Below are 54,122 nucleotides of genomic sequence, written 5' to 3' on the forward strand. Positions count from 1 at the left end.
CGGCCTGCCTGCTGTTCGTCTGGCTCGGCTTCTTCGGGATCGGCTGGTACGGCCCCTGGGTCGCCTACGCCGCCGAATCGGCGCCGCCGGACCACACCGGATTCACTCTTGGCCTGGCCATGGCCGTCAACCAGGTGGCGGTCGTCCTGGCGCCGCCCGTGCTCGGCCTGCTCACGGACCTGACCGGCAGTTTCACACCCGCCTGGGCCCTGCTCGCCGCGCTGACCGCGGTCACCATGGCGACGACCGCCCGGTTGTGACGAGTTCGGCCGGCCGCCGGCGGCGTCCCCTCGCCGGATCGTCACCAACGGCCGCCGGCCGCGTCCCCTCGCCGGATCGTCACCAGGGGAGTGGGCCGTCCTCGCTGAAGAAACCGCCGGTCGGGCCGTCCGCGCCGAGGGTGGCCAGGCGCACCACCACGGCCGCGCCCTGCGCCGGGGTGAGGAAGCCGCTGTGGCCGTTGATGTCGGTGTCGACGTAACCAGGGGCGGCGGCGTTGACCAGGATGTTCTCCCTGCGCAGCTCGTTCGCGTACTGCAGGGTCAGCGCGTTCAGCGCGGCCTTGGACGGCGAGTAGGCCGCTGACGGCAGCCCCGACAAGGGCCCGTCGACCTCGGCGGTCAGCGCCAGCGAGGCGGCGTGGCTGGAGAGGTTGACGATCCGGGCGGCGGGGGAGCGCCGCAGCAGCGGCAGCACCGCGTTGGTCACGTGGATCACTCCGAAGACGTTGGTCTCGAACACCTCGCGGACCAGCTCCACGTCCACGGCGCTGGGGACGCGGTCGAGGGCGTCCTGGGGCGCGGCCTGGCCCGATCCGGTGATGCCGGCGTTGTTGACCAGCACGTCGAGGCGGCCGAAGCGGTCGTCGATCCAGGAGGCGGCCGCCTGGGCGGTGGAGGGGGCGGTGACGTCCAGTTCGAGCGCGTGCGCGTCCCCTCCCGTGGCGCGGATCGCCGCCGCGGTCTCCTCGCCGCGGCGCGCGTCACGGGCGCCGACCAGGACGGTCACCTGCCGTGCGGCCAGCAGTTCGGCGTGTGCGTCACCTCTGTGCGGGTGCGGTGCGGGGCCCGCTGAGAAGGGGGGCTTCCGAGGGACCCGAATGCCGTCTTCAATGTCTGAGAGCGATCAGACCTGTCCGGGGAGAGTCGTATGGCGTCTTTTGTTGCTGCTCGTGACGGGGAGCGCATGCCCGTGCGGTCGAACGGCCAGGACTGGCTGGTGTCCTGGCACCCGGCCGACGACCCGCCGGAAGGCAGATCTCACGGAGCCGCCGGCATTTGCGTGACGGCCGCCGATGAGCTGGTCCTCATCAGCCATGACGGTGAGCACTGGGGTTTCCCCGCCGGGCGGCCCGAAGGAACGGAGACGATCGAGGAGACCCTGCGCCGGGAGATGCTCGAAGAGGCGTGCGTCACGGTCACCGGCAGCCGCCTGCTCGGGTATGTCCGCAGCGAATGCGTGCGCGGGCGCGAGCTCGGCCTGGTCCTCGTCCGCTCCTACTGGCGTGCGGAGGTCCGGCTTGGGGAGTGGGCGCCGGAGTTCGAGATACAGCACCGGCGGGTGGTTCCGGAGTCCGAGGCGAAGAAGCACGTCCGCGATCCCGACCTGGCCGCGACCCGGGTCTCCTTCCGTGCTCTGGAAGAGGCAGGGGTAGGTGACGGCCCGCGTCCCTCGTGAGAGCCGTACCCGCCCGTCCGGAGGCTCGGCGGCGTGCCACGCCCGGTCTCAGACGACCCGCACGACGATCTTGCCGCGTACGCCGCCCGCCTCCAACGACCGGTGCGCCGCGGCGATGTCGTCGAGCGGGAAGACCTTGTCCACGACCGGGCGGATGACGCCGCTGTCCACGTACCGGGTGAGGTCGGTGAGGAGCCGGGTGGTGGGGTTGCCGCTGAAGAAGCGCACGCGCCGCCGGCCGTGGACGGCCGAGGCGGCGATGTACGCCAGGGACGCCGTGATCCTGCGAGAGTCGAAGGCGATCGCCACCATGCGGCCGGACGGTGTCAGCAGGCGGCGGAAAGCGGCGTGCTCGGTGCCGGCGGTGTCCAGGATCACGTCGAACCGACCCAGATCCGCCGGGGCGACGGTGGCGTAGTCGTACGCCTCGTGCGCGCCGAGGTCGCGGACGAGGTCGAGGTTGCGTGCCCCGGCGAGGGCGGTGACGTGGGCGCCCAGCACCCTGCCGAGCTGCACCGCGACAGCGCCCACCCCGCCGCTGCCGCCGCGGACGAGCAGCCGGTCGCCCGGCCTGAGCCCGGCCTGGTCGCGCAGCGCCGTGATGGCCGTCGTGCCTGCCGGGAGCGCCGCGGCGGTCACCAGGTCGACGGACGCGGGGGCCCGGGACAGGCGGCGGGGGTGGACCGCCACGTACTCGGCGGCGCTGCCGAACGTGCGGCCCAGCGTGCCCCACACCCGGTCGCCGATCCGGGGGCCGATGACCCGGGACCCCAGGGCGACGATCTCGCCGGTGAGGTCGATGCCGATCCGTTTCGGGAAGCCCCGCTGCATCAGCCCGGTCACCAGGCGCACCCGGCCCGTCCGGCCGTGCACCTCGCCGCCGTTCACGCTGACGGCGTGCACGCGCACCAGCACCTGTCCGGGGGCGGGGGCCGGCTTGGGCGCCGTGCCCACGTACAGGACCTCCGGCGGTCCGTACTGGTCGAACAGGGCGGCGCGCATCTCGTTCGTCTCCATGTGGACGACGCTAGCCCGCTAAACGGTCAGGGCTCTCCACTTAGGCTAATGTGAGAAAGATGCCCAGTCCTCGCTCTCAGTTGGCGCCCGCCAGGGAAATGCGGGCCGACGCGCGGCACAATCGGGCACGCATCCTGGAGGCCGCGCGGGAGACGTTCGCCAGGCGCGGTCTGGACGTGCCGATGGTGGCGATCGCGCGGCGCGCCGGGGTCGGCGTGGCCACCCTCTACCGGCGTTTCCCGTCACGCGAGTCCCTGATCACGGAGGTGTTCGCGGACGAGCTGGCGGCGTGCGCGTCGGTCGTGGACGAGGCGCTGGCCGACCCGGATCCCTGGCACGGGTTCTGCGGGGCGATCGAGAAGGTGTGCGCGATGCAGGTCGCCGACCGCGGGTTCACCGACGCCTTCCTCACCGCGTTCCCCGACGCGGTCGACTACGAGCGCACCCGGGAGCGGGCCGAGCGAGGCTTCGAGGAGGTGGTGCGGCGGGCCAAGGCCGCCGGGCGGCTGCGGGCCGATTTCGCCTCCGCGGACCTGGTGCTGCTGTTGAGGGCCAACTGCGGCATCGTCGCCGGGGCTGGGGCTGGGGCTGGGGCTGGGGCCGGGGAGGGGGTGGCGGCGGCGTCGCGGCGGCTGGTGGCGTATCTGCTGCAGTCCTTCCGCGCCGACCACGCCGAGCCCCTGCCGCCCCCGCCGCCCCTCACGCTCGGCCACCTGGTTCCGACGTCGTCCAGTACGGCCCACCCGGCGGCGAGGCCGGGGAACGAGCGGAGCAGCCGCTGACGTCGGCGCCCGACAGGACGACCCCGGCCGCTCGTGGCGGGAGGCCGGCACGATCGGCGAGAGCGAGCGGCTGGACGGCGAACACCAAGAATGGCGCGGCGACTCCTTTCAGAAATGTTCTGGGCTGTTTCGAGAGCTTAATTCAATCAATCGCCGATCCGGTGGGCCTCCAGGCGGTGGGTTATAGCCCTTTTAGCCTGGGCTAAAAGGCATTGTGGGGCGCGTTCCGGGTGCGGCAGGCTTTCCGGCATCGGGGCGAACTGGGCCCGGTGAAATCGCTGAACATTCGTGTCGCCGTGGTTCCGCGCGGCCGGAGAGGACGAGAAATGTTCGGAACGGGAAATCGGACGAGGAAACTGCTCGCCACGGCGGCCGCCACCTGCGCGGCCCTGACGATCGTGGCCACCCCGGGCTCGGCGGCCGCGTCGGCGTCGGCTTGGTGCCAGTCGAGTTACCTGGTCTACAAGTACTGGAAGTCGGACGGCACCATCGGGCGCTGGAGCCAGAACTGCAGCGGCGACCACTCGCTCAATTCCAAGGGTTACAAGCTGGAGCCCGGCGGCTGGTCCGGCTACATCGACTACAGCGACGGCACCTGGGATTACTTCTGCGACTTCCAGGACAAGTGGCTGGGCAAGCGGGTCGTCAATATCACGATGGCCGCCGCGAAGATCGAATACTGCATCAAGAAGTGATGGTGGGGCGCAGGCCGTCCAGCAACACGGTGAGATAGGCGTCGGCGAGGGCCTGTGAAGGGGGCTGGGCGCGGGCGACGGCCAGGGCCGTCCGGCCGAGGAGGGCCGTGACGACCGCCGGGTCGAGGTCGGTGCGGATCGTGCCCTCGCGCCGCGCCCCCTCGATCATCTCCTCGACGGCGGCGGCCAGCCCGGCGCGCAGGGCGGTGGTGGCCGGCAGGTCCAGGCCGCCCAGCTGGTCGTTGACGGCGTGGTGGGCGGTCTGGAACGCGATCAGCTCGCCGAGGAAGGTCCGCAGGGCCTGGTGGGCCGTGGTCTCGGCGAGCAGGTCGCGGGCACGCTGGACGACCGGTTCCAGCAGGCGGGAGACGGCGGCGTCCAGCAGGGCGTCCTTGCCGCCGAAGGCGCGTACGACGGTCGCGGCCCCCAGGCCCGCCTGCTTGGCGATGGCCTCGACGGTGAGCGTCGCGCCGGGTTCGGCCAGCAGCGTCATGGCGGCGTCGAGGGCGAGTCGGCGGTTGCGCACGGCGTCGGCACGGCGCTTGGGCTCGGCGGGTGTTGACAACTGAAATGCTCATTCCACATAGTTAACTGGAACGCTTATTTCAGTTACTGTACCCCGAGGAGCCTCAGTGAACGAGCGCGTCCTGATCTCCGGAGCCGGCATCGCCGGGCTGGCCCTGGCGTACTGGCTGGCCCGGCTGGGCTTCCGGCCCACCGTCGTCGAGCGCGCCCCGCGCCTGCGCGCCGGCGGCAACGGTGTGGACCTGCGTGACCACGCCGTCGAGGTGGCCGCGAGGATGGGCCTCATGCCGCAGGTGCGCGCGCTGGCCGCCGACGTGCACGGCATGAAGTTCGTGGACGCCGGCGGCCGGCCCGTCGCCCGCGTCGACACCCGCGACCCCGGCTCGGTGGAGATAATGCGCGGCGACCTGGTGACGCTGCTGCGCGAGGCGACCGACGTGCAGATCATGTTCGGTGACGCGATCAGCAGCCTGGACCAGGACGAGCAGGGTGTGCGAGTCGCCTTCGAGCACGCGCCCGCCCGCGCCTTCGACCTGGTCGTCGGCGCCGACGGCATGCACTCCCACGTGCGGCGGCTGGCCTTCGGGCCGGAGGAGGAGTTCGTCCGGCACAAGGACCACTACTTCGCCTTCGCCGACGCCGACGCCGCGCTCGGGGAGGACCGCTGGGTCACGATGTTCAACACGCCGGGACGCATGGCCGGCATCTACCGGTCGGGCAACCACGCGCAGGCCAAGGCGTACTTCATCTTCCGTTCCGCGCCGCTGGACTACGACCGCCGGGACGTCGCCGAGCACAAGCGGCTGGTGAGCCGGACGTTCGGGGGCGAGACGTCCTGGCGTACCCGGGAGCTGCTCGACTCGGCCCTGGCCGACCCCGACTTCTACTTCGACGCGCTGGGCCAGGTGCACATGGACTCCTGGTCGAAGGGCCGCGTCGTGCTCGTCGGCGACGCCGCCTGGTGCGCCTCGCCGGCTTCCGGGGCGGGCGCGGAGCTGGCCCTGGTGGGGGCGTACCGGCTGGCGGGGGAGCTCGCCGCCGCCGGCGGTGAGCACCGTGTCGCCTTCGCGCGGTACGAGGCCGTCCATCGTCCGCTGGTGGCCAGGAAGCAGCAGATCGGCCCGAACGTCCGGCTCATGGTGCCGAGAACCGAGGGCGGCCGATGCGTCCGGGACGCCCTGATCCGCCTCCCGCTGCTGAAGGCCATGGGAGCGGTGGAACGCCGCGTCCAGACCAGGAACCCCCGCCCCTTGCCGGAGTACACCCGGGTCCGGTGAAGCGACCCGGGGGCCGGGACTACTTCGGGCCGGTCAGGCGGCGTTCGCCTGCTGTGGTGAGGACGAAGACCTGCCAGTTGTAGTACGCGTAGTACGCGCGCGGGTCGCGGCGCATCTGGCGGGCGTGCAGGAGGACGGCGTCCACGTACGCCTGGGACGGGTTGTAGGCGTGCAGGGCCCGCCGGTAGTCGCGGGGGGCGCCGCTGGCGTGGAGGTAGTTGGCCGCGCCCATGACGGCGTCCCGGGGGTTTCGGACGTCGCCGCCCATCCCGTACGCGCGCCAGGTCGCCGGCATGAACTGCATGGGCCCCTGGGCGCCGGCGTGGCTGTCGGCGCGTACCCGTCCGAACTTCGTCTCGACGAACATCACCGACGCCAGCACCTCCCATTCCACCCCGAAGCGGCGCTCGGCCCGCTTGAAGTGGCCGAGCAGTTCGGCGGCCGGGCGGGCCGGCTGCACCTTGAACACGGCGGACGGCTTGATGGGCCGGGTCAGGGCCAGCAGTTCGCGCAGGGCGCTGACGTTGTCCTTGGCCTGGGCGGCGAGGGCGGCGGGCAGGCGGGCGAAGGCGCGGTCGGCCAGGGCGCGGTTGCGGGCGGCGTGGCGGTAGAGGCGCTGCTGGTAGAGGGCCAGGAGTTCGACGTCCCGCGGCGGGGCGCCCGTCGAGGGGCGCCAGCGGTCGATGGCCGCGTTCAGGGCGGTGGTCGTGTCGCGCAGGGCCGTCGCCAGGCGGGCGGGGTCGGTGGGGAGCGGCGCGCCGGGGGCGGGGAGCGCCTGGCCGGAGGAGGCGCCGGCGCTCGCCGTCGCGGACGGGGAGGCGTCCGCCGCCGTGGCGGAGGCCGAGGAGGGGACCTCCGCCGTTTTGGAGGCCGAGGAGGGGGTGGACGTGGGGGAGGGGGCGGTGGTCGTGGCCGTGGCGCCGCATCCGGCCGTCCCGGCGACTGCCGCGCTCACCAGCAGCAGACAGGCGAGCGTACGGCCCCGGCCGGTGCGGGGCTTCGGCGGGCGGGCGCGGAACGGGCGTCGGAGGTCGTCCATGGTCGGCCAACCTACCTGCATCACGGCTTCATACCGGACATCTCGCCTTGTAGCACTCCGCCGGGCGGCACTCGACACCTGGGATGCGTACGCTTCTCACAGGACGGCGGCGTGGCCCGGAATCGGCCGGGTAGGAGAGGAACCACCGGGAGGTGATCGGCATCGACGGCGGAGCGGACGAGACGAGCTGGCGAGGGCCCCGGTTGCGGGCGGAGACGAGACAGGCGGACGGGTGCCTGGTCATGGGGTTGAGCGGGGAGCTCGACTACATGCAGAGACCCGAGTTCCGGCAATGGGCGCTCGGCGTCGTGACCGGCGGCCACAACGCCGGGAACAGCGACAGCGCCGGGAACGGCGACAGCGCCGGGAACAGTGACAACGCCGGGCACGATGACAACGGCGACAGCGCGGCGCCGATGGTCGTGCTCGACCTCAGGGGCATCGAGTTCTTCGACTCCACCGGGCTGTCCGTCGTCATCGCGCTGTGGCGGCAGGCGCGTGACGCCGGCGGCGATCTGGCGGTGGCCGCGCCGCCCCCGATCTGCGCCAACATGATGCGGCGTACGGGGCTGGCCGACCACATCGCCATGGGCGACACGGTGGCCGCCGCGATCGCCGGGGCGGCGATCCTGCGACGCACGAGAAGCGACACGGCCGACGAGGCCGCCGCCGGCTGAACCAGGCCGGCCGGATCCCGGCGGACGGACGCCGGGATAGTCAGTCACGGACGCCGGGAGTCAGTCTGGGTGAAGACCCAGGACGGGCGGTGGGGATCAGTCCTGGGTGAAGGAGTGCTGGGGGACGCCGGCCGGGGCGCCGGTGAGGTGCTCGTACGTGCCGCTGACGTCCAGCAGCCGCTCCAGCACCCGCGGGCGCTGCTCCAGGTGCAGCCGGGTGCCGGCCGTCACGGCGTGCTGGTGGATCATCAGCAGCGCCGACAGGCCGCTGGAGTCGCAGAAGTGCAGGCCGTCGAAGTCGAGGTGCAGGTCGGTCAGGCCGCCGTCGGCGAGCGCGGCGAGGGCGGTGGTCAGGAGCTCTCGCGCAGTGTTGTAGTCCAGGTCGCCGGTGACGGCGACGCGCAGCACCCCCGGGCGGGGCGTGGCCTGGACGAGGGTCAGCGGGTCGGGGGCGAAGGCGGTCATGCGATCTTTCCGTGGCCGGGGAGCGGGGTCTTGTCGGTCGGGACGGCCGCGGCGCTCACGGCGTCGCGCCCGTTGCTGATCAGGGCCGAGGCGCGCGGGAAGTCCTCCAGCCGCCTGCCCAGCAGGTCGAGTGCCGGCAGCAGCGTGCCCGCCGGGACGCCGCGAGCGGTCAGGACGCCGGCCGTCCAGGTGAGGAACCGGGTGAACAGGCCGGGGTCGTCCACGTAGAGCGCGGTGGCCAGGAAGTCGACGATGTGCAGGATGTCCTCGGCGGTGTGCCTGCGTTGCTGCGGCGTGTAGTCCGCCATCGCCGGGATGCGTTCCTCCAGGCCGCCCATGACGTCCCTGACCAGGGCCCGGGCCGACCGACTGACCATGGTGTACTCCTGGTCGTCCAGGTGCGGCAGGTCGTCGACGGCCTGGCGGGGGGCGACGGGGCGGGTCAGCGGGCCGGCGGCGAGCCGGTCGGCGGCGGCGGCGCCGTCGGCGGCCCAGGCGTCGGCGCCGAGCAGGCCGGCGTAGAGGCCGTCGGGTCCGAAGGCGGCGCCGCCGACCATCACCGGCGTGCCGGTCGCCTGGCAGGCGGTGATGGCGGCGTGGGCGCCGGGCAGCCGGGTCGGGATGGAGCTGGACAGCGCCACCACGTCGCAGGCCGTGCGGTGGAGGTGGGTGATGAGGTGGTGCGTCGGCACCTGCGCGCCCAGGTAGTCGACCTGCCAGCCGCGCAGCCGCAGCACCTCGGACAGGATGCGGGCGGGCATGGCGTGCCACTCGCCGTCGATGCAGGCGACGGCGATGCGCCCGAGCGCCGGGCCGCTCGCGGCGGCGGCGCGGGCGGCGGGGTGGTGGGCGAGCGCGGCCAGCACCCGCTCGTTGACGGCGGTGGCGGTGTGCTCCTGGGCCACGGTGATCTGGTTGCTCTCCCACTCCAGGCCGACGCGGGCCTGTACGGGGGCGACCACGTGCAGCAGCAGGGTTTCCAGCGAGATGTCCTGGTCGAGCGCGGCGAGCGCGGCGTCCGTGGCGGCGTACTCGTCTCCGGCGACGGCGGCGTCCCAGAGTTTTTCGCGCCAGGCGGAGAGTCCGTCTGCGTGCGTCATGCGGTGAACCTTCCCCGTCCGTGTCCTCCCACCGCGCTCAGATGGGCCCCGCGCGGCGCGGTGATGGCGATGACGGCCATGTCATCGTGATCGCCACCTCCTACCCACTGGGACGACAACATCTCCACACGTTCGGTGATCGCCTCGGGCGGCATGCCGCCGCACTGCCGCAACTCCTCCTGCAGCCGCTCGTCGCCGAACATCTCGTCGCCGAGCGGGCCGCCCATGGCCTCGGTGATGCCGTCCGTGTAGAGCAGGCAGGTCTCGCCGGGTTCCAGGACCACGGTGTCGGTGACGCTCGTGACGCGTTCGAGCATGCCGATGAGGGTGCCTTTGGTGCTGGCCACGTCGACGCGCCCGTCGCCGCGTACGACGAGCGGCGGCGCGTGCCCGGCGCTGGTGACCCGGAGCAGGACGCGGTTCCCGGCCCGCTGGATCGAGGCCAGGACGAGCGTGACGAAGCGGGAGCGGTCGCCGCCCTTGACGAGAACGCCGTTGAGCAGTTCGAGCACGCGCTGATGGTCGCCGGCCATCGGCAGCAGGGCCTGCAGGGTGTGCCGGATCTTGCCGGTGAGCACGGCGGCCTCCAGGCCCTTGCCGGCCACGTCGCCGAGCACCACCAGCGACTCCTGGCCGGGCTCGGTGGGCGGGTGGAGGTCGTAGAAGTCGCCGCCGACCCGGGCGGTGTGCTCCGAGGGACGGTAGCGGGCGGCGACCTCGACGCCGTGCAGGCTCCGCACGCGGGGCGGCAGGAGCTCGCGCATGAGGGTCTCGGTGATGTCGGCCTGCTCGGCGTACAGGCGGGCGGCGGACACCGCGGCCCCCGCGCGGGCCGCGAACAGCCGGGCGAAGACCTCCTCGCCGTCGGAGAAGCACGCCTGGCCGCTGCCGCGCAGCAGGACGAGCGCCCCGGCCGGGACGCCGTGGCCGGGCAGCGCGGTCACCACCATCGAGCCGATCTCGTCGAGCCCGTCGCGGGCCAGCCAGGCGGGGGCGGCGGCGGGGTCGATCCAGCGGGAGGGCAGGGGCGGGTAGCCCTGCAGCGCCTCGGCCAGGCCGGGCACGGCCTCGGGATCGACGGCCAGCTCCTCGCGGACGACGACGCCGTCCGGCCCGCAGTACGCGATGGGGTGCCGGCGCCGGTAGGGCGGCAGGATGACCAGCGCGGCGTCGGCCAGGTGGCGGGCGGCCAGCCGGGCGGTCACCTCCAGGCAGCGATCGAGGTTGAGCGAGGACAGCAGCTCGCTGGAGGCCTTGTCGAGGAACGACGTGCGCTCGCGTTCGAGGTGCAGGGCCTGGGTGGCGCGGTCGAGTTCGGTGGTGTCGGCCAGCCACCAGGCGATCACGTCGCCGTCGCGGACCGGACGCGCCTCGAACGTGGCCGCCCCGATCGAACCACGCACACCGCCGGGAAGAGCGCCGTCGGGAAGAGCGCCGTCCGGAAGGGCGGCGTCCGGAAGGGCGGCGTCGGGAAGGGCGGCGTCAGGGAGAGGGGTTGTGGCGGCGTGGGCGTGGGAGAGCCAGGCGGGAGCGCTGTCCGCCAGCGCCGCGCCGGGGACCGCGCCGGGCAGCAGCCGCAGCGCCGCGTCGTTGGCCTGGGTGATGACACCCGCGGTGTCCACCACCAGGACCGGGTAAGGGGCGCCGCGCCACACGGTCCCGGTTTCGTCCTGTCCCAGACTGCTCGTCAGACCTGTCAAAACAACGAGCCCGCCGTGACGGGCCCTGCCTCCCTGAAGAATGGTTGCGTATACACGTTCTTCTCCCCACTGTAGCCGAGGCTCGCCCACCGCCCCAGCCGCGGACGGCCCGGTCGAGCGCCTCCCACCGGCCGTCTCCAGCGGTTTCCAGTCGTTTCCAAGGAGCCGCGGCCAGGGTCTGGTCAGTCAGGACACAGTCGGCGGACGGGGAGAAGATGGGCGAGACGAGGACCCGGTCGGTTCTGGGCAGGACGGGGGCGACGCTCGTCCTGAGCGCGGTGCTCGGTTGCGCGCCGGGCTCCGCCGGCACGGCGGACGCGAGCGTCGGCGCGGCGGCGTACGTGGTGCGGGGCAAGGTGGTGAACTCGGCCGGACGCCCGGTCCAGGGCGCCAAGGTCGTGGTGAAGGACCGGCGCTACTACAACAGCGACATCGTGCTGCACAGCGACGGCAACGGCCTCTACCGGGCGCAACTGCCGCGCGAGCCGTCGTCCTGGCTGGTCAGCGCCTCGGTGACGCGGCAGTTCCACGGGCGGCAGTACACCTTCGACCTGGAGCCGTCCTCGACCGGCTCCGTCCGGGCGAGCGCGGGCGGGGTGCGGAACTTCACCTGGCGCGTGACCGGCAGGCGGCCGGGCGCCGACGGCCGGTACTACGGCGGCCTGGTCGCCACGAACCTCTGGTTCGACAACCTCCCGGAGGACGTCGACCAGGAGAACGTACGGCTGACGATGACCCCGGTCGGCCCGCTGATCGACGGCAGCGAGGGCAAGGTCGTCTCCGGCCGCGCACCGGTCTACACGGACAGCGGCTGGGCGGTGGTCGACGTGCCCCTGGGCCGGTACCGCATCACCGCGACCTACCGCTCGGCCACCAGTGGCAAGGTCTACCCGCTCCAGGTGAAGCTGACCGGCTCGGCCGCCTTCGGCCCGCAGGTCACCGCAGACTTCGAGCAGAGCGGGACCAACCAGCGGATCAGGCTGGAGGTCAGGTTCGGCTGACCCGGCCGTGCCGCGGAACACCTCGATGAACATGAACGATGATCCGAAGCCGGAGGCCGTGGCCTCGCGTGCGCACGCGCGGGTGGCCGCCGGGCTGCTGGTTCTGGCGGTGGTCGCGGTGGCGGCCGCCCTGGTCGGCGGCCTCGGGCACTACGTGCTGCTCGACCGGCCCGTCCTGCTGGGGACGCTGGCGGCGAGCCTGGTCGTCGTCTCCGGGGCGCTCGCCTTCGGCGGCGGTCCGCGCGCGCCCGCCGTCGCGCTCGTGATGATCTGGGCGATGGCCGGGCTGATCGCTCTCGTTACCGGCATGCGGGTGCATGCCAGGATCCCCGGCCCGGACGGCAGCGGGCTGGAGGTGCGGGTGCTGTCCGACGACTGGATCGCCCCCGACTGGAGGCTCGTGGTCCGCCGGGACGACGGCCTGCTGACCCGCGAATGGCCCTTGACGGAGCGCTTCACCGCCGGACCCGACGACGGCCCGCCCAGGGTGACCTGGCTCGACCCCGCACACGTCCGCCTGGACGACCGGCCCGCGCGGACGGTCACCCTCGACCCACACTCCGGACGCCCCCTTGAGCAGGGCCACCTCAACGGCGGCTGAGACGCGAAGGGGCAGACAGGACGGGCGGCCCACCGATATAATGATCATGCATCCCGGCGGGCAGGCGCTCCCGGGATCTTGCATGTCATGCCCTCCACACCTCATCGAGCGCTGCTCGCCGCGGCCGTCCCGCTCTTTCTGTCCATGAGCGCCGGGATCGTCGCCCAGCTCGTCACCACCTCACTCCTCGGCCGCCAGGCCACGGCCCAACTGGCGGCCTTCGCGCTGGTCAACGCTGTGCTCACCCCCGTGACGGCGGCGGTGTCGGGTGGTCTGCGGGGGATGGCGCCGTTCGTCGCCGCCTGCCGGGACCGTCCGGCGGAGGCGCTGCTCGTCCTGAAGGACGCGCGGTGGCTCACCGCCGGGCTCGGCACGGCCGGCGCGGGCGTCATGCTCGGCGTCCCTGTGATCGCGCGGATCGGCGGGGCGCCCGGCGAGGTGGTGGCCGAGTTCGGGGCGTTGCCGCCGCTGCTGGCGCTCCAGGTGTTGCTGTACGCGGCGGGCAGCGGCGCCGGCGGCGTGCTGGTCGCGCTCGGACACAGCAGGCTGGTGCTCCGGTCCGGGTTGTCGAGCACGGCCACGGGGGTGGTGCTGCAGCTCGTCCTGGTGCCGCGGATGGGCGTCCAGGGCAGCGGGGTGGCGCTGGTGGCGTCCACCGCCGTGGCCGTGGTCGTGTCCAATGCGCTGCTGCTGCGCCTGCCCGAGCTGGCCGGGCGGTCGTCGTGGCCGGGCCGCCCGCGGTGGCGGGAGATCGTGCGGATGGCGCGGGTGGGCGTCCCGATGTCGGCCACGCTCGTCGTGAAGTTCGCGGTCATGGGCGGGGTGACGTACGCCGCCGCGCGGACCGGGGCGCAGGGGGCGGCCGCGCACGCCGTCCTGCTGTCGCTGCACGGACTCCTGGGGCTGGCCGCCGTGGCGGTCGCGCAGGCCGCGACGCCGGAGATCGCCAGGGCGGCCCTGCCGGGCCAGGCCCGCCGGCTGAACCGGGCGGCGCTGACGATCGCCGCCGCCGGTGTGCTGGCCGGTGGGCTGGTGCTGGTCGTCCTGGGGGAGGCGGTGCTCGGGCTGTTCACCTCGGACGCCGCCGTGCTCGCCGTCGCCGTCGGCCTGCTGCCGTTGTCGGTGGTGCACGCCCTGGCCGACCACTGCGCGATCGTGATGTCGGCCGGGCTGACGGCGCTCAGGCGGTCGTCCTGGACGCTGGGGTCGGCCGTCCTGGGGAACGGCGTGCTGGCGTCCGTGGCGGGTCCGGCGGCGCGGGCTTGGGGGCTGCGGGGGCTGTGGCTGGCGTTGATCGCCGGTTCGCTGCTCGTCGTCGTGACGCAGACCGCCGGGTTCCTGCGGTTCAGCGCGCGTCGGCGCGACCCCTAGAAGGGGGCTCCGGCGGGCGGAGCCCCCTCGCCTCAGGTGCGGTCCTGGGTCAGGACGCTGGACAGGAACGCCCTGGTCCGTTCGTGTCCCGGGTTGGCCAGCAGTTCGGCCGGCGGGCCGCTCTCGACCACGACCCCGTCGGCGAAGAAGGCCAGCCGGTCGCCGACCTCCCTGGCGAAGGCGATCTCGTGGGTGACCACGACCATCGTCATGCCGTCGGCGGCCAGGCCGCGCATGACCTCCAGCACCTCGTCCACCAGCTCGGGGTCGAGCGCGGACGTGGGCTCGTCGAACAGCATCAGCTGCGGGCTCATCGCCAGCGCCCTGGCGATGGCGACCCGCTGCTGCTGGCCGCCGGAGAGCTGGTGGGGCCGCTTGTGCGCGTGGGCGGCCAGGCCGACGCGCTCCAGGTGCTCCATCGCGGTCGCCCGGGCCCGCTCCGCGGAGACGCCGAGGACGTGGACGGGGGCGCAGGCCACGTTCTCCAGCGCGCTCTGGTGGGCGAACAGGTTGAACCGCTGGAACACCATGCCGATCCGGCGGCGGAAGACGGCGAACTCCTTGGGCGTCCACGGCCGGTAGCGGCCCTCGCGCAGGCTGTGCCCGACCTCCTCGCCGAGCACCCGCAGGCTGCCGCCGAGCACCGGCTCCAGCCCGTTGACGCAGCGCAGGAAGGTCGACTTGCCCGATCCGGACGGCCCGATCACACAGCTCACCTCGCCCGGCGCGACGGTGAAGTCGACGCCGTTGAGCACCTGCGTGTCGCCGAAGCCCATGCGCACGCCCGTGGCGTGCACGACGGGGCTCACGCCGCCGCCTTCGGCAGGATCCGGGCCGCGAGCCCGCCGCCGCGGACCAGCCGTACGGCCTCGGAGCCGAACCGGCGTTCCAGGCGGCCCTGGAGGAAGGTCGCGACGGCGGTCATCAGCATGTACCACAGGCTCGCCACGATGAGCAGCTCCATGATCAGGTTGTTGGCCTTGTAGATCTGGCTGGCGTTGGTCATCAGGTCGTGCCCGGCCACCACGTAGACCAGCGACGTGGTCTTCAGCATGGAGATGAACTCGTTGCCGGTGGGCGGGATGATGATCCGCAGCGCCTGCGGCAGCACGATCACGCGCATGCGCTTGGCCGGGGTCATGCCCAGCGCGTACGCGGCCTCGGTCTGGCCGTGGTCGACGGCCTGGATCCCGGCCCGCACGGTCTCGGCGAAGTACGCCGCCAGGTTCAGCCCGAGCCCCAGCATGGCCGAGGTGAAACCGGTCATCACCTCGTTGGTGTCCCACTTGACGCCGATCATGGTGAACGGCACCTTGAGCACCAGCTCGGGGAACAGGAAGGCCAGGTTGTACCAGAAGATGAGCTGCACCAGCACCGGCGTGCCGCGGAAGAACCAGATGTAGAGCGTGGCCAGCCCGCTGAGCACCGGGTTGTGCGACAGCCGCATGATCGCCACGGCGACGCCGAGCACCAGCCCCAGCACGGTCGCCAGCACCGAGATCTCGATGGTGACCCAGACCCCGGCGAGGATGCGGTCGTTGAACAGGTATTCGGCGACCTTGCCCCAGTCGAGGCGCGGGTTCACCACGACCAGGTAGACCAGCCAGCCGGCGATCGCCGTCACGACCGCCGCGGCCAGCAGACGGCCCCAGTGGCGGGTCCTGGCGACCGGGACGTGCTCCCCGGACGGCCCGGTGAAGGGTTCCGTGCGCATGGTCACTTACCGCCGTTGACGACAGCGGACTGGACGGCCAGCTTGTCCAGGTTCCACGCCTTCAGCAGCTTGGCGTACTCGCCGCCGGTGATGAGGGAGTCGAGCGCGCCCTTCACCGCGTCGACGAGCTCCTTGTCGTCGGGCTTCATGCCGATGCCCCACGGGCTCTCGGTGCCGTCCAGGGCCATCGCCTCGACGTCCAGCTTGGGGTCGGCGGCCTTGCTGGCGGCCACCACGTAGTCGGTGATGGTGGCCTGCGCCCGCCCGCCGGTGACCTGGATCAGGGCCTCCTGGTCGCCGGGGAACTTCAGGATGTTCACGGCCGCCTTGCCGGCCTTCTTGCAGTCGGCGTCGTACTGCTCGGCCAGCTCCATGGACGAGCCGTTGTCGACGACGGACACCGTCTTGCCGCACAGTTCGGCCGGGCCGCTGATCTTGGCCGGGTTGCCCTTCTTGACCAGCAGACCGGCGCCGGCCTGCACGTAGTCCACGAAGGTGACCTGCTTCTGCCGCTCCGGCGTGTCGCTCATCGAGGAGATGACGAAGTCGTAGCGGCCGGTGAGCACGCCGGGGATCTGCGAGTTGAACTCCTCGTCGGAGATGGTCACCTTGGCGCCGAGCTTCCTGGCGATGGCCCTGGCCAGCGCCGGGTCGAAGCCGATCGCCGTCTTGCCGTCGCTCGCGTACAGCTCCATGGGCGGGTAGCCGACGGACGTGACGACCTTCAGGCCCTGCGTCTTCAGGCGGGCGGGCGCCTTGGCGGCGAGAGCCTGGTCCGGGGTGATGGCGTTGATCACGTCGGCCGCCTTCTCCTCGGTGGGGGCCTGGTCGAGCGTGACCGCCGCCGCGCCGCCGTCCGCGGGGGCCGCGGCGGCGCCGCCGTCGTCCAGGGACTGGGCGCCGCAGGCGGTGGTGGCGGCCAGCAGCGCGCCGGCGGCGAGGGCGGAGAGAGTGCGGATGTTCACGAGGGGGTGCTCCTTCAGGATCGCTGCCAGCGGACTTCGCCGCCGACGACGGTGGTGAGGACCTGGGTGCGCAGCACCGCCTCCGGCGGCTCCAGGTACGGGTCGGTGTCCACGGCGATGAAGTCGGCGAGCATGCCGGGCGCGAGCACGCCCTTGCGGTCCTGCTCGCCGGCCGCGTACGCGGCGCCGAGGGTGTGCGCGGTGATCGCCTCTGCCATGCTCAGCCGCTGCTCGGGCTGCCAGCCGCCGGCGGGCGTGCCGTCCTGCCGGGTACGGGTGACCGCGGCGTACAGTGCGGCCCACGGGTCGGGGCTCTCCACCGGCGCGTCGGAGCCGAAGGCCAGCGCGACCCCGGCGTTGAGCATGCCTCGCCAGGCGTAGGAGGCCAGGTCGTGGCCGGCGAGCAGCGAGTCCACCAGCGCGATGTCGGTGGTGCAGTGCACCGGCTGCATCGAGGCGACGACGCCCAGCCGGGCCATCCTGGTCAGGTCCTGGGGGCGCAGGTGCTGGGCGTGCTCGATGCGATGCCGCAGGCCGGCGGTGGGCCCGATCGCCTCGTAGGCGTCGAGGACCAGCCGGTTGGCGCGGTCGCCGATGGCGTGCGTGGCGACCGCGATGCCGGCCGCCGCCGCCTTGCTGAAGATCCGTACGAGGTCTTCGTACGGGGTGACCGCGATGCCGGTGTTGTCGTGCTCACCGGCGAACGCCTCGTGCATGTGGCAGGTGTGCGAGCCGAGCGCGCCGTCGCTGAACACCTTGACCGGCCCGGTCCGGACCCAGTCGTCGCCCTGGCCGGTACGGCGGCCCTCGGCGATGGCGGCCTCCAGGGCGACCGTGGGGATCGCCTTGTGCACGCGGATCTTCAGCTCGCCGGCGTCGCGCAGCTCCAGGTAGGCGGCCCGGCAGTCCTCGCCGTCGATGTCGTGCACGCTGGTCAGCCCGAACGACAGCAGCTCCTCCTGGCCGGCGCGCAGCCGGTCGCGCAGGTCGCCGGAGACCATGAGGGCGCGCAGCGGGTAGGAGGCGGACTCGCGCAGGATGCCGGTGGGCTCCCCGTACGCGTCCCTGACGATCTCGCCGCCGACCGGGTCGGGGGTGGAGGCGTCGATCCCGGCCATCCGCAGGGCGGCGGAGTTGGCCCAGACGGTGTGGCCGTCGATGTTGGGCAGCGCCACCGGCAGGTCGGGGCAGACCGAGTCGAGGGCCTTGCGGTCGGGCTGGACCGGCGGGTTCCAGATGTTGCTGTTCCACCGGCCGCCGAACAGCCAGGCGCCCGGCCGCAGGGTCGCCGCGTGCTCGGCCACCTTGGCCAGGGCCTCGTCCAGGGAGCGCACGTCGCGCAGGTCGACCGCGCCGAGGCTCTGGGCGTACTGGGCCGTGTGGATGTGGGCGTCGTACAGGCCGGGCAGGACGGCGGCGCCGTCGAGGTCCACCAGCTCGGCTCCCGGGCCCGCCGCCGCGCGCACGTCGGCCTCGGTTCCGACGGCGACGATCAGCTCGCCGTCCACGGCCATGGCCTGGGCGGCGGGGGCGCCGTTGGTGCCGGTGCGAATGGTGGCGTTGCGGTATACGCGCATGTCATGGATCTCTCAGGGGTTTCGGGTGGGGGTGGTGCGGCTCACTGTAGAAGTGGCGGAAAGAAGTAGGAAGCGATATAAACACGACATTTAGCAGCGCTGAGAGCAAGGAACGCTTATGCTCAAGCCGGAACATCTGCGCACACTGCGTGAGGTCGTGCGTCTGGGGTCGTTCGCGGCGGCGGCGAACCGGCTCGGTTACACCTCCTCGGCCGTCTCCCAGCAGATGGCCGCGCTGGAGCGGGAGACCGGCGTGCGGCTGTTCGACCGCTTCGCCCACAGCGTGCTGCCGACCAGCGCGGCGGAGGTGCTGGCCAGGCAGGCCGAGACCGTGCTGGCCGACATCGAGCGCATGGTGGCCACCGTCCAGGCGGTGCACCGCAACAGCGAGCCGCAGATCCGGCTCGGGCTGTTCCCCAGCTTCACCGGCGTGCTGGCCGACGTCATGCGGCGGATGGAACCGGAGGACCGGGCCGGGATCCGGCTGTCGGTCGCCGAGTCCTCGCAGCTCATCGCCCGTCTGGGCAGCGGCGGCGAGATGGACGCCGCGGTGGTCTACCAGGTCGGCAACACCGGGCTGTCGTGGCCGTCGGTGCTGACCAGGCGGTGGATCGCCGAGGACCGGTACCGGCTCGTGCTTCCCAGGCTCTGGCCGGACCTGTCGCCGTACCGGGCGGAGCAGCTCGTGGACCTGCCGTGGATCATGCACCACCCGGCCAGCAGCGACGCCACCCTCTTCGAGGCCCTGTTCGCCCACTGGAGCCTGCACCCGCGGGTGGTCTGCCACTCCGACGACTTCAAGATCACCCTGTCGCTGATCGGCGCCGGCGTGGGCGCGGCCCTCATCCCCGACCTCGCGCTGCGCGGCCACGGCGAGGACGTCGTGGTGGTCGACGTGCCGTGGCTCAACATCAGCCGCAGCATCTTCACGTTGGTCCACCCCGACCGCGAGACCGCCCGCCTGCAGTGGCTGCTGGACGAGCTGACCGTCTGAACCGCCTCTCGACGCGGCCGGGGCCCATCTGCCAGCATGTGCCGGATCATCCCCGGGCCGCGCGTCACCTGGCGTCGCCGTGCCCGCGCAAGGCTAAGGAGATCTTCCACCGTGGAACGCGAGGCGGCGATCGCCCGGTCCGTCGAGGCGATCCGCCTCCACAGCGGGCAGCACATCCTCATCGAGGCCGGCCAGGAACCCGTCCTCGGCCGCCTCGGGCGCGACGACCGCCGCACGCCGGACGGCCCCCTGCGGAACTGGACGTACGTCGTCAAGGACATGATCGACGTGGCCGGCCTGCCCACCACCCGCGGCTCCGCCCTGTACGGCGCCGAACCGGCCCTGGCCGACGCCCGCTGCGTCGAGCTCCTGGACGGGGCGGGCGCGCTGCTGGTCGGCAAGGCGAACCAGCACGAGTTCGCCTGGGGCGTGACCAGCGAGAACCCGCACTGGGGCGACGTGGGCAACCCGCGGCACCCGCACCTGACCCCCGGCGGTTCCAGCGGCGGCACCGCCGCGGCGCTCGCGGCCGGGATCGCCCGGTTCGGGCTCGGCACCGACACCGGCGGCTCGGTGCGCATGCCCGCGGCCTGCTGCGGCGTGGTCGGGCTGCGCCCGCGTGCGGGGGCCGTGCCCGCCGCCGGGGTGGCGCCGCTCGCCCCCGCCTTCGACGTGGTCGGCCCGATGACCACCTCGGTCGCCGACTGCGCCCGCGTCTGGCAGGCGCTGACCGGCGAGGACGTCGAGCCGCCCGACTCGCTGGCCGGACTGGTCGTGGGCGTCGCGGAGGGCTGCGCCCAGGCCGGGGACTTCGCCGAGCTGGGCGCGCGGCTGCGCGAGGTGGCCCTGCCCGCCGAGGTGCTGGAACCGTACTGGACGATCGTGAGCGCGCAGGCGCGCCGGACGCACGAGGGCACCTTCCCCGAGTGCGCCGCCCGCTACAGCCCCGAGGTACGGGCCAAGCTGGCGGCCGCCGGCGGAATCGGGCACGACGACTACCGGCGGGCCGTCGAGCGGCTGGCGGCGCTGCGGGCCGCGTTCACGGCCGGCATCGAGGGCATCGACCTGCTGGTCATGCCGACGCTCGGCGCCCCCGCGCCCAGGGTCGGCTGCGACGAGGCCCGGGTGCGCGGCGAGGTCGGCCGGATCACCGCGACGGTGTCGGCGCTCGGCCTGCCCGCCCTTGCCGTCGGCGACCTGCAGCTCGTCGCCACGAGCGAGGCCGCCGTGCTGCGGGCGGGGATGTGCAGGGAGGCCCGCGGCGGGACGATCCCCGAGCCGCGCTGACCCTCGCGGATCGCCGCGCTGACCCTCAAGGATCCGCCGGTCAGGCCGCGCTGGGCAGGCTCCACGGGTCCACCGGCACGACCTCGGCGCACCGCCCGTACGGGTCGAGCAGCCGCCCGTACAGCTTCGACTGGCGCAGCACGATCTGCCGGTCGGCCACCGTCACGTGCGGAAAACGCTCCTCCAGCCGCACCACCAGCGGATGCAGGTCGGCCACGCCGTGCAGGCCCACCGTCAGCAGCATGTTCCGCGGCCCGGCGAGCGCCGCGCACGTACGCGTCTCCGGCCAGCCGAGCAGCGCCCGGCCGGTCTCCTCCAGCAGCGCGTCGGGCATCCGCAGCCACAAGAGCGCGGCGGAGTGCCAGCCCGCGTGCGACCGCGCCAGGTCGCAGCGGAAGTCGAGGTCGCCGGTGGCCACCAGCCTGGTCAGCCGGCGCTGGACCGTGCGCTCGGACGTGCCCACCGCCCTGGCCAGCTCGGCGTAGGGCGCGCGGCCGTCGGGCAGCAGGGCGGTGAACAGCCGCCGGTCGATCTCGTCCATCTCCCTGGTCGACTCCGGCGCGGCCGGCCGTCTGGCCAGGGCGGCGGCGGTTCGCGGCGGCAGCACCCGCAGCCGCCACCGGCACGACGCCTCGAACACCCGCGTGGCGACGTGCGTGCGGACCTTGGCCACCCCCGGCACCCGGGGCAGCGCGGTGAGCACGTGATCGGCCAGGGCCGCCATCGACGGGGCCACGGCGATCACGAACAGGTCGTGCCCGGCGGCGACGTGCTGGACGGTGATCAGATGGCGCTCGCGCGCCAGCGCCGCCGCGACCTCGGCCGCCGCGCCGGCCGCGCAGTCGATCTCCAGGAACGCCATGCTCAGCGCGTGCATCTGGCGGGGGCCGAGGGCGACCGTGGTCCACGCCTCGCCGGTGCTCGTGAGCCGCTGCCAGCGCCGCGCCGCCGTCACCGGGTCGGCCCCGACGGCCGCCCCCACCTCCACCCAGCTCGCCCGCGGGCTGATCTGCAGAGCGTCGATGAGCTCAAGGTCGGACTCGGCCAGCAACGACGGCGGCTCCACGCCGGAATCCTGCACTGATCCTCCCTCGATGTCTGATTGCTGCGTTCCAGCGGTCGGGACACCCTATACCGGGATCCTGGGCCCCGACCGCCGTCAGGCGCAGCCATCGGAAAGGGAGACCCGCGGATGACCTCGCTCGGCCGGGCCAGGATGGTCGGCGTGCTGGGCGGTATGGGCCCGGCCGCCACCGTCGACTTCTACGGCAAGCTCGTGGCGGAGACCGCCGCCACCAGCGACCAGGAGCACGTGCCGGTCGTCATCTGGGGCGACCCCCGCGTCCCCGACCGGTCGACGAGCCTGCTCGGGCAGGGGGAGGACCCGACCCCGCAGTTGCGGCGCGGCATCGGGGCGCTCAGAGGGGCCGGGTGCGAGCTGCTGGCCGTGCCGTGCAACACCGCGCACGCGTTCGTGCCGCGCCTGGCCGAGGAGGCCGGGCTGGAGCTGGTCAGCATCGTCGAGGTCACCGCCGCCGCCCTCGCCGCCGACGGCGTCCGCGCCGCCGGGCTGCTGGCCACCACCGGCACGCTCCGCGCCGACCTGTACGGCCCCGCGCTGCGCCGGCACGGCGTGACCCCGATCGAGCCGGACGAGCCGGGCCAGCGCGAGGTCATGGCCGCCATCGCCGCCGTCAAGGGCGGCCGCGCCGGCCGCGAGCACGCCGACGCGCTGGCCGCGCAGGCCCGGTCGATGGCCGCGCGCGGCGCCCGGCGCGTGGTGGCCGCGTGCACGGAGGTGCTGCTCGCCCTGGACCCGGCCACGGTCCCGGTCCCCGTCGTGGACCCCGCGCGGCTGCTGGCCCGCGAGGTCGTCCGCGTGGCGCTGGCCGCGCGCGGCTGAACCGGACTTCTTTCACTTCCGCCTCTCAAGTCACATCCAAGCCACTTCCAATCTCCGGATGGTGGGCTTGGCGCATGAGCTGAGGACGTGCCTGCACGTCCGCGAGCCGGGGGGCTCGCAGCTCGATGCGAAGGGAGGTTACGACCATGAGCAAGAAGATCGTGAGTCTGGACGATCTGGGTGACGAACTGGCGGTGATCGAGGAGGCCGATCTCGGCCTCGTCGCGGGCGGCATGCCGATGCAGCGCTGCTACGGCACCAACGGAAACCCGCCCACCGACTGGGTCTCCGACTACTGATAAAGACGATTCGCGGTCGCGTGGGAGGGGAGCCCGCTTCCCTCCCACGCGGCTGGGGGGACACGTGCTACTGATTCTGAGCGAGCCCGGCGACGCGACCGTCGACCTGGTCCTGCCCAAGCTGAAGGCCAGGGGCGCGGACGTCCTGTGGTGGGATCCGGGCGAGTACCCGTCCGCCGCCAGGCTGACCGCGCGCTTCGGCGCCGACGGTGAGGAACTGGTCCTGACCAGGGACGGGCAGGTCTTCGACCTCTCCGGCACGACGGCCGTCTGGACCCGGCGCCCCGGACGCCCGCGTGCCGCGGACGACGTCACCGCCGACGACCTCCGGGCGCGGGTGGGCGAGCTGTCGGAGTGGTTCACCGACGGCTTCTGGGACCTGCTGGACGCGCGCTGGCTGCCGGCCCGCCAACCGGTGCTGCGCAGGGCGCACAACAAACTGGTCCACCTGGCCCTGGCCCGGCGGCTGGGCTTCGCCGTGCCGCGGACGGTGATCACCAACGACCCGTCCGAGCTGGTGCCCGCCTACGAACACGCGGACGGGCGGCTGATCGCCAAGGCGATGGAGCACACCCTGTTCGAGATCGACGGCGGCGCGCACGCCGTCTACACGACCGTGGTCACCCGGCGGTCGCTCGGCGGCCGGGGGCGGATCGTCCACGAGCCGGTCATCCTGCAGCCGTACGTGCCCAAGGCGGTGGAGCTGCGGGTCACCGTGGTCGGACGGCAGGTGTTCACCGCCGAGATCGCCTCCCAGGACTCGCCGCGCACCCGCGACGACTGGCGTCACTACGACTTCGCCCGCGCCCGCCACAGCGTGCACCGCCTGCCGGACGACGTCGCAGGCCGCTGCGTCGACCTGGTCGCCGCGCTCGGCCTGTCCTTCGGGGCGATCGACCTCATCCTCACCCCCGACGGGGAGTACGTCTTCCTGGAGATCAACCCCAACGGCCAGTGGGCCTGGATCGAAGACCTGACCGGCCTGCCCATCAGCGACGCCGTCGCCGACTGGCTCACCGCCGGAGAAACGGACGCGCAATGACTCAGCTCTCCCTCGGGCCGGCCCTCGAAAGCGGCGTGAACCTGCTGCGGGGGCTGACCCGCCGGCGTTCGGCCGTGGAGGAGGCCCGCCGCACCGCCGCCGCCTGGGCCCAGGCGCACCCGCGGCTCGGCGCGCAGCTCGTGACGAGCCCGCGTCCCGGCTCGCCGGTCGTCGACTACGACCTGCTGCTCGACCATCCGTCGGGCGGCACCATCATGCTCGGCGTGCAGGCCGAGGACGGCACGTCCTGGCTGGTCGACCACTCGACCCACTGGGCCGCCGGCTACGTGCTGACCGTGGACGGGACGCACGTGTCGGTGTCCGAGGCGATGCTCATGCTGCGTTCGCTGGCGCGTCCCGGGATGTCGCCGCAGGAGGAGCTGGTCCGGTTCTGCGTGCTGCGCAACGCCGCCCAGCAGGAGGAGGTCGGCCTGGCCGACGTCCAGGCCGCCGCGGACGGGTTCCGCAGGCGGCGCGGCCTGCTCGGCCACGACACGATGGCGGAGTGGCTGGACCGGATGGGCATGAGCGCCGAGGCGTTCCACGACCACATGACGATGACCGCCAAGGACCAGCGGTTCCGCGCCCGGAAGCGGGCCGAGCTGGCTCCGGCGTACCTCGACCGCCATCGTGACCGGTTCGCCCGGGTGCGGGCGGCCTGGGTGCTGGCGGACGACCCGGTCGAGCCCGCCGAGCTCGACGGACCGCTCGCCGGCCGCTGGGACCTGCGGCTGACCAGGGCCCGGACGTGGGCGGGCGAGCTGCCCGTACCGCTGCGGGAGGTGCCGGCCGGTGACGCCGCCGGCCCGGTCCCCTACGAGGGGGGCTTCCTGACCGGCCAGGTCGTCGAACGCCAGGAGGCCGTGGCGGACGAGGCCACGCTGAAGGCCGCCGGCGAGGCCGCCTTCGACGAATGGGCCGCCGACGCCGCCCGGGAGGCCCGGATCACCTGGCACTGGCTCTGACGCGTCCGGCGCCCTCCGCGCCGGGCCATTTGGAGTGATTTCTCCGGTCATGTCGGTGCCTTCGGGTACTGTGCCGCACGTGCGGCGGATGATCACCTCTCGGGGTTTGTGGTGGGCGCTCGCGGCGGCGGCCGTGGCGGTGGCGGCGGCCGTGTTCCTCCGCCGCTCGCGAACGCCGTACCCTGCCCTGCCCGACGAGCGTCCTGCTCCGGACGGGCCGCCTCCCGAGCGGGACGCCCCGCCGCCGTGGCCGCCCGTCCCCATCCTCGGCACGCCGACGAAGGCGGACATCGAGCGCTACGCCACCAGACCGGCCGGCTTCTTCGACAGACCGGCCGTCGCCGCCTTCTTCGCCCAGACCCAGCCGCTCGACGGCCCCACCCGGCGACGCCTGAACCGCTGGGCCATGGTGGCACTGGCGGTCGTCCTGCTGGCCGGGGGCGCGCAGGTCCTGGAGTCGGCGGTGTTCTCCAAGGGCGACCACTCGACCGAGGAACACTTCGGCAGCTGCGCCCCGGCCTACGCGAACGCCGGCGTCCGCTGCGTGGTGGACACGGACATCGAATGGGGACCGGCCGCGGAGCCGGCCACAGGCGAGCAGCAGCCCGCCGAGTCCCAGGAACCGCCTCTCGCCCAGGAGGCCGTGGACGCCGACTGCCGTCCGCGGACGGCCGAGCCGCACGTACGCGCGATCAATCCCAAGGTCACCCGCGCGGTGAACCGGCAGTGGCGGCGGATCGAGACCTGGCTCAAGGCCAACGCCCCCAAGAGCCACCGCACGCTCGGCAGGCCGGGAAGGGCCAGGACCATCGCGGTCGCCGAGGCCCAGACGGGCCTGTCCTTCCCCGACGACCTGCGGGCCTCGCTGCTGCGCCACGACGGGGCCGCCGTCACCGAGGCGACCTGGCCCTTCGGGTTCCTGGGCAACGTGAACGCGACCATCCGCCAGATCCGGGACGAATGGCGCGCCCTGTGCAAGATCGACGCCACCGACGACTCGGACGACCCCCGCACCGAATGGTGGGACGGACGCATGATCCCCGTCGGCTTCGACGGCATGGGCAACAGCCTGGTGATCGACTCCGTACGCCGTGACGTCGGCGAGACCGACCACGAGGGCGACATGAGCTTCACCCCCGGCGGGATCCGCATCCGCTCCTACCACGCCCTGCTGAAGGCGACCGCCGACGCCCTGGAGACCGGCGGAACCGTCGGCTACTGGAAGCCCGAGGCGGTCGCCGGCGAACTGGAGTGGCACATCCCCTGACCCGCCCGCCGCCGTCGGGACCGCGCGTGGTGAGGCCGGTCCTGACCGGCAGCGGCTGGCCGCTCCTTCAGTGACGCGCAAGTGAGCACGCCGCCCGCGCCTAGTGATCGCCAAGACGTCCCCAAGTGCCTCCTGCGACCGTGAGTGCGCGACATTCACCACGACAGAGGGGGACGTTCCCAGATGAACGGCTTCGAGACCGGCGCCCGCGAGCTCGACGACAACGAGCTCGCCGCCGTCACCGGCGGCATGTGGGCCAACTACGACTGGATGAACTACGACTGGCGCGACGCCGTCATCGACGCCCTGCCGTAACCACGCCGCACACCGCCGGGGCCGCCTCACGCAGGGGTGGCCCCGGCACGCGCCCCGCCCGACGAGCCGCCCGGGTCGTGCGTGGTCATGCCCGCCATTGAACAGCCCGCCACCGACAGTCCGGCGGCCCCGGGGCGTGGCTAGTCCCCGAGCTCGGCGAGGAAGGCGGCGACCGGGCCCAGCGTGATCAGGCCGCTGCCCGCCCCGGCCAGCTCCGCCGCGGCGGGTGCGAGCGCCTGGCGGGCGCGGGCCGCCGCCCGCCGGTCGCCGACCGCGACGGCGGCCCTCGCGACCAGGCACCACATGGCCTCCAGCAGCAGGTCAGGGGGTGGTTCCGGGATCCGGCCGACCGCCTCGGCGGCCTCCGCGTCCCGCCCCTCCGCCAGCAGGACGAGCGGCCGCACCCACGGCTCGTACGGCCCCCACTCCACTTCGCCCCGATCGGCCTCGCCCAGGACCGGCAGGCCGTGCCGCATCCGTACGGACAGCAGGGCGAGCGGCAGCAGCCCCCGCGCCAGCCCCGGCATGCCGACGTCGTCCAGCCGGGCCGCGGCCGCCCGGTAGGCCGCCTCCTCCTCGGCCGCCGGCACCCGCCCGCCGGCCGCCTTCCGCACCACCCGGTACCAGTCGGTGAACACGCTGACCAGCGGCAGCTCGTTCCGTTCCGCCAGCCGGTCGGCGGCGGCCGCGTGCCGGTCGGCGGCCCCGAAGTCGCCGAGCGCCCCCAGCGCCTGGACGCGCACGAGATGCCCGAGCACCTCGAACGTCACCAGCCCGTGCCGCGCCGACAACGCGACCAGCTCGGCCCCGATCCCGTCCCGGTAGGAGGCCAGCCCCGCCCGCTCGAACGCCTGCATGAACACCCCGTTGAGGGCGAACGCCAGCAGCGCCGGGTCGTCGAGGCGGCGGGCGATGCGCTCGGCCTCGGCGGCGGCCAGCGGGCCGCGGGCCGACCGGACGCCGCGCGACTCGACGGCGATCGTGGCCAGCAGCCGCGCCCGCGCCGCCTCGGGCGCGCCGGGCGGCAGGCCGGCCAGGGCCCGTTCCGCCGCGGCGACGACCTGGGCCGCCTGCTCGGGATCGTCCGACCGGGTCCAGATCGCCGGGACGTCGTAGGCGCCGATCACCCGGGCCGTCAGCTCCGGGTCGCCCAGCTCCTCGGCCGCCGCGATGGCCGCCGTACGGTGGCCGCGCGCCGCCTCCAGACCGCCGCCGCCGGTCACCGCGAGGTTGCGCAGCAGGCCGACCGTCGACTCCAGCCGCGCCCGGGCCCCGGCCCCCACCGTGCGGTCGTACGCCTCGGCCGCCTGCGCCCACACCTGGGCCGTGGCGTCGGCGGGGGCGGCGAGGCCGCGGTCCTGGTGCAGGATGTCCGACTCCAGGCGGCGCAGCCGGGGCCCGGGGTCCACGCCGAGATGCTCGGCCAGCAGCGTCCGCGCCCGGCGCAGCACCGCCAGGGCGTCGCCCTGGCGTCCGGTGCGGTAGAGGGCGAGGGCGAGCAGCCGCCAGGCGTCCTCCCGCCAGGGGTGCTCGGCGACGTGCGAGTCCAGGTCGGGGACGGCTTCGGCGGCCCGGCCGAGCGCCAGTTGCGCCTCGGCCCGGCGTTCGACGGCGTGCAGCCGCAGCTCGGTCAGGCGGGCACGTTCGGCGCGGGCCCAGTGCTCGTCGGCGAACTCGGCGTAGGCCGGGCCGCGCCACCAGCCGAGCGCCTCCGTCAGCCGGGCCGGTTCCGGCGGGCCGGCGGTCACGGCCTGCTCGAAGCGCCAGGCGTCGACGGCGTCGGGCGCGGCGCGCAGGGCGTACCCGGGGCCCTCGGTGACCAGCAGCCGGGCGGGGGCGCGCGGCGGGCGCGCGGGCTCCAGCGCCCGGCGCAGGGCGGCCACGAACGTGCGCACCGCGCCCACCGCGTCCGGCGGCGGATCGTCCCACAGGTCGGCCACCAGCCGCGTCACCGGGACGACCCGGCGCCGGGCGACGATCAGACGGGCCAGCACGGCGCGGTGCCGCGGCCCCTTCAGCGGGATCGGCTCGCCCTCGTCGTCCCAGGCCACCACCGGCCCCAGCACCCCGAACACACTCCCCATCCTTCCTGCTCACCGGATGCTCATCCGCCCCCGGCACGCTGGGAACCGAACCGGTCACCCATCGAAGGAGGGCACCTCATGACCATCCCCGGATTCGACCACCGCCGCGTGACCGTCGCCGACGGCGTCACGCTGCACGCCGCCGTCGGGGGCTCGGGCAGCCCCATTGTGCTGCTGCACGGCTTCCCGCAGACCCACCTGATGTGGCGGCACGTCGCCGCCGACCTGGCCGCGGACCACACCGTCATCTGCCCCGACCTGCGCGGTTACGGCGCCAGCGACAAACCGGCCGAGACCGGCCCGGACGTCTACTCCAAGCGGACCATGGCCGCCGACGTCGTGGCCCTGGCCGCGGCTCTCGGCCACGAGCGCTTCGCCCTGGCCGGGCACGACCGCGGCGCGCTGGTCGCCTTCCGCGCCGGTCTCGACCACCCGGCGGCGATCACCCACCTGGCCTGCCTCGACGTGCTGCCGACCCTCGACATGTGGGACGTCATGCGCGGCGTCACGGCCGCCGTCGGCTTCCACCTCTACCTCATGGCCCAGCCGCCCGGCCTGCCCGAGCAGCTGATCGGCGCGAGCCCGGACGCCTTCTTCGGCCACTTCCTCGACCTGTGGACCAACGACCCGGCGGCGATCCCGGCCGACGTCCGGGCCGCGTACCTGGACGCCTGCCGGGCCGCCGTGCCGTCGATCGTGGCGGACTACCGCGCCTCGGCCGGGATCGACGTCGAGCACGACCGCGCCGACCTGGCCGCGGGCAACCGGCTGGGCATGCCGGTGACCGTGCTCCAGCAGGACTGGGGCGCCGCCCTCGGTTACGACGCCGCGGCGGTGTGGCGGGCCTGGGCGCCCGACCTGCGGCACGACACGGTCACGAGCGGACATTTCATGGCCGAGGAGTCTCCCGCCGAGATCGCCCGCGCGCTCCGCGAGCTCGTGGCCCGGTAGCCGCTCTCCTGGTCAGGGGCCGTCTCGTAACTTAAAGTAATTGACATGTCACGGTAAGTTATTCGACAATGGCAGCGCCAAATGAGGTCGTCCTTCCGGCGGGAAAAGTACGGGCCGGAAAGCCGAGCACGCGACGGAGTAGAGGCGCTCGCCAGCATGTTGCACGCATTCATCGTCGGGATGGGCAGATCCGGCGCAGGGCTGCATCTGCCGTCCCTGGCCAAGGTGCGCGAGGCGGCCCCCGGGCTGCTGGCGCCCGACCCGGTCGTCGTCCTCGATCCCCTCCTGCCGCTCGGCGGCGTGCGGGGAGCGGTGACGGCCGGGTCGCCCGAGGAGGCCGCCGCGCTGGCTCCGCCCGACCGGACCGTCGTGCACCTGTGCACCCCGCCGCACGTCAGGGCCGGGATGCTGGCCCGGCTGGCGCCGCTCGGCTACCGCAAGTTCATCGTGGAGAAGCCGCTCGCGCTCGACCTGGTCGGGCTGGCCGCCGTGGCCCGGGTGCGCCGGCGCTGGGGCCTCGACCTCACGGTCGCCACCCATTGGCTCGACAGCACGCTCACCGGCCGGCTGCGGGCGGCGATGCGCGCCGAGGAGTTCGGCCCGCTGCGGCAGATCCGGGTCGTGCAGAACAAGCCCAGGTTCACCCGCAGCGCGGCGCGTCCCGACGCCACCACGGCCTTCGACATCGAGATGCCGCACGCGCTCGCCGTGGTGCTCAGCCTGGCCGGCGGCGCCCGCATCTCGGCGGCGTCCTGGGAGGACATGGTCACCGAACGCCTGCGGCTGCCCCGGCTCGGACGGGCCAGGCTGCGGCTCGACCACTACTCCGGCGTGCGCACGGAGATCGACTCCGACCTGACCTCGCCCGTCCGGGAGCGGCGCATCACCCTGCACTTCGAACGCGGCACGCTCACCGGCCACTACCCGTGCAGCGACGCCGACCACACCGCCCAGCTCAGGGTGGCCACGGCCGAGGGCGAACGGCGCACGGTGTTCACCGACGACGCCCTGCCCGCCTTCCTGCTGGCCGCCTACCGCCGCTACGCCCGCGCCCGCCGCTCGCCCGGCGCGCTGCCCGTCCAGGTCGACGCCGTGCGGCTGCTCACCGAGGCCAAGCACCTGTGCGCGGCGCACGAGCCGGGGCGTGAGGAGGCGCCGCGTGCAGGCACCACCTCCTGAGCTGGCCGGCATCGGCGACGAGGCCGCCCCCGACCTCGACGGCCAGCTCGCCGCCGTGGGGGAGCTGGGCTGGAACCGGCTGGAGCTGCGCACGGTCGACGGCGTGCCGGTCGCCGCGCTCGGCGAGCGGGCGTTCCGGCGCGCGGCGCGGCGGTTGCGCGAGACGCGGGTCGAGGTCGTCGCGATCGCCTCGAAGATCGGCGACTGGTCGCGGCCGGTGACCGGCGACTTCGCGCTCGACCTCGCCGAGCTCGACGTGCTGGCCCGCCGCTGCCCGCTGCTGGGGACGCGGCTGGTGCGGATCATGTCCTTCCCCTCGGGCGGCCTGCCCGAGCCCGAGTGGGGGCGAAGGGTCCGCCACCGGCTGCGCGAGCTGGCCCGCCGGGCCGAGGACGCCGGCCTGCTGCTGGTCCACGAGAACTGCGCCGGCTGGGCGGGCGACCGCGCCGACCGCATGCTGGACCTGGTCACCGGGATCGGCAGCCCGGCGCTGCGGCTGCTGTTCGACATCGGCAACGGCGTCGCCCACGGCTACCCGGCGGCCCCGATGCTGCGCGAGGTCGTCCCGTACGTCGCGCACGTCCACGTCAAGGACGCCGTCACCGGGCCCGGCGGCGAGGTCGTCTACGTGCTGCCCGGCGAGGGGCGGGCGGGCGTCGCCGAGTGCCTGCGCCTGCTGTCCGCCCACGGTTACGCCGGCGCCCTGTCCATCGAGCCGCACCTGCGGCTGCGCCCCCACCTCGACGACCCGGGCGCCGGCGACCGGGCCGCCTTCGTCCGGTACGGGCGGGCGCTGGAACGGCTGGTGGGGCAGGTCGATGGACATTGACGCCGTGCCCCTCGACGCGGCGGAGCACGACCTGCTGCTGAGGCTGCTGCGGCTGCCCACGGCCGGCCCGCTGGAGACCGGACCGGCCGGGCCGCCGCCGCGGCTGCGCGAGGCCCAGGAGCAGTACGCGCGGGCCGCCGCGCCGCTCGGCTTCCGCACCGTGCGGCACACCTCGGTGCGCCCGGCCGAACTGGACCGCGCCGACGTCCCCGCGCCCGTGCGCGAGGCCCTCGGCCTGCCCGGCTTCCTGGACGGCCAGCCCAGTCTGGTGCTGCGGCTGGGCCCCGGCCTCCCGGCGTCCCGCACGGTGATGTTCAACGTGCATCTCGACACGGTCGCCGGCGGCGGACCGGCCGGCTTCGACGGCGAGCGGTTCCACGGCCGCGGCGCGATCGACGCCAAGGGCCCGGCCGTCGCGCTGCTGGCCGGGCTGCGGGCGGCCCGCGCGTGCCGGCCGGCCATCGGGCGCGAGGTCGGGGTGCTGATCCAGGCCGTGGCGGGCGAGGAGGGCGGGGCCATGGGCGTGCTCGGCACCCGTCCGCTCGTCGAACGCGGCTACGTCGGGCGGCTCAACGTCTTCTGCGAGCCCACCGGCGTACGGTTCCTGACGCGCAGCACGGCCGCCGCGACCGCGCGGATCGTGGTGGACGGCGACCACGCCGTGGACGACCGCCCGGCCGCCGGGCACAACGCCACGGTCCTGCTCGGCTTCCTGGCCCAGCACCTGGCCAGGGCGCTCGACCCGGACACCGTGTGCGTGGCGGGCCTGCACACCGGCACCCGCCACAACCAGGTGTACGGCCGCGGCTCCCTCCTGCTCAACCTGCCCTACGCCACCCCCGCCACCGGACGCCGCCTGGAACGGGACCTCACGCGCGCCCTGGACGACGGGCTCGCGGCCTTCGCGGCGGCCTTCGGCGGCACCGCCCTGTTCGCCAGAACCGCCCGCGACGCCAGGGCGGTCACCCGGCTGGAGTGGCGCAAGCGCGGCCTGCCCGTGCTCGACGACCGCGACGCGTGGGGGCACGCGCTCCTGCGCGACCGGGCCGGGATCCCGCCCTGGCCCGCCGGAGAACCGGCGTTCACCTGCGACGCCATCTGGATGGCGGGCGTCGGGGGCGCGTGCACCGTCGTCCTGGGGCCGGGCGACCTGGCCGGCAACAACGCCCATGCCGAAGGGGAGTTCGCGCGGGCCGCCGAACTCGCCGGGTTCGCCGCCGCCGTGGCCCGGCTGATGATCGCCTTCACCGACGACAGGATTGGACGAGGAGCATGAACCCCACCGCCTCACCCGCGACGGACGCACCGCCCGCGCAGCCGTACCCGCCGGTCCCGGCAGTCCCGGCAGCCGCCCGGCCGGCGCGGGCCGCCGTACGGGTGCGCCACGACGACCTGCTGGACTTCGTCGCCGCCGTGTTCACCACCCGCGGCCTGGCCCCGGAACGCGCCCGCGAGGCCGCCGCCGCATTGTGTTACGGCGACCTCGTCGGCATGACCTCGCACGGCCTGGCCAACCTGACCCGGCTCTACCTGCCGCTGTTCGACGAGGGGCGGGCCGATCCGCTGGCCGAGCCGTCCGTGCTGGCCGACCGGGGCGCGGCCGTGCTGCTCGACGCCGATCGCGCCCTGGGCCTGTGGGCCGCCGGCCTGGCCATGGAGATCGCCGCGGGCCGGGCCTCGACGTACGGCGTCGGCATGGTCTCCGTGCGCGGGGGCACCCATTTCGGCTGCGCCGGGCACCACGCGCTGCGCGCGGTCGAGTACGGCATGGTCGGCGTCATCGCCGGCAACTGCGGCCGCCAGCGCATCGCCAGGCCGCCCGGCGGCGCGGTGGCGATGCTGGGCACCAACCCGATCAGCGTCGCGGCCCCCGCCGGCGGGCATCCGCCGTTCGTGCTGGACATGAGCACCACCGCCATGCCCACCGGACGGGTCAGGCAGGCCGCGCGGCACGGCGCCGAGCTGCCCGAAGGGGTGCTGGCCGGCGACGACGGCGCTCCCGTGACCGACGCGGCGGCGTTCGGCGAGGGGCGGGCGCACCTGCTCTGGCTGGGCGGCCAGGCGGGGCAGTACAAGGGCTTCGGGCTGGGGGTGGCGGTCGAGGTGCTGGCCGCGCTGGTGTCCGGTGCGGGTCTCGGCGCCCACCCCGACGCCCACGACGGCGACGGCGGCCCGAGCGGGCGCGACGACGACATCGGCTTCCTCGCCCTGGCCGTCGCGCCGGGGGCGCTGCGCGAGGGCGTGGAGGGCGACGCGGCCACGATGTTCGGCGCGCTGCTCGGCTGCCCGCCCGCCGACCCCGCCTCGCCGGTGAGCTATCCCGGCTGGCACGAGCATCGCCGGGCCGAGGAACACCGGCGCTCGGGCGTCCCGCTCGGCCCGGACCTGTACGACGAGCTGGCCGCCCTCGCCGCCGCCACAGGGCTCGACGCCCCCGCCCCGGTGGTGGCGCGGTGAGCGCCCGGCTGCGCGTCGCGGTCATCGGGCTCGGCGTGATCTCGCGGTTCTACCTGGCGGCCCTGCACAGCTCGCCCGGGCTGCGGCTGGCCGCGGTGTGCGACACCGATCCGCGCGTCCTGGAGGGGCATCGCGTCCCCGGCTACCGCGACCACGTCCGGCTGCTGGAGGAGGAACGGCCCGACGCCGTCGTGGTCACCGTCCCCAACGACCTGCACGCCCGGGTCTGCGCAGACGCGCTGGAGCGGCGCGTCCCGGTCTGCGTGGAGAAGCCGCTCGCCCTCGACGCCGCGCAGGGCAGGCGGCTCACGGACCTGGCCGCGAGCTCAGGCGTGCCGCTGTTCACCGCCTTTCACCGGCGCTACAACTCCGCCGTCGGACGGCTGCGCGCGGCGTGCGCGGGCGCCCGCGTCGAGGAGCTGACCGTGCGCTACCTGGAACGCATCGAGGAGCACGCCGGCGACGACTCCTGGTACCTGGACGTACGGCGCTGCGGCGGCGGCTGCGTCGCCGACAACGGCCCCAACGCCTACGACCTGGTGGACCTGCTGCTCGGCCCGGCGCACGTCGTCTCCGCGCACGTCGACCGGGACGCCGCGGGGGCCGACCGGCAGGCGGACGTCGAGCTGCGCGCCGGCACGGCCCGCGCGCGCATCCTGCTCGACTGGTCCTACCCGGGCGAGCGCAAGGACCTGGAGGTGCGCCTGGCCGACGGCCGCACCCTGTACGCCGACATGCTGGCCGGCCACTCCGGCTTCAAGAACTCCCTGTGGCACGAGTACGAGGGCGTGCTGGCCGCGTTCGAACGCTCGGTGCGCTACGGCACCCCCGACGGCGAGGGCGGCCTGCCCGCCCTGCGCTTCGTCGAGGACGTCTACCGCCTGGACAAGGCCGGCGCCGGACGGGGTGCCGCGTGAACCCCGACGAGGACGGCCCCAAGACCGCGGTCACCGGGACCCTGCTCAAGGTGCTGGTGCACCGCAGGCAGGACCGCGGCATGCGGCTCGAACCGTACGCCAGCCGGTGCGTGCGCGCCGGCGAGGTGCACGAGCTGGTCGCCACCGACCACACCGAGACCGACGCGGGCGCCCGGATCGACCGGGTCGCCTTCCTGGGCTTCGCCGAGATCGTCGCGGCCGGCGTGCTGGACCGGGGCGACGAGGTGTGGATCGGCGGGCGCCGGGTCGGGGTGCTGCTCGGCTTCGACGGCTGCCACCTGCCCAACCACTACAACGTGCTGATCCACAGCGATCCCGCGGTCACCGGACGGGAGCTGGGACTCATGCCGGGTGAGCCGCTGGTGTTCAGCCAGGCCCTCCCGGAGGGCCCCGAAGAGGGCGGCGCCCGCGTCCTCCGCTGGCCTCTGCTGTAGAAGCTTTCGATTACTTTCCGTGACCTCTGGTTTACCTTTAGTCACTCAGGGTAATGTGTTGGTTGCGCACAGTAGTGGGAACCACTCGATTTCGAGCCCACTAGAGGTCGCGTCCCTCCCCCCGATGATCCCCACGACGGCGGGCGGGCGCGTGTCACGAAAGGACAGACAATGGCTGCGGGCACCAAGACGACCAGCCGGCTGGAAGAGCGCTTCCGGCTCTGGGACAACGACGGCTCCGGCGCGATCGAGCGCTTTGACTTCGAGAACGAGGCCGACGGCATCATCGAGGGCCTGGGCGTGCAGGGGACGCCGCAGGCGCACCAGCTGAAGCAGGCGTACCTGGCGATGTTCGACCACCTCGCGGGGGCGGTGGGCGCGTCGCGGCTCGACCAGGCGCAGTTCCTCCAGGCCGCCGAGCGCGAGATCATCAGCAGGGGCGACGACGGGTTCGCCCAGGTCGTCGGCCCGACCATCCAGGCCATCGTCAACGTCCTCGACCGTGACAACGACGGCGAGGTCGACTCCTCCGAGATGGCCAAGTGGTTCGCGGCCATCGGGCTCGACGGCGAGGTCGCCGCCGAGGCCTTCCGGCAGATGGACACCGACGGCACCGGCAGACTCTCCGTCGACGAGCTGGTCGCCGCCGTCCGCGACTACCACCTCGGCAAGAACGACATCCCTCTGCTCGGCAGGTGACCTAGGCCCGAGCAGGCCGAAGGGTCGCCCAGAGCCGCTGTCTCCGGGGCGGCTCCGCCGAGGGAGCCGTCCGGGGGCCTTGTCCCCGGGCGGCTCCGCCCGAAGAAGGGGCCGTCCGGGCCGCATCCCCGGGCGGCCCCGCCGCCACCATCGCACCAGGACGGGAACCTTGGAGAAAACACTCTCTCCGCCCGGGGGATCGCCGCCCCGCGCCGCCGCTCCCATCCCCTTCTTCTCCCAGGCGGCCACGTTCGACCGGCTGTGGAAGGAGATCCGCGCCGGGTGCGTCGACGTGCTGGACCGCGGCAAGTTCTCCCACGGCGCGAAGGTCGCCGAGCTCGAACGCCGGCTCGCCCTGTGGACCGGCGCCGCGCACGTCGTCGGCGTCAACTCCGGCACCGACGCGCTGGTGCTGCTGCTGCGCGCGGCCGGCCTGCGACCGGGCGACCAGGTCGTGGTGCCCGCCTACAGCTTCATCGCGACCGCCAGCTCCGTCGTGCTGGCCGGCGGCGTGCCGGTCTTCGCCGACATCGAGGAGCACGGCTACGGCATCGACCCGGCCTCCGTCGACGCCGTGGCCGGGCCGCGCACCACGATGGTCATGCCGGCGCACCTGTTCGACCGCCTGGCCGACCTGCGGGGCGTGTGCGAGGTGGCCCGGCGGCGCGACCTGACCGTGCTGGAGGACAGTGCCGAGGCCATCGGCATGCGCCTCGACGGCACGCACGCCGGGCTCGTCGGCGCGGGCGGCGTGTTGTCGTTCTTCCCGTCCAAGACGCTCGGGGCCATCGGCGACGCCGGAGCGCTGCTCACCGACGACGACGGCATCGCCGAGACCGCGCGGGCGCTGCGCCACCACGGCCGCGGCGGCCGTACCCTCGACCATTTCCCCGGCATCGCCAACCCCACGATCCTGCCCGGCTGCAACAGCAAGATGGACGATCTCCAGGCCGCCGTCCTGCTGGCCAAGCTCGCCCGGCTCGACGCCGACATCGCCCGCAGGTCCGAGCTGGCCACCCGCTACGACGCGCGGCTGCGCGACGTGCCCGGCGTGCTGGCCGTGCCAGGCGCGGCGCCGCCGCACCCGGGCGGCAACCGGGTCTGCTACGTCTACCTCGTCGAGGTCGAGTCGCGCGACGCGCTGGCGGCGCACCTGGCCGCGGCGGGCATCGGCACCGAGGTCTACTACCCGGTCCCGCTGCACCTCCAGCCCTGCTTCGCCCACCTCGGCCACGTCCGGGGCGACTTCCCGAGGGCGGAGGCGGCCTGCGAGCGGGCCCTCGCCCTGCCGCTCTACCCCGATCTGTCCGACGCCGCGGCCGACCGGGTGTGCGACGAGATCGAGGGCTTCTACCGAGGGCGGCGCGGATGAGCCGGGTGCCGTTCTTCGCCGCCGACCTGTTCGAGGCCGACCGGGCGACGCTGCTGCGCACGGTCTACGCCATCGGCACCGGCGAGGCCCAGAAGTTCATCCTGGGCGAGCACACCGCCCGGTTCGAACGCGAGCTGCGCCACCGGCTCGGCGCGGCCGACGTCGTGGCCTGCTCCAGCGGCACGTCCGCGCTCACCCTGGTGCTGGCCGCCATGGACGTGGGCCCCGGCGACGAGGTCGTGGTGCCCGCCTTCGGCTGCGCCCCGCTGGCCGCCACCGTCGTCGGCGCGGGGGCGCGGCCGGTGTTCGCCGACGTCGACCCCGTGACGCTCGCCGCCGATCCCGCCGCCGCCGAGTCGCTGGTCACCGGGCGGACCAAGGCGGTGATGCCGGCCCACATGTTCTCCGTGATGGCCGACATGCCGCGCTTCCGCGAGCTGGCCGACCGGCACGGCCTGCGGCTGGTCGAGGACTCCGCGCTGGCCCAGGGCGGCACGCTGGGCGGGCGGCCCGCCGGTCGGTGGGGGGACGCGGGCGTGTACTCGTTCGTGCAGGTCAAGACGTTCGGCATGCCGGGGGAGGGCGGGGTCGTGATCACCGACGACCCGGCCCTGGCGGCGCACGTACGGATGCTGCGCAACCACGGCCAGGACGGCGCCCGGCGCTTCCACCACCGCCGCGTCGGCCACAACAGCCGCTTCGACGAGGTGATGGCGGCCTTTCAGCTCCACCGGCTGGCCGGCCTGGACGACCGCCTGTCGCGCCGGGCCGAGATCGCCTCCTACTACTCCCGGCGTTTCGAACCCCTGGCGGAACGCGGGATCGTGGCACCGCCCGTCGGAGGGGACGGGCGGTTCCACTACGTCTACACCGTGCTCACCGAGCATCGGGACGCGCTGGCGGCCCACCTGGCCGCCCACGACATCGCCACCCACGTCTACTACCCGCGCACGCTGCCCGCCCAGCCGGCCTTCGCCCGCTTCGCGCCGCCCGGCGCGTCGTGGCCGGTGGCCGAGTCGGCCGCCCGGCGCAACCTGTCGCTGCCGCTGCACCCGCGGCTCGCCGACGCCGAGGTCGAACGGATCGCCGACGCGGTCTGCGCGTTCGCTCACGGCTCCCCGCAGGAGAACCCATGACCGACCAGGTGGTCACCCGCGGCCTCGGCCCCTACGCGCGGCTGGCCAAGCTCGACATCTACGACTACTACCTGGGCCTGCCGCTGGTGTGGTCGCTGCTGCCGCCGGCCGGGCGATGGCAGCCGTACGCGGTCGGCCTGCTGCTGTCCGTGCTGATCGCCGAGGCGGCCGTGGTGGCCGCGATGGTCGGCTTCGACGACATCACCGGCCACCGCGACGGCAGCGACGCGGCCAACTACTCCTCCGACGCCGCCCGCCGCAGACTGGCCCGCAAACCGCTGGTCGCCGGCACGCTCACCGAACGGCAGGCGCTGCGCTTCGCGTGGACGGCCACCGCGATCAGCGCCGTGCTGTGGGCCGCCGTCGTGGCCGCCGCCCCCCACCGGCCCGCCTGGGTCGTCGTGACGGCGGCGGCGTGCGTGGTCGCGGCCGTGCAGTACTCGTGGGGGCTCAAGCTCAGCTACCGGGGGTTCCAGGAGCTGTTCCTCGTCGGGCTCGGCGTGGGGTGGGTGCTGGTGCCGTACGGGCTGCTGACCGGGCAGGCGAGCGGGTTCGTGGCGGTGCAGGCGGTGCTCTTCGGGCTCGGGCCGATGATCTTCGGCCTGTACTCCAACACCAACGACGCCCGCGGTGACCGGGAGGCCGGGCGGTTCACCGTCGCGGCGCGGACGTCCCCGCGGGCCAACGCCGCCTTCGTCACCGCGGTGAGCGCGGCCGAGAGCCTGGTCGTCGTGTGGGCCGTGGCCGCCGGGGTCGCGCCCCGGTGGTTCCTGGGCGTGCTCGTTCCGCTGGTCTCCCTCCGCGTCACCCAGCTCGTGATCGGGTTCGTACGGGGAGACGTGCTGCGGGCCCGGCGGGTGGCGATCCGCACCCACCGCGTCACCGTCGGCGTGCTGATCCTGGCCAACCTGGTCCTGGCATGAACGTGGACGTCGCGGTGGTGGGCGCCGGGCCGGCGGGCCTGGCGGCGGCGTACGCGCTGGACCGGGCCGGGCTCGCGGTCCGCGTCCTGGAGGCGGCCGAGGCGGTGGGCGGGCGGATGCGCACCCTGCGGGCGCGGGGCTGCCTGATCGACACCGGCGCCGAGATGTTGCCGTCCGCCGACGGCTACCCGGCCACCTGGCGGCTGATCAGGGCGGTCGGCCTCGACGCGGCGGCCGTGCCGAGGGTGCCCGACGCCCTCGGCGTGTGGCGCGACGGGCGCGTCCATCCGCACGTCGGCCGCCCGCTCGGGCTGCTCACCGGCGCGGGCCTGCCGCCGCGTGCCCGCCTCGACCTGGTACGCCTGCGCCTCCGCCTGGCCCGCGGCCGTCCAGGGCCGCAGGCCACCGTCGCCGACCTGGTCGGGAAGTACCATCCCGACCTGCGCGCGTTTCTCGTCGAGCCGCTGGTCGCGGGGTTCTTCGGCTGGGACGCCGGGCGTTCGTCCGCCGCGGTGTTCGCCGAGCACCTGACGAGCACCGGCAGCACCAGCACCTGGCACACCTACCGCGACGGCATGGACACCCTGGCCAGGGTGCTCGCCGCCGGGCTCGACGTGGTCACCGGGCACGAAGTGACAGGGGTGGTCCCGTGCCCGGGAGGGGTGCGGCTGGAGTCGCCGCGGGGGAGCGTGAGCGCGCGGGCGGCGGTCCTGGCCGTGCCCGCGCCCGTGGCGGCCCGGCTGCACCCCGGCGCCCCGCCGGAGGAGCGGGCGTACCTGGAGGCGTCCACGTACGCGCCCATGCTCCGGCTCAGTCTCGTCCTGTCCCGGCCGGCGGCGCCCGGCTGGCGCGGGTTCGCCACGCTCGTGCCCGCGGCCGAGGACCCCGTGCTCAACGTGATCACCGTTGACCACCACAAGCACCCGGGCCGGGCCCCCGCCGGTACCGGGCTCATCTCGCTCATCACCTCGCCGCAGGGCACCGCCGCGCTCATGGGGGAGAGCGACGAGAAGGTCGCCGACCAGCTCGTCGGGCGCGCCGAGCGATTCGTGCCCGGCCTGGCCGGCCGGGTGGCCCGCTTCCACGTGCACCGCTTCCCGCACGGGCTGCCGGAGGCGACGCCCCGGGCGCTGGCGCTGCGGGCGGCGTTCGAGGGGCGTCCCGGGGCGGCGGTCGACTACGCGGGCGACTGGGTCGCCCAGCGGCCGTGCAGCGAGGGCGCGGTCGCGGCGGGGGAGCAGGCCGCCGCGCGGGTGCTCGCTCGCCTGTCGTAGCCGCCCGCCTGCCGGGGCCGCCCGCCTGTCAATGACGTACGCGCATGGAGAGAAAGCAGATGGCCTTCTTCACCCGGCCCATCGAGTTGGGCACCCTTTTCGACGACCTCGCCGATCGCGGACGCAGGACCGGCGTGCACGTGAGCCGTCCCCTGGACATCGCCCCCCACCTCGGCACCGACCTCGACCTGCCGGACCTGGCCGAGCTGGTCAGGGAGGCGGCCGGCTGGCTGGCCGCGGCCGGCGCGCGCCGGGGTGACCGGGTCGCCGTCGTCAAGCGCAACCACTGGGACTACGTGCTGCTGTCCTGCGCCGCCGCGCGCATCGGGGCGGTGCCCGCCACACTGTCCGCCGACCTGCCGCCCGACGTGCTGGAGATCCTGCTCAAACGGCTGGAGCCCGCGCTGCTCGTCACCGACTCCGCCCTCGCCGCCCGGCCCGGCGTGGCGTTCCAGGCGCCGCGCACCCTGGTCCTCGACGGCCCGGCGAAGGGGCTGCTGTCGCTGGACGACGTCCGCGGCTGGGCCGTACCGCCGACGCACCGGCCCGCGCTGGACGACCCGCTGGCCGTCATGCACACCTCGGGGACGACCGGGGTGCCCAAACTCGTCGTGCACTCCACCCGTACGCTGCTGCGCCGCCTGGCCGGGTTCGAGGCCCACCGGTGGCCGGTGCTGGGCAGCCGTCCCGACGACGTCGTGGCGAGCGCCATCTCCTTCGCCCACGGGCGGGCCCTGGCCTGGACCGCGAGCGTGTTGTGGCTCGGCCCCGCCAAGGTGCTGGCCGTCTCCGCGCCCGGCTGGGAGGAGGCCGGCCCGTTCCTGGCCCGGCACCGGCCCACGACGCTGGAGGCGCTGCCGGCCACGTACGTGCGGTGGCAGCGGCGCACGCTCGGCGAGGCCGGCCCGTTCGCGCGGGTACGCCTGTACATCAGCACGTTCGACGCCGTGCACCCGCCGACCGTGCGCGCCTTCCTGAACGCCACCCGGCACCGGCGGCCGGTGTGGATGCAGGGCTGGGGGCAGAGCGAGACCGGCCCGCTGACCTTCCGCCTGCTCACCCGCCGTTCCATGGCGGGCGACGACGGCCGCCACCCCACCACGCGCGACCTCGGACGTCCGGTGCCCACGCGGACCCGGCTGCGGGTGGTGGACCGGGAGACGTTGCGTCCCCTGCCACGCGGCGCGAGCGGGCTCATGGTCTGCCGCACCAAGGCCCTGTGCCTCGGGTACGTCGGCGAGCAGGAACGGTGGCTGGGCAAACGACTCGGCGGATGGTGGCACACCGGGGACGTCGGGACGCTCAGCCGTACCGGCCGGGTGCGGTTCGTGGACCGGGAGACCGACACGATCCCCGGCGCGAGCTGCGTGGAGCTGGAGGACGTGATCGACGACCGGCTGCCCGAAGTGCTGGAGTGCGTGATCCTGGGCGTCCCCGGGCGGCCTTCCGTGCCGGTCGTGGTCACCGAGGACGGCGGCCTCGACCGCGACGCGTGGCGGCGGGCCGTCGCCGACCTGCCCGAACTGGCCGACCCCGTGGTGATCACCTGGGACCAGGTCCCCCGCACCGGCACGGGCAAGGTCCGCAGGACGGCGCTGCGCGAGCTGCTGGGCGAGACCCCCGACACGTACGGCACCGGGCGGTGGACGTGACGCCGGGGTCGCGGGCCGCCGGCCGGTCCGTCGCCGAGCGGGAGGCGGTCGCCTGGCCGCTGGCGGGCGTGGTCGTGCGGGCGCGGGGCGAGTCGGTCGCGTTGCGGGTGGCCGTCCAGCGGCTGTGCGCGCTGGGCTGCGAGGTCCGGTTCGACGGCGCGCCGCCGCCCGGCGGGTCGCCCGCCGGGTGGCTGGGGGTCGCCTCCACGCCGTTCGGCAGGCCGGGGGAGGCGCTGCCGGAGTGCGGGATCGGCTGGTCGGGGCCGGTCGGGGTGCCGATGGCGGGCGAGCACGACGTACAGGCGGCCTGCGGGATCGCCCACGTGCACGGGCGGGCCGCCGGCGGGCCGAGGGCGCTGCGCCTGGACTACGCGTCGGTGTGCGCCGGGGTGCTCACCGCCCAGGCGCTCACGGCGGTCCTGCTCGCCCTGCTGCGGGGCGGGCCCGCGCTGGCGGCGCGCACGTCCGTCGCGCAGGCGGCGCTGCTCGCGCTCACCCAGTACATCGCCGTCGCCACCTGTGAACGCTTCGACCCGCCCCTCTCCGCCGGACGCGTGCCGGCCCCGGGCGAGGGGCGGGTGCCGCCGTTCCGGTCGGCGGACGGCGTGCGGTTCGAGATCGAGACGTTCGACGCGGAGTGCTGGCGGCGGTTCTGGGAGCTGCTCGGCGCCGAGCCGATGGCGGTGGCGGCGGGCTGGCCGCCGTTCCAGCAGCGGTTCGCGACGGCGACCTGCGCACTGCCGGCCGGGCTGGGCCGGACGGCCGCCGCCGCCTGCTACCGGGACGTCGTGGCGGCCGCCGCGGACGCCGGCGTCAGCGTGCTCCCGGTACGGGACGCGGACGCACCGCTGGCGCCCCCGCCCGCCTCGCCGTGGCGGCTGCGCGCACTGACCGAGACCGCCACCGGGGCCGCCGCCGGGGCCGCCACCAAGGCTGCCGCCGGGGAGCCGGCCGGTCTGCCGCCGCTCGCCCGGGACGCCCGGGGCCCGCTGGCCGGGCTGCTCGTCGTGGAGTCCACCAACCGGGTGCAGGGGCCGCTGGCCGGGCACGTGCTCGGCCTGCTCGGCGCGGACGTCGTGCGCCTTGAGCCGCCCGGCGGGGACCCGCTGCGCGGGGTGCCGCCGATGGCGGGGCCGACGTCGGCCCGGTTCCTCGCGCTCAACCGGGGCAAACGCGCCCTCGAAGCCGACCTCAAGTCCGCCGCCGGACGCCGGGCCGCCCTGCGCCTGATCGCCTGCGCCCACGTGTTCCTGCACAACTGGCCGCCCGGCCGGGCCTGCTCGTACGGGCTGGACCACGACGACCTCGCGCCCGTCCGGCCGTCCCTGGTGTACGCGCAGGCCGGGGGGTGGGCCGAGGCGCTGCCCCCGCCGCAGCCCATGGGCACCGACTACCTGGTGCAGGCCTACAGCGGGGTGGCGGCGCGGCTGGCCGGACCCGGCGAGCAGCCCACGCCGTCCCTGATGACGCTGACCGACGTGCTGGGCGCGCTGATCAGCGCGGAAGCCGTCGTCGCGGCGCTGGTGGCCCGCGCCCGCACCGGCGCCGGCGTACGCGCGGGGACGGCGCTCATCGACGCGGCCCGCCTGCTGCGCGCCACCCCGCTCCCCACTTCGCCCCCCACCCCGCCCGCCATCCCGCCCGGCTCCCCGCCCGCCACCTCGTCCGGCGCCCCGCCGGCGAGCCGGGCGGCCGCCGCCGTGACGGACCTGGCCGCCATGGCCGACGACCCCGCCTTCGACCAGGTGCTCGACCGTACCCCGCAAGCCGCCTACAGCCGTGCCCCCTGGACGTTCGTGCCAGCCCCCCACCACGAGGAGGCCCTCTGAATGCGTACCGACCCCCTGCCCTGGACGTCGGCCAACGGGATCGTCCTGGCCGACCGCGTGCCCGCGGACGTGCGCGCGGCATGGACCGCCCGCGGCTTGTGCCCCGGCCTGGACCTGTACAGCCTGTTCAGCCGGCACGTGCGCCGCACGCCGGACCGTGAGGCGGTCGCCGACGAGACCGGCTCGCTCGACTTCGCCGGCCTGGACGCCCGCGTGCGCCGGGCCGCCGCCGCGCTTGCCGCCGCCGGGCGGGGAACGGCCGACATCATCGCCGTTCTGCTGCCCAACGGGCGTGACGCGGTGGTGGCCGAGCTGGCGGTGGCCGCCATCGGCGCGGTGGCCCTGCCCATCCCGCACACGCGGGGGCAGCGCGACATCGCGGGCCTGCTGAACCGCTCCCGGGCGGCCGCGCTGATCACCGTGCCGGAACTGGCCCTGGGGCTGCGGGCCGGGCTGCCGTACCTGGCGCAGACGTGGACGTTCGGCCCGCCCACGCCGGGCACCCGATCGCTCGACGACGTGGCAGAGCACGACGTCCGCGGGTGGCGGCCCGCGTGCCCGGCCGCCGAGTGGCCCGCCCGGATCCTGCTGTCCTCCGGCACCGAGTCCGAGCCGAAGATGGTCGCCTACTCCCACAACGCCATGGCCGGCGGCCGGGGCGCCTACCTGCGGGCCGTGCTGGGCGAGGACGGGCCCACGCGCAACCTGCTGCTGGTCTCGCTGGCCTCCTCCTACGGCTCCTGCGGCACGTCCGTGCTGCTGGCCCGGCACGGCGGCACGCTGATCCTGCGCGCCCGCTTCGACGCCGCCGACGCGTTGCGCGCCGTCGAGCGGCACCGCCCCACCCACCTGTACGGCGTCCCGACGATGTTGCGCCGCATGGCCGACTCGGCGGCCGAGGCCGACCTGTCGTCGCTGCGCCGCGTCGTCAGCAGCGCCCAGCCCCTGCACGGCGAGGCCAGGCAGGCGTGCGCCCACCGGTTCGGCGTGCCGCTCGTCAACGTGTACGGCTCCACCGACGGCGTCAACTGCCACACCGGCCGCGCCCCCGACCGGTGGGCCCCCGGCCTGGCCGGAACCCCGGACCCCGCCGTCGCCGAGATCACCATCCGGGACGCCGAGGGCGAGCCGGTGCCGCCGGGCGAGCCGGGCGAGATCTGGGCCCTCGGCCCGATGACCCCTCTGTGCTACGTCGCCGCCCCCGACCTGGACGACCGCTACCGCGCCCCCGGCGGCTGGGTCCGCACCGGCGACCTGGGCCGCCTCGACCCCGACGGCACGCTGTGGGTCCTCGACCGGATCAAGCGCGTCGTGATGCGCGGCGGCCTCAGCATCTCCCCGGCCGAGGTCGAACGCGAGCTCAGCACCCATCCCGACGTCGCCGACGCCTTCTGCGTCCCGGTGCCGGACGACGACCTGGGGGAGCGCATGTGCGCCTGCGTGTCGCCGCGGCCCGGCGCGAGACCGCCGTCCCCGGCGGAGCTGATCGTCTACCTGCGCGAGGAACGCGGCCTGGACCGGCGCAAACTCCCCGAACGGTTCCTCTGGCTGCCCGAACTGCCGCTCGGCCCGACCGGCAAGGTCTGCGCCGCCACCCTCACCCGGCTGGCCGCGCGGTCGGCGGTGCCCGTCCCGCGCAGCCCGATGAGGAGCGGCCGATGAGCCGGACCGCCTACGTGTTCGGCGAGCGCCGCGACCACGTCGCCGAGCAGCACCGCTGCCTGGAGCTGGCCTACGACCCGATGACCGTCGAGCGCCTGGCCGAGGCGGGCGTCGGGCCCGGCATGCGGTGCCTGGAGGTGGGCGCGGGCGGCGGCAGCGTGGCGGAGTGGCTGGCCCGCCGCGTCGGATCGGCCGGGAGCGTGCTGGCCACCGACATCGAGCCCGCCTTCGCGCCCGTGGCCCCCCGGCTGGAGGTGATCAGGCACGACATCGTCCGCGACCCGCTGCCGGAGGCCGCGTTCGACGTGGTGCACGCGCGGCTGGTGCTGCTGCTCCTGCCGGAGCGGCTGGCCGTGCTGGACCGGCTCGTCCGGGCGCTGAAGCCGGGCGGCGTGCTGCAGCTCGACGAGTTCGACATCACCTACGGCCCCGGGCTGCTGATGCCCGACCCGGCTGCGGCCGAGCTCTACGAGACGTTCATGCAGGCCAAGATCCGCGTGATGACGCGCGCCGGGGTGGACGTGGCCTGGGGACGTCACGCGGCCGGGGCGATGCGGCGGGCCGGGCTGACCGGCGTCGACCCCAGGCCCCGGGTGGAGTTGTGGGACGCCCGCTCGCCGGGGGCGCGGCTGGTCGCCCACCACACCAGGCACCTGCGCGAGCGGTTCGCCGAGGAGGGCCTGACCGACCGGCAGCTCGCCGACGTGCGCGCGCTGCTGGCCCATCCGGACTTCCGCGCCACCTCGTGCGTGACCTACTCCGTGCAGGGCCGCCGTCCCCTGGAGGTGGCGTGATGCGCATCGACCTGTACGGCGCCGCGCCGGGCGTGCACTCCGCGATGGCCCGCCTCGACGCCGCCGCGAGCCGGGAGCTCGATCCCGCGCTCGCCGAGCTCGTCCGGCTGCGGGCCTCGCAGCTCAACGGCTGCGCGGTCTGCCTCGGCATGCACACCCGCGCCGCCCTGGAGGCGGGCGAGGACGCCGGACGCCTGCACGCCCTCGCCCTCTGGCGCGACAGCACCCTGTTCACGGGCCAGAACGCGCGGCGCTGGCGCTCACCGAGTCGATGACCAGGATCGCCGAGGCCGGGGTGCCGGAGGAGGTGTTCGACGCGGCCCGCGAGCACTTCGACGAGACCACGCTGGCCCACCTGCTGTGGACGATCGCCGTCATCAACGTCTGGAACCGGATGGCGATCGCCGCCGGTCCGCCCGCCGGATAGGCGGTGATCGTGGCGGTGGCTGTGGCACGATCGAGGCATGCGATCCCGTACGGAGGTGGCCTTAGCGGGCCTGATCGTGCTCACGCTGACCGGCGCCTGCGCCGACCCGGCGACCCAGCGGGTCTCCCTGATGAACGACCCGTCCGCGCCGCCGTCGTCCAGCCTGGCGCCGGCCATGCCCCGCGTCGCCACGGACGCCCCGACGATGCCGGGCGGGACTCCTTCGCCGTCGTCCTTCCGGCCGCCGCCGCTGGTTCCGGCGACCTCGCTGGCCGAGCCCATGGCGACGGGCAGGCCCCTGACGGCGACCGGGCCGCCGCGCTTCTTCGTCACCGCCCGGACGCCGATCTTCTCCTTCACGGACTCGTCCAAGACGGCGCACGCCACGCCGGTGCCGCCCGCCGTGAACGACGCCGTGACGGGCGCCTTCGTGGCGGCCGTGCCGCTGCCGCCCGGGGTGCGCTCGTCCTGGCACCTCGTCGCCGCCGCCCCCGACAACCGCACGTTCGTGCTGGCCGGATGGACGGGGCTGGACACGCCGCTCCGGCTCTTCCGCATCCGTCTCGACGAGAAGGGACGGCCCGGCGAGCCGGAGCTCGTGCCCGACCTCGAACCCGAGCCCGACCAGGTGACCGCGATGGCACTCAGCCAGGACGCCACCAGGCTCGCCTACACCGTCACGCTCGTCGGCGGCGGGACCAAGGTGGCGGTCCTCGACCTGGCCACCGGGCGGCGGCGGGACTGGGTCACCCGGGAGAGCACCGCCGTCATGGGCCTGGCCTGGGCGCCCGACGGGCGGCGGCTGGCCATGGCGATGCTCCCCAGCGGCGTCAAGGTGCTCGACCTGGGGAACAAGGGCTCCGATCTGATCGCCGCGTCGCGGCCGGTCAGGCCGGACAGGGCGGACAGGGCGGTGCGGATCCCCCAGTCGGTGGCCTTCACCCCCGACGGGGGCGCCCTGCTCTACTCCGCCGGTCACGACGTCGAGCGGGTGCCGGTCGCGGGCGGCCGGCCCCAGGTGGTGGCGCGGCTGACCCTGCCGCGGGGAGCCTCGCTGGGCCTTCGCTTCAGCATCGACGGGACCGGCAGGCAGCTGCTGTACACGGACGGATGGCGGGCGCGCCGGGTCGACCTCGCCGACGGGTCCACCACGTCGGTCCGGATCGACGCGGGCAAACGATCGGGCGAGGGCGAGTCGCCGGTCGCCGCCTGGTGAGGGGTCAGGTGCCGAGGTGCTGGGCCTCGTGTTCCCACTGGTCGCGGGGCTGGGTGTGCAGGCGCCAGTAGTGCTCGGCGATGTCGTCGGGGTCGAACGCGGTGCCGGGGGCGACCACGCCGGCCACCGTGACGCTGGCCACGTGCACGCCGTCCGCGCCGTACTCCTGGTCGAGCAGGGTCACCAGGGTCCGTACGCCGGCCTTGCCCAGTGACAGGCTCACGTAGCCCGGCTTGGGATGCGGCATGCCGCCGGTGACGATGAACGTGCCGCCGCCGCGCCCGGCCATCCCCGGCGCCACGTGGGCCGCGGCGGTGAGCGCCCCGACGACATTGACCGCGTACGCGTCGAGCTGGGCCTTCGCGGTCAGCTCCCCGGGCCGGTCGGCCTGGACGATCGCGGCGTTGTAGACCACGACGTCGGGCGGCCCCAGCTCGGCGGCCGTCTTGTCGAGCGCGGCGCGCAACGCGTCCTCGTCGGTGCTGTCGGCGACCGCCGTGGCGACCGGCACGCCGTAGGAGGACAGGGACGCCGCCGCCGACTCCACCGTCCGCGCGGTGCGCGCGATCAGGCCGACCGGCAGCCCCTCGGCGGCGAACCGGCGCGCCACCGCCTGCCCGATCCCCGGCCCCGCTGCGATGATCACTGCTCCGGACACCTTCATCTCCCATCTGTATTGGCGACAATAGGGACGATAAAGGGTCACATCCATGTGAAGGTCAACCCGGAGGTTCCATGCGAATCGGCGATCTCGCCCGGCAGACCGGAGTGAGCCGCAGGCTGCTGCGCTACTACGAGGACCAGGGCCTGCTCAAACCGCTGCGCCTGCCGAACGGCTACCGCGAGTACGCCGAGACCGACGTCGCGGAGGTGCGCCACATCCGCGCGCTGCTCGACGCCGGCCTGCCCACTGCGGTCATCACCAGGGTGCTGCACTGCGTGCACGACGACGGCGCCGACATGGTGCCCTCCTCCTGCCCCGAGATGATGGACAACCTCAACCGCGAGCGCGCCCGCATCAGCGGCGAGATCAGCCGCCTGGCGGCCTCGCGGAACGCGCTCGACTCCATGCTCGCCACCGCCCGCGAGCCTGCAGAAGGGGAGCGTCCGCCCAGGTGAGAGGATGGACGGCATGGATCTGGGGGCCATCCGGGCGATGAGTCGCGAGGAGTGCCTGACGCTGCTGTCCACGGTCCCCGTGGGCCGGGTGGCGTGGGCGCGGCCGGGCGGCACGATCATCGTGCTGCCGGTGAACTTCACGCTCGACGCCGACACCGTCGTGTTCCGGATCCCGCCCGGCCGCATCCTGGAGGCGATCGAGCACCGGGTGCCGATGGCGTTCGAGATCGACGACATGGAGCCGGCCATGCGCACCGGGTGGAGCGTGCTGGTGACCGGCGTCGCGGAGGTCGTCCGGGATCGGGAGGAGGCCGGGCGGCTGGAGCGGCTGACCGGCGCGCCCTGGCCGGAGCTGACCGACCCGGTGCTCGTGCGGCTGCCGTTGCACCGCATGTCCGGGCGTCGCCTGCCGCTGCATCCGGGCGGGGTGGTGGTCGAGCGCCTCGGCGGGGAGGCGTGAGGCCGAGGCAGGCTCACACCGGCGGGACGAGCGTGAAGTAGCGGTCCAGCAGGGCCCGGTCGCCGCGTACGTCGAGCCGGTCGGCCGGCAGCCGGTGCCACAGGTGCAGCAGCAGGTCGGAGGCCGTTCCGGCGAGCTCGACCGCGCCCTTGGAGTCGCCGGTGAGCCGGACGTCGTCCCCGTCGAAGCACACCGCCCACCTTCCGGGCCCGTCGCTCTGGCGGAACAGGTAGCGCTCGCCCGCGCCGGGCGGAGCCTGCGTCCAGGACCGGCGGGCCGGGGCCATCACCTCGAAGACCTGGGTGACGGCGTCGGCGGCGAACGCGGCGTCGATCGGGGCGGCCGTGCCGAGCGCGTTCTCGGCGTCCCAGCGGTGGACGGCGGCCTCGATGGCCTGCATCCGCTGCCAGAACCCGACGGTCTGCTCGGCGGACCACGTCCAGGCGGGGTCGACGGGGGAGGCGGCGGAGAACCGCGCGCCGAGCCGCGCGGCGCCCTCGGCGAACCAGTCGAGCACGGCCGGGGGCACCGGCCCGGTGTTGGGCGCGCGGTCGGGATGGGGCCAGTCGCCGAAGTCCGCCGGCAGGCCCAGGACGGCGACGTCGGCGGGGTCGGGCAGCCCGGGAAGGCGCTCGTCGATGACCGCGTGCACGTGCCGGTGCACCGCGCCCAGGTGGATGACCAGGTCGGCGACCGACCAGCCGGGGCAGGACGGCACGAGGGGCGCGCCGCCCGACGCGGTCGCCCGCCGCGCGGCCGCCTCGAACGCCCGTACCTCGCGGTGGAAGTGCGCGACGTGATCCATGGGCTCGCTCCGATCGGGCCGGGTGTGCGCAAGGTCGGATGAGGTTATGCGCAGGCGGGAACGGCTCGAAACTGTACCGGTCAGCCGGTACAGTAATGGCCATGCCACGACCCAGTTCCAAGGACCGGCTGCTCGACGCCGCCGCCGACGTGCTGCTGACGGAAGGCGCGGAGTCGCTCACGCTGGAGGCGGTCGCCCGGCGGGCGGGCGTCTCCAAGGGCGGCCTGTTCTACCACTTCCCGACCAAGCAGGCCCTGGTCGCCGCCATGGTCGCGCGGCTGACCGACGCCTTCGACCAGGCGCTGGCGGCGGCGGGCGGGCGTCCGGGCGACTTCCTGCGGGCCTACGTCCGGGCCACGATCCCCGAACGCCACACCGCCTCCGTCCCGGCCGACCGGGTCACCGTCGCGCTTTTGGCGGGCGTGCTGGTCGATCCGGCCGGGCTGGAGCCGCTGCGCGAGCGGTTCGCCGCCTGGCAGGCCCGGCTGGCCGACGACGGCATCGACCCGGCCGCCGCGACCGCCGTCCGGCTGGCGGTGGACGGCTGGTGGGCCGCCCGCCTGCTCGGCCTCGGCGAACCCGGCCCCGGCCTGCACGAACCCACCCGCCGCTACCTGATGGAGGCCATCGACCGTGCTGCGCGCGACTAAGGCGTTGATGGTGCTGACAGATCTCGGCTTCGTGGCCTACTTCACGATCACCGGGCTCGGCCTGATCCCGCCCGAGTGGGCCTTCGCCGGCTACGCCGATCCGCTGATGGCCGACTGGAACTGGTCGTTCCTCTGGATCGACCTGCCGGCCAGCGCCACCGGACTGACCAGCCTGTGGCTGCTGCGCCGGCGTTCGCCCGCGGGTGAGCCGCTGATGCTGGTCTCGCTGGTGCTGACGGCGGCCTCGGGGCTGATGGCGATCGCGTTCTGGACGCTGCGCGGCGACTTCTCGCCCGCCTGGTGGATCCCCAACCTCTACCTGCTGCTCTTCCCGCTGCCGGCGATCGCCGCGCTCACCGCCCGGGGAAGAATTCCGCGCCCTGGACGTATTCCATCGCCTTGACGAACCCGGGGTCGCTCAGGCGGCGGCCCGCCTCCTCGGCGGAGACGTCCTCGATGTGGGTCTGGATCCACCACAGGTTGCCCCAGGGGTCGCGCACCCGGCCGACCAGGTCGCCGAAGAACAGGTGCGTGACCTCGGTGACGGACGTGCCGCCCGCCTCGACCGCGCGGCGGTGGACGGCTTCCGCGTCGGGCACGTACAGGCGCAGGAAACCGGGCGTGTCAGGCCATTCGGGCCGGGCGTCGAACATCATCACCACGGCGTTCCCGATCCGCACCTCGGCGTGCTGGACGTCGCCGTCCGGGCCCGTCATCCGGCCCAGCTCGACGGCGTCGAAGGCGGCCTTGAGCCAGTCGATCAGCCCCGCCGTGTCCCGCGAGATGATCCACGGCGTCACGGTGGTGTAGCCCTCGGGGATGGGGTTGACGGTCATGTTGTGCCTCCTCGATCGGTGCGTCGAGACGACTTTAGGAGGCCAGTAGGTCAACTTCTGTCCTACATCGACGGCATTCTTGGACCATGACGTCCTTGCGGTTGCTGAGCCTGCTGTCACTGCTCCAGACCCCGCGCGAATGGCCGGGCGGCGAGCTGGCCGAGCGGCTCGGGGTCAGCCGCCGCACGGTCCGGCGCGACGTCGAGCGGCTGCGCGACCTGGGTTACCCGGTCGTGGCCACCATGGGCGCGGACGGCGGCTACCGGCTGGTCGCGGGCGCGGCCATGCCGCCGCTGCTGCTGGACGACGAGGAGGCCGTCGCCATCGCCGTGGGCCTGGTGACCGCGGCCCGGCATCCCGTGCAGGGCATCGAGGAGGCGTCGGTGCGCGCGCTGGCCAAGCTGGAGCAGGTGCTGCCGTCCCGGCTGCGCCATCGGGTGGCCTCGCTCGGCGCCGCGACCGTCCCGCTGCCCGGCGCCGAGGGGTTCGACGTCGATCCGGGCCGGCTCACGACGCTGGCCATGGCCGTCGCCAACCGCGAACGGGTGCGCTTCCGGTACCTGGCGGCCGACGGCGCGCGAAGCGCCCGGCTGGTGGACCCGTACCGGCTGGTGGCCGCCGGGCGGCGCTGGTACCTGCTGGCCCACGACCACGACCGGGACGACCGGCGGCTGTTCCGCGTCGACCGCATGGACGACGTACGGACCACCGGCGCCCGCGTCACCACGACCGAGCCGGCCGACCCCGCCGCGTACGTCGCCGCCAAGCTCTACTCGGGCGTGCCCACGTACGAGGCGGTGGTGACCCTGCACGCGCCCGCCGAGGTCGTGGCCCGCGCGATCCCCGGCGAGCTCACCCCGCTGGACGCGGACACCTGCCTGCTGCGCGCCTCCGCCGACACCCTGGACTGGCTGGCCTTCCGGCTGATCACGCTCGGCTGCGAGTTCGAGGCGCACGAGCCGCCCGAGCTCGTCGCCCACCTTCAGGGGCTGGCCGCCCGGCTCACCCGCGCGAGCGCGCCAGGAACTCCAGCACCAGCGGGCTCGCCACCTCGCGGAACTCCTCGAAGTAGGCGTGCCGCGCCCCCTCGATGAGCCGCAGCTCCGCCCCCGGGATGCGCCCGGCCAGCAGCGGGGCGTTGGCGGCCGGGTTGAACACGTCGTCGGCGCCGTGCACGACCAGGGTCGGTGCGGCGATGGCGGGCAGCACGGCCCAGGCGTCGTGCCCGGCGCTGGCGGCCAGGTGGAGGCGGCGCGCGTGGGCGGGCATGCCCGGATCGCCCACCGTCCGGTACGGCCCCGGATGCGTGGCCAGCCAGCCCGGCGTGTACATCAGTTCCAGCAGCGCCCGTCCGGCGGCGGCCCGGTCGGGTTGCGCGAGCGCCCTGCGCACGTCGGCGCCGCGTTCGAAGCCGTGGACGCCGCCGGGGGAGGTGCAGCCGAGCACCAGCGCCCCCACCCGGCCGGGGTGGTCGGCGGCCAGCCACTGGGCCACCCGGCCGCCCATCGACGTGCCGTAGACGTCGGCGCGGGCGATGCCCAGCTCGTCGAGCACGGCCAGCACGTCTTCGGCGAACCCGCGGGTGGTGTAGGGCTCGTCGGGCTTGTCGCTGTCGCCGGTGCCGCGGTAGTCGAAGGTGATCGTGCGGTGGGCGCGGTCGAAGTCGTCGCGGACCGGGTCCCACCAGCGGTGGTCGTTGGCCTGGCCCTGGAGCAGCATGAGCGCGGGGCCGCTGCCGCGGACCTGGTAGGACAGCTTGACGCCGCCCGTCATGGCGAAAGGCACGCCTTCGATGGTGCCACGGCGACGTCCGTGCCCTTGACGGAGTGAGTACTCACTCCGTACCGTTGACGGCATGACGAACGAGACGAGCCGGCGGAGAGCGCCGGCGATGAGCCCGGAACGACGCCGCGAGATGATCGTGAAGGCCGCCCTCCCCCTGGTGGTGGAGTACGGCACCTCCGTGACCACCGCCCAGGTCGCCCGCGCGGCCGGCATCGGCGAGGGCACGATCTTCCGCGCCTTCGGCGACAAGGAGGCGCTGCTCGCCGCCTGCATGGCCGAGGCGCTGCGCCCCGACGACACCCTCGCCCACGTGTCCGCGATCTCCCTCGACCTGCCGCTGGCCGACCGGCTGGTGG

The 54,122-nt window shown here is 74.3% G+C and carries 59 protein-coding genes (2 of these 59 only partly in view); 42 read left to right on the forward strand and 17 right to left on the reverse strand.

The window, feature by feature from the left end:
* Window positions 1-260 carry the end of an MFS transporter gene (locus AB0J76_RS43975; RefSeq protein WP_352322087.1) on the forward strand. The gene continues 904 nt to the left of window position 1, outside the view, so the window shows 260 of its 1,164 coding nt (coding positions 905-1,164); the start codon falls outside the window, past its left edge; the stop codon is at window positions 258-260.
* 79 nt (window positions 261-339) lie between these two features.
* Here the strand turns inward: AB0J76_RS43975 and AB0J76_RS43980 are convergent, their stop codons facing one another.
* Entirely contained in the window at window positions 340-1,113 is a 774-nt protein-coding gene (locus AB0J76_RS43980; RefSeq protein WP_352322164.1) for an SDR family NAD(P)-dependent oxidoreductase, read from the reverse strand.
* A gap of 72 nt (window positions 1,114-1,185) precedes the next feature.
* Here AB0J76_RS43980 and AB0J76_RS43985 point away from each other — a divergent pair, with 72 nt between their 5' ends.
* The gene (locus AB0J76_RS43985; protein WP_352322089.1) at window positions 1,186-1,677 is read left to right on the forward strand and encodes an NUDIX domain-containing protein; all 492 of its coding nucleotides are present in this window, start codon (window positions 1,186-1,188) and stop codon (window positions 1,675-1,677) included.
* Window positions 1,678-1,725: 48 nt separating this feature from the next.
* Here the strand turns inward: AB0J76_RS43985 and AB0J76_RS43990 are convergent, their stop codons facing one another.
* Window positions 1,726-2,694, reverse strand: coding sequence for an NAD(P)-dependent alcohol dehydrogenase (locus tag AB0J76_RS43990; RefSeq protein WP_352322091.1), 969 nt, complete (start codon window positions 2,692-2,694; stop codon window positions 1,726-1,728).
* Window positions 2,695-2,792: 98 nt separating this feature from the next.
* On the opposite strand from AB0J76_RS43990, the gene AB0J76_RS43995 reads away from it, so the two are divergent.
* Both AB0J76_RS43995 and AB0J76_RS44000 read left to right on the forward strand, forming a co-directional pair.
* Window positions 2,793-3,476, forward strand: coding sequence for a helix-turn-helix domain-containing protein (locus AB0J76_RS43995; RefSeq protein ID WP_352322093.1), 684 nt, complete (start codon window positions 2,793-2,795; stop codon window positions 3,474-3,476).
* A 269-nt stretch (window positions 3,477-3,745) separates the two neighbouring features.
* Window positions 3,746-4,171 (forward strand): hypothetical protein, encoded by a 426-nt coding sequence (locus AB0J76_RS44000; RefSeq protein WP_352322095.1) that lies wholly within the window; start codon window positions 3,746-3,748, stop codon window positions 4,169-4,171.
* On the opposite strand, the gene AB0J76_RS44005 is transcribed toward AB0J76_RS44000, so the two are convergent.
* A complete protein-coding gene (locus AB0J76_RS44005; protein WP_352322097.1) occupies window positions 4,161-4,736 on the reverse strand; it encodes a helix-turn-helix domain-containing protein in 576 nt (191 codons plus the stop codon). The two genes, AB0J76_RS44000 and AB0J76_RS44005, sit on opposite strands and share 11 nt — an antisense overlap.
* A 67-nt stretch (window positions 4,737-4,803) precedes the next feature.
* On the opposite strand from AB0J76_RS44005, the gene AB0J76_RS44010 reads away from it, so the two are divergent.
* Window positions 4,804-5,973 (forward strand): FAD-dependent monooxygenase, encoded by a 1,170-nt coding sequence (locus AB0J76_RS44010; protein WP_352322099.1) that lies wholly within the window; start codon window positions 4,804-4,806, stop codon window positions 5,971-5,973.
* 19 nt (window positions 5,974-5,992) lie between these two features.
* Here the strand turns inward: AB0J76_RS44010 and AB0J76_RS44015 are convergent, their stop codons facing one another.
* A complete protein-coding gene (locus AB0J76_RS44015; RefSeq protein ID WP_352322101.1) occupies window positions 5,993-7,012 on the reverse strand; it encodes a lytic transglycosylase domain-containing protein in 1,020 nt (339 codons plus the stop codon).
* Window positions 7,013-7,164: 152 nt separating this feature from the next.
* On the opposite strand from AB0J76_RS44015, the gene AB0J76_RS44020 reads away from it, so the two are divergent.
* Entirely contained in the window at window positions 7,165-7,689 is a 525-nt protein-coding gene (locus AB0J76_RS44020) for an STAS domain-containing protein (RefSeq protein WP_352322103.1), read from the forward strand.
* A 96-nt stretch (window positions 7,690-7,785) separates the two neighbouring features.
* Here the strand turns inward: AB0J76_RS44020 and AB0J76_RS44025 are convergent, their stop codons facing one another.
* The 3 genes from AB0J76_RS44025 to AB0J76_RS44035 are packed head-to-tail and all read right to left on the reverse strand — an operon-like array spanning window position 7,786 to window position 10,879.
* Window positions 7,786-8,154, reverse strand: coding sequence for an STAS domain-containing protein (locus AB0J76_RS44025; protein WP_352322105.1), 369 nt, complete (start codon window positions 8,152-8,154; stop codon window positions 7,786-7,788).
* Complete coding sequence (locus AB0J76_RS44030; RefSeq protein ID WP_352322107.1) at window positions 8,151-9,254, reverse strand: cobalamin B12-binding domain-containing protein; 1,104 nt, start codon at window positions 9,252-9,254, stop codon at window positions 8,151-8,153. The genes AB0J76_RS44025 and AB0J76_RS44030 overlap by 4 nt, the downstream gene beginning before the upstream one ends.
* Entirely contained in the window at window positions 9,251-10,879 is a 1,629-nt protein-coding gene (locus AB0J76_RS44035; protein WP_352322109.1) for a PP2C family protein-serine/threonine phosphatase, read from the reverse strand. The genes AB0J76_RS44030 and AB0J76_RS44035 overlap by 4 nt, the downstream gene beginning before the upstream one ends.
* 290 nt (window positions 10,880-11,169) lie before the next feature.
* Between AB0J76_RS44035 and AB0J76_RS44040 the strand changes: the two genes are divergently transcribed.
* The 3 genes from AB0J76_RS44040 (at window position 11,170) to AB0J76_RS44050 (ending at window position 13,927) form a co-directional block, all read left to right on the forward strand.
* The gene (locus tag AB0J76_RS44040; protein ID WP_352322111.1) at window positions 11,170-11,955 is read left to right on the forward strand and encodes a hypothetical protein; all 786 of its coding nucleotides are present in this window, start codon (window positions 11,170-11,172) and stop codon (window positions 11,953-11,955) included.
* Window positions 11,956-11,986: 31 nt separating this feature from the next.
* Complete coding sequence (locus tag AB0J76_RS44045; RefSeq protein WP_352322112.1) at window positions 11,987-12,556, forward strand: hypothetical protein; 570 nt, start codon at window positions 11,987-11,989, stop codon at window positions 12,554-12,556.
* Between the two features lie 87 nt (window positions 12,557-12,643).
* Window positions 12,644-13,927 (forward strand): hypothetical protein, encoded by a 1,284-nt coding sequence (locus tag AB0J76_RS44050; protein WP_352322114.1) that lies wholly within the window; start codon window positions 12,644-12,646, stop codon window positions 13,925-13,927.
* Between the two features lie 32 nt (window positions 13,928-13,959).
* Here the strand turns inward: AB0J76_RS44050 and AB0J76_RS44055 are convergent, their stop codons facing one another.
* The 4 genes from AB0J76_RS44055 to AB0J76_RS44070 are packed head-to-tail and all read right to left on the reverse strand — an operon-like array spanning window position 13,960 to window position 18,183.
* Complete coding sequence (locus tag AB0J76_RS44055; protein ID WP_352322166.1) at window positions 13,960-14,703, reverse strand: amino acid ABC transporter ATP-binding protein; 744 nt, start codon at window positions 14,701-14,703, stop codon at window positions 13,960-13,962.
* 29 nt (window positions 14,704-14,732) lie between these two features.
* The gene (locus AB0J76_RS44060) at window positions 14,733-15,641 is read right to left on the reverse strand and encodes an amino acid ABC transporter permease (RefSeq protein ID WP_352322116.1); all 909 of its coding nucleotides are present in this window, start codon (window positions 15,639-15,641) and stop codon (window positions 14,733-14,735) included.
* A gap of 2 nt (window positions 15,642-15,643) precedes the next feature.
* Window positions 15,644-16,606, reverse strand: a complete 963-nt coding sequence (locus AB0J76_RS44065) for an ABC transporter substrate-binding protein (protein WP_352322118.1) — start codon at window positions 16,604-16,606, stop codon at window positions 15,644-15,646.
* A gap of 14 nt (window positions 16,607-16,620) precedes the next feature.
* Window positions 16,621-18,183 (reverse strand): amidohydrolase, encoded by a 1,563-nt coding sequence (locus AB0J76_RS44070; protein ID WP_352322120.1) that lies wholly within the window; start codon window positions 18,181-18,183, stop codon window positions 16,621-16,623.
* Between the two features lie 118 nt (window positions 18,184-18,301).
* On the opposite strand from AB0J76_RS44070, the gene AB0J76_RS44075 reads away from it, so the two are divergent.
* Both AB0J76_RS44075 and AB0J76_RS44080 read left to right on the forward strand, forming a co-directional pair.
* Window positions 18,302-19,177 carry a LysR family transcriptional regulator gene (locus AB0J76_RS44075; protein WP_352322122.1) on the forward strand — a complete coding sequence of 292 codons (876 nt, stop codon included), beginning with the start codon at window positions 18,302-18,304 and terminating at the stop codon, window positions 19,175-19,177.
* A 111-nt stretch (window positions 19,178-19,288) separates the two neighbouring features.
* Window positions 19,289-20,464 (forward strand): amidase, encoded by a 1,176-nt coding sequence (locus AB0J76_RS44080; RefSeq protein WP_352322124.1) that lies wholly within the window; start codon window positions 19,289-19,291, stop codon window positions 20,462-20,464.
* A 40-nt stretch (window positions 20,465-20,504) separates the two neighbouring features.
* On the opposite strand, the gene AB0J76_RS44085 is transcribed toward AB0J76_RS44080, so the two are convergent.
* On the reverse strand, window positions 20,505-21,545 hold the full coding sequence (locus tag AB0J76_RS44085) for an Lrp/AsnC family transcriptional regulator (RefSeq protein ID WP_352322125.1): 1,041 nt from the start codon (window positions 21,543-21,545) through the stop codon (window positions 20,505-20,507).
* Between the two features lie 111 nt (window positions 21,546-21,656).
* Between AB0J76_RS44085 and AB0J76_RS44090 the strand changes: the two genes are divergently transcribed.
* From AB0J76_RS44090 to AB0J76_RS44115, 6 genes are all read left to right on the forward strand, one after another.
* Window positions 21,657-22,367, forward strand: coding sequence for an amino acid racemase (locus tag AB0J76_RS44090; protein ID WP_352322126.1), 711 nt, complete (start codon window positions 21,657-21,659; stop codon window positions 22,365-22,367).
* 146 nt (window positions 22,368-22,513) lie between these two features.
* Window positions 22,514-22,666, forward strand: a complete 153-nt coding sequence (locus AB0J76_RS44095) for a hypothetical protein (RefSeq protein WP_352322127.1) — start codon at window positions 22,514-22,516, stop codon at window positions 22,664-22,666.
* A gap of 64 nt (window positions 22,667-22,730) precedes the next feature.
* Window positions 22,731-23,708 (forward strand): MvdC/MvdD family ATP grasp protein, encoded by a 978-nt coding sequence (locus AB0J76_RS44100; RefSeq protein WP_352322129.1) that lies wholly within the window; start codon window positions 22,731-22,733, stop codon window positions 23,706-23,708.
* A complete protein-coding gene (locus AB0J76_RS44105; RefSeq protein ID WP_352322131.1) occupies window positions 23,705-24,673 on the forward strand; it encodes a TIGR04500 family putative peptide maturation system protein in 969 nt (322 codons plus the stop codon). Before AB0J76_RS44100 ends, AB0J76_RS44105 begins: the two co-directional genes overlap by 4 nt.
* 88 nt (window positions 24,674-24,761) lie before the next feature.
* Entirely contained in the window at window positions 24,762-25,940 is a 1,179-nt protein-coding gene (locus AB0J76_RS44110) for an SMI1/KNR4 family protein (protein ID WP_352322133.1), read from the forward strand.
* A gap of 183 nt (window positions 25,941-26,123) precedes the next feature.
* Complete coding sequence (locus tag AB0J76_RS44115) at window positions 26,124-26,255, forward strand: bacteriocin (RefSeq protein ID WP_352322135.1); 132 nt, start codon at window positions 26,124-26,126, stop codon at window positions 26,253-26,255.
* 140 nt (window positions 26,256-26,395) lie between these two features.
* Here the strand turns inward: AB0J76_RS44115 and AB0J76_RS44120 are convergent, their stop codons facing one another.
* Window positions 26,396-28,339, reverse strand: a complete 1,944-nt coding sequence (locus AB0J76_RS44120; protein ID WP_352322137.1) for a BTAD domain-containing putative transcriptional regulator — start codon at window positions 28,337-28,339, stop codon at window positions 26,396-26,398.
* 78 nt (window positions 28,340-28,417) lie between these two features.
* On the opposite strand from AB0J76_RS44120, the gene AB0J76_RS44125 reads away from it, so the two are divergent.
* From AB0J76_RS44125 to AB0J76_RS44215, 19 genes are all read left to right on the forward strand, one after another.
* On the forward strand, window positions 28,418-29,290 hold the full coding sequence (locus AB0J76_RS44125; RefSeq protein ID WP_352322139.1) for an alpha/beta hydrolase: 873 nt from the start codon (window positions 28,418-28,420) through the stop codon (window positions 29,288-29,290).
* Between the two features lie 156 nt (window positions 29,291-29,446).
* Window positions 29,447-30,469 carry an oxidoreductase gene (locus AB0J76_RS44130; protein ID WP_352322141.1) on the forward strand — a complete coding sequence of 341 codons (1,023 nt, stop codon included), beginning with the start codon at window positions 29,447-29,449 and terminating at the stop codon, window positions 30,467-30,469.
* On the forward strand, window positions 30,450-31,298 hold the full coding sequence (locus tag AB0J76_RS44135) for a sugar phosphate isomerase/epimerase family protein (protein WP_352322143.1): 849 nt from the start codon (window positions 30,450-30,452) through the stop codon (window positions 31,296-31,298). Before AB0J76_RS44130 ends, AB0J76_RS44135 begins: the two co-directional genes overlap by 20 nt.
* Window positions 31,288-32,574: a M20/M25/M40 family metallo-hydrolase gene (locus AB0J76_RS44140; protein ID WP_352322145.1), complete on the forward strand. Its 1,287-nt coding sequence runs from the start codon at window positions 31,288-31,290 to the stop codon at window positions 32,572-32,574. The genes AB0J76_RS44135 and AB0J76_RS44140 overlap by 11 nt, the downstream gene beginning before the upstream one ends.
* On the forward strand, window positions 32,571-33,755 hold the full coding sequence (locus tag AB0J76_RS44145) for an Ldh family oxidoreductase (protein ID WP_352322147.1): 1,185 nt from the start codon (window positions 32,571-32,573) through the stop codon (window positions 33,753-33,755). Before AB0J76_RS44140 ends, AB0J76_RS44145 begins: the two co-directional genes overlap by 4 nt.
* Entirely contained in the window at window positions 33,752-34,672 is a 921-nt protein-coding gene (locus AB0J76_RS44150; protein WP_352322149.1) for a Gfo/Idh/MocA family oxidoreductase, read from the forward strand. The genes AB0J76_RS44145 and AB0J76_RS44150 overlap by 4 nt, the downstream gene beginning before the upstream one ends.
* Window positions 34,669-35,127 (forward strand): hypothetical protein, encoded by a 459-nt coding sequence (locus tag AB0J76_RS44155; RefSeq protein WP_352322150.1) that lies wholly within the window; start codon window positions 34,669-34,671, stop codon window positions 35,125-35,127. The genes AB0J76_RS44150 and AB0J76_RS44155 overlap by 4 nt, the downstream gene beginning before the upstream one ends.
* A 171-nt stretch (window positions 35,128-35,298) precedes the next feature.
* Window positions 35,299-35,826, forward strand: coding sequence for an EF-hand domain-containing protein (locus tag AB0J76_RS44160; protein ID WP_352322152.1), 528 nt, complete (start codon window positions 35,299-35,301; stop codon window positions 35,824-35,826).
* A 169-nt stretch (window positions 35,827-35,995) separates the two neighbouring features.
* Window positions 35,996-37,198, forward strand: a complete 1,203-nt coding sequence (locus tag AB0J76_RS44165) for a DegT/DnrJ/EryC1/StrS family aminotransferase (RefSeq protein ID WP_352322154.1) — start codon at window positions 35,996-35,998, stop codon at window positions 37,196-37,198.
* Complete coding sequence (locus AB0J76_RS44170; RefSeq protein WP_352322156.1) at window positions 37,195-38,334, forward strand: DegT/DnrJ/EryC1/StrS family aminotransferase; 1,140 nt, start codon at window positions 37,195-37,197, stop codon at window positions 38,332-38,334. The genes AB0J76_RS44165 and AB0J76_RS44170 overlap by 4 nt, the downstream gene beginning before the upstream one ends.
* Window positions 38,331-39,257 (forward strand): UbiA family prenyltransferase, encoded by a 927-nt coding sequence (locus tag AB0J76_RS44175; protein WP_352322158.1) that lies wholly within the window; start codon window positions 38,331-38,333, stop codon window positions 39,255-39,257. The genes AB0J76_RS44170 and AB0J76_RS44175 overlap by 4 nt, the downstream gene beginning before the upstream one ends.
* Entirely contained in the window at window positions 39,254-40,531 is a 1,278-nt protein-coding gene (locus tag AB0J76_RS44180) for an FAD-dependent oxidoreductase (RefSeq protein WP_352322160.1), read from the forward strand. The genes AB0J76_RS44175 and AB0J76_RS44180 overlap by 4 nt, the downstream gene beginning before the upstream one ends.
* 59 nt (window positions 40,532-40,590) lie before the next feature.
* The gene (locus tag AB0J76_RS44185; protein WP_352322168.1) at window positions 40,591-42,183 is read left to right on the forward strand and encodes a class I adenylate-forming enzyme family protein; all 1,593 of its coding nucleotides are present in this window, start codon (window positions 40,591-40,593) and stop codon (window positions 42,181-42,183) included.
* Window positions 42,174-44,012: a CoA transferase gene (locus AB0J76_RS44190; RefSeq protein ID WP_364393365.1), complete on the forward strand. Its 1,839-nt coding sequence runs from the start codon at window positions 42,174-42,176 to the stop codon at window positions 44,010-44,012. Before AB0J76_RS44185 ends, AB0J76_RS44190 begins: the two co-directional genes overlap by 10 nt.
* Window positions 44,013-45,674: a fatty acid--CoA ligase family protein gene (locus AB0J76_RS44195; RefSeq protein WP_352326237.1), complete on the forward strand. Its 1,662-nt coding sequence runs from the start codon at window positions 44,013-44,015 to the stop codon at window positions 45,672-45,674. It begins immediately after the preceding gene.
* Window positions 45,671-46,468, forward strand: coding sequence for a methyltransferase domain-containing protein (locus AB0J76_RS44200; protein WP_352326238.1), 798 nt, complete (start codon window positions 45,671-45,673; stop codon window positions 46,466-46,468). Before AB0J76_RS44195 ends, AB0J76_RS44200 begins: the two co-directional genes overlap by 4 nt.
* Window positions 46,468-46,743: a carboxymuconolactone decarboxylase family protein gene (locus AB0J76_RS44205; RefSeq protein ID WP_352326239.1), complete on the forward strand. Its 276-nt coding sequence runs from the start codon at window positions 46,468-46,470 to the stop codon at window positions 46,741-46,743. The genes AB0J76_RS44200 and AB0J76_RS44205 overlap by 1 nt, the downstream gene beginning before the upstream one ends.
* Window positions 46,740-46,895, forward strand: coding sequence for a hypothetical protein (locus tag AB0J76_RS44210; protein WP_352326240.1), 156 nt, complete (start codon window positions 46,740-46,742; stop codon window positions 46,893-46,895). Before AB0J76_RS44205 ends, AB0J76_RS44210 begins: the two co-directional genes overlap by 4 nt.
* Window positions 46,896-46,932: 37 nt before the next feature.
* Window positions 46,933-48,111: a hypothetical protein gene (locus tag AB0J76_RS44215; protein ID WP_352326241.1), complete on the forward strand. Its 1,179-nt coding sequence runs from the start codon at window positions 46,933-46,935 to the stop codon at window positions 48,109-48,111.
* 4 nt (window positions 48,112-48,115) lie between these two features.
* On the opposite strand, the gene AB0J76_RS44220 is transcribed toward AB0J76_RS44215, so the two are convergent.
* A complete protein-coding gene (locus AB0J76_RS44220; RefSeq protein WP_352326242.1) occupies window positions 48,116-48,757 on the reverse strand; it encodes an SDR family NAD(P)-dependent oxidoreductase in 642 nt (213 codons plus the stop codon).
* An 89-nt stretch (window positions 48,758-48,846) separates the two neighbouring features.
* Here AB0J76_RS44220 and AB0J76_RS44225 point away from each other — a divergent pair, with 89 nt between their 5' ends.
* Together AB0J76_RS44225 and AB0J76_RS44230 are read left to right on the forward strand one after the other, a co-directional pair.
* Window positions 48,847-49,230 (forward strand): MerR family transcriptional regulator, encoded by a 384-nt coding sequence (locus AB0J76_RS44225; RefSeq protein ID WP_352326244.1) that lies wholly within the window; start codon window positions 48,847-48,849, stop codon window positions 49,228-49,230.
* Between the two features lie 4 nt (window positions 49,231-49,234).
* Window positions 49,235-49,690, forward strand: coding sequence for a pyridoxamine 5'-phosphate oxidase family protein (locus AB0J76_RS44230; RefSeq protein WP_352326245.1), 456 nt, complete (start codon window positions 49,235-49,237; stop codon window positions 49,688-49,690).
* 13 nt (window positions 49,691-49,703) lie between these two features.
* On the opposite strand, the gene AB0J76_RS44235 is transcribed toward AB0J76_RS44230, so the two are convergent.
* Window positions 49,704-50,495, reverse strand: a complete 792-nt coding sequence (locus tag AB0J76_RS44235) for a maleylpyruvate isomerase N-terminal domain-containing protein (protein ID WP_352326246.1) — start codon at window positions 50,493-50,495, stop codon at window positions 49,704-49,706.
* 101 nt (window positions 50,496-50,596) lie between these two features.
* Here AB0J76_RS44235 and AB0J76_RS44240 point away from each other — a divergent pair, with 101 nt between their 5' ends.
* Entirely contained in the window at window positions 50,597-51,145 is a 549-nt protein-coding gene (locus AB0J76_RS44240; protein WP_352326247.1) for a TetR/AcrR family transcriptional regulator, read from the forward strand.
* Window positions 51,129-51,548 (forward strand): DUF5360 family protein, encoded by a 420-nt coding sequence (locus tag AB0J76_RS44245; RefSeq protein ID WP_352326249.1) that lies wholly within the window; start codon window positions 51,129-51,131, stop codon window positions 51,546-51,548. The genes AB0J76_RS44240 and AB0J76_RS44245 overlap by 17 nt, the downstream gene beginning before the upstream one ends.
* Here AB0J76_RS44245 and AB0J76_RS44250 read toward each other — a convergent pair.
* Window positions 51,499-51,981 (reverse strand): VOC family protein, encoded by a 483-nt coding sequence (locus AB0J76_RS44250; protein WP_352326251.1) that lies wholly within the window; start codon window positions 51,979-51,981, stop codon window positions 51,499-51,501. The two genes, AB0J76_RS44245 and AB0J76_RS44250, sit on opposite strands and share 50 nt — an antisense overlap.
* 86 nt (window positions 51,982-52,067) lie before the next feature.
* Between AB0J76_RS44250 and AB0J76_RS44255 the strand changes: the two genes are divergently transcribed.
* On the forward strand, window positions 52,068-53,075 hold the full coding sequence (locus tag AB0J76_RS44255) for a YafY family protein (protein ID WP_352326252.1): 1,008 nt from the start codon (window positions 52,068-52,070) through the stop codon (window positions 53,073-53,075).
* On the opposite strand, the gene AB0J76_RS44260 is transcribed toward AB0J76_RS44255, so the two are convergent.
* Window positions 52,984-53,766, reverse strand: coding sequence for an alpha/beta fold hydrolase (locus AB0J76_RS44260; protein WP_352326254.1), 783 nt, complete (start codon window positions 53,764-53,766; stop codon window positions 52,984-52,986). The genes AB0J76_RS44255 and AB0J76_RS44260 overlap by 92 nt on opposite strands.
* Window positions 53,767-53,836: 70 nt before the next feature.
* Here AB0J76_RS44260 and AB0J76_RS44265 point away from each other — a divergent pair, with 70 nt between their 5' ends.
* A protein-coding gene (locus tag AB0J76_RS44265) for a TetR family transcriptional regulator (protein ID WP_352326255.1) crosses the window boundary here: on the forward strand, window positions 53,837-54,122 show its 5' portion. Its footprint extends 392 nt past the window's final position; 286 of the gene's 678 nt are visible here — the first part of the coding sequence; its start codon is at window positions 53,837-53,839; the stop codon falls past the right edge of the window.

Origin of the sequence: Nonomuraea sp. NPDC049624, assembly GCF_040675255.1 — a bacterium.
GTDB lineage: Bacteria > Actinomycetota > Actinomycetes > Streptosporangiales > Streptosporangiaceae > Nonomuraea.

Bases quoted from the DNA above. Each gene is read 5' to 3' on its own strand.
- AB0J76_RS43985 (WP_352322089.1), top strand. From the start codon at position 1,186: ATGCCCGTGCGGTCGAACGGCCAGGACTGGCTGGTGTCCTGGCACCCG.
- AB0J76_RS43990 (WP_352322091.1), bottom strand. From the start codon at position 2,694: ATGGAGACGAACGAGATGCGCGCCGCCCTGTTCGACCAGTACGGACCG.
- AB0J76_RS43995 (WP_352322093.1), top strand. From the start codon at position 2,793: ATGCGGGCCGACGCGCGGCACAATCGGGCACGCATCCTGGAGGCCGCG.
- AB0J76_RS44015 (WP_352322101.1), bottom strand. From the start codon at position 7,012: ATGGACGACCTCCGACGCCCGTTCCGCGCCCGCCCGCCGAAGCCCCGC.
- AB0J76_RS44025 (WP_352322105.1), bottom strand. From the start codon at position 8,154: ATGACCGCCTTCGCCCCCGACCCGCTGACCCTCGTCCAGGCCACGCCC.
- AB0J76_RS44030 (WP_352322107.1), bottom strand. From the start codon at position 9,254: ATGACGCACGCAGACGGACTCTCCGCCTGGCGCGAAAAACTCTGGGAC.
- AB0J76_RS44040 (WP_352322111.1), top strand. From the start codon at position 11,170: ATGGGCGAGACGAGGACCCGGTCGGTTCTGGGCAGGACGGGGGCGACG.
- AB0J76_RS44045 (WP_352322112.1), top strand. From the start codon at position 11,987: ATGAACGATGATCCGAAGCCGGAGGCCGTGGCCTCGCGTGCGCACGCG.
- AB0J76_RS44050 (WP_352322114.1), top strand. From the start codon at position 12,644: ATGCCCTCCACACCTCATCGAGCGCTGCTCGCCGCGGCCGTCCCGCTC.
- AB0J76_RS44055 (WP_352322166.1), bottom strand. From the start codon at position 14,703: ATGGGCTTCGGCGACACGCAGGTGCTCAACGGCGTCGACTTCACCGTC.
- AB0J76_RS44060 (WP_352322116.1), bottom strand. From the start codon at position 15,641: ATGCGCACGGAACCCTTCACCGGGCCGTCCGGGGAGCACGTCCCGGTC.
- AB0J76_RS44070 (WP_352322120.1), bottom strand. From the start codon at position 18,183: ATGCGCGTATACCGCAACGCCACCATTCGCACCGGCACCAACGGCGCC.
- AB0J76_RS44075 (WP_352322122.1), top strand. From the start codon at position 18,302: ATGCTCAAGCCGGAACATCTGCGCACACTGCGTGAGGTCGTGCGTCTG.
- AB0J76_RS44090 (WP_352322126.1), top strand. From the start codon at position 21,657: ATGACCTCGCTCGGCCGGGCCAGGATGGTCGGCGTGCTGGGCGGTATG.
- AB0J76_RS44095 (WP_352322127.1), top strand. From the start codon at position 22,514: ATGAGCAAGAAGATCGTGAGTCTGGACGATCTGGGTGACGAACTGGCG.
- AB0J76_RS44105 (WP_352322131.1), top strand. From the start codon at position 23,705: ATGACTCAGCTCTCCCTCGGGCCGGCCCTCGAAAGCGGCGTGAACCTG.
- AB0J76_RS44110 (WP_352322133.1), top strand. From the start codon at position 24,762: ATGATCACCTCTCGGGGTTTGTGGTGGGCGCTCGCGGCGGCGGCCGTG.
- AB0J76_RS44115 (WP_352322135.1), top strand. From the start codon at position 26,124: ATGAACGGCTTCGAGACCGGCGCCCGCGAGCTCGACGACAACGAGCTC.
- AB0J76_RS44120 (WP_352322137.1), bottom strand. From the start codon at position 28,339: ATGGGGAGTGTGTTCGGGGTGCTGGGGCCGGTGGTGGCCTGGGACGAC.
- AB0J76_RS44125 (WP_352322139.1), top strand. From the start codon at position 28,418: ATGACCATCCCCGGATTCGACCACCGCCGCGTGACCGTCGCCGACGGC.
- AB0J76_RS44130 (WP_352322141.1), top strand. From the start codon at position 29,447: ATGTTGCACGCATTCATCGTCGGGATGGGCAGATCCGGCGCAGGGCTG.
- AB0J76_RS44140 (WP_352322145.1), top strand. From the start codon at position 31,288: ATGGACATTGACGCCGTGCCCCTCGACGCGGCGGAGCACGACCTGCTG.
- AB0J76_RS44145 (WP_352322147.1), top strand. From the start codon at position 32,571: ATGAACCCCACCGCCTCACCCGCGACGGACGCACCGCCCGCGCAGCCG.
- AB0J76_RS44160 (WP_352322152.1), top strand. From the start codon at position 35,299: ATGGCTGCGGGCACCAAGACGACCAGCCGGCTGGAAGAGCGCTTCCGG.
- AB0J76_RS44170 (WP_352322156.1), top strand. From the start codon at position 37,195: ATGAGCCGGGTGCCGTTCTTCGCCGCCGACCTGTTCGAGGCCGACCGG.
- AB0J76_RS44175 (WP_352322158.1), top strand. From the start codon at position 38,331: ATGACCGACCAGGTGGTCACCCGCGGCCTCGGCCCCTACGCGCGGCTG.
- AB0J76_RS44180 (WP_352322160.1), top strand. From the start codon at position 39,254: ATGAACGTGGACGTCGCGGTGGTGGGCGCCGGGCCGGCGGGCCTGGCG.
- AB0J76_RS44185 (WP_352322168.1), top strand. From the start codon at position 40,591: ATGGCCTTCTTCACCCGGCCCATCGAGTTGGGCACCCTTTTCGACGAC.
- AB0J76_RS44195 (WP_352326237.1), top strand. From the start codon at position 44,013: ATGCGTACCGACCCCCTGCCCTGGACGTCGGCCAACGGGATCGTCCTG.
- AB0J76_RS44200 (WP_352326238.1), top strand. From the start codon at position 45,671: ATGAGCCGGACCGCCTACGTGTTCGGCGAGCGCCGCGACCACGTCGCC.
- AB0J76_RS44205 (WP_352326239.1), top strand. From the start codon at position 46,468: ATGCGCATCGACCTGTACGGCGCCGCGCCGGGCGTGCACTCCGCGATG.
- AB0J76_RS44210 (WP_352326240.1), top strand. From the start codon at position 46,740: ATGACCAGGATCGCCGAGGCCGGGGTGCCGGAGGAGGTGTTCGACGCG.
- AB0J76_RS44215 (WP_352326241.1), top strand. From the start codon at position 46,933: ATGCGATCCCGTACGGAGGTGGCCTTAGCGGGCCTGATCGTGCTCACG.
- AB0J76_RS44225 (WP_352326244.1), top strand. From the start codon at position 48,847: ATGCGAATCGGCGATCTCGCCCGGCAGACCGGAGTGAGCCGCAGGCTG.
- AB0J76_RS44230 (WP_352326245.1), top strand. From the start codon at position 49,235: ATGGACGGCATGGATCTGGGGGCCATCCGGGCGATGAGTCGCGAGGAG.
- AB0J76_RS44235 (WP_352326246.1), bottom strand. From the start codon at position 50,495: ATGGATCACGTCGCGCACTTCCACCGCGAGGTACGGGCGTTCGAGGCG.
- AB0J76_RS44240 (WP_352326247.1), top strand. From the start codon at position 50,597: ATGCCACGACCCAGTTCCAAGGACCGGCTGCTCGACGCCGCCGCCGAC.
- AB0J76_RS44250 (WP_352326251.1), bottom strand. From the start codon at position 51,981: ATGACCGTCAACCCCATCCCCGAGGGCTACACCACCGTGACGCCGTGG.
- AB0J76_RS44255 (WP_352326252.1), top strand. From the start codon at position 52,068: ATGACGTCCTTGCGGTTGCTGAGCCTGCTGTCACTGCTCCAGACCCCG.